Raw genomic sequence first — 54,781 nt, 5'->3', positions numbered from 1 at the left:
GCCGGCCGTGGCCTGGGACTGGCCATGGCCCGCCGGGCGGGCACCGACGGGTTCCGGGTCGTGCTGGCCGAAGTGGACACGGAGCGCGGTGAGTCGGCGACCGGGGAGCTGTGTGCCGCCGGCATCGACGCCCACTTCGTCCGCTGCGACGTGGCCGAGCCCGCCTCGGTCGACGCCCTGGCGGCGCGGGTCGCGGAACTCGGTCCGCTGCACGGACTCGTCAACAACGCCGCGCTCGCCAACGGCGTGGGCGGCAAGGAGTTCCAGGACATCACGGTGGCCGAGTGGGACCGCCTCATGGCGGTCAACGCCCGCTCGCCGTGGCTGGTCTCCCGGGCCCTGCTGCCCCAGCTGCTGGACCACGGCGGCGGACGCATCGTCCACCTCGCGTCGGACGCCGCCCTCTACGGTTCGCCCCGGCTCGCCCACTACGTCACGTCGAAGGGCGCCGTCATCGCCCTCACCCGGGCCATGGCCAGGGAGCTCGGCGACCGCGGCATCACCGTCAACGCGGTGGCGCCCGGGATCACCGAGGGCGAGGCGACCGAGTCCGTACCCGCCGATCGGCATCAGCTCTACCGCAGCAACCGGGCCATCTCCCGTCCCCAGCAACCGGACGACCTTCTGGGACTCGTCGCGTTCCTGCTGAGCGAGGAGTCCCGTTATCTCACCGGACAAGTGATCGCCGTCAACGGCGGCTTCACGATGAACTGACCACGGAGTACCTGATATGGATCTGGGCCTCGCCGACCGCACCGTACTGGTGACCGGTGGAAGCTCGGGCGTCGGCCTGGCCACGGTCCGCGCCCTGCTCGACGAAGGCGCGCTGGTCGCCACCTGCGGCCGGGACGCGGACCGGCTCGCCCGGGCCGCCGCAGGTCTCGGCGCCGGCTCCGACCGGCTGCTGACCGGCCTCTGCGACGTCCGGGACGCCGAGGCGGTGCGGCGGTTCACCGACAGGGCCGCCGCGCACTTCGGCGGACTGGACGGGCTGGTCAACAATGCGGGCCAGTCACGGATGAAGAACTTCGCGGACTCGTCCGCCGATGACTGGCGCGACGAGCTGGAGCTGAAGTTCGCGGGCGTGCTCAACCCGCTGCACGCGGGGATCGAACACCTCCGCGCGTCCGCGGTCGCGTCGGTCGTGAACGTCAACGCGGTTCTCGCCAAGCAGCCTGAGCCCCGGCTGATCACCACCAGTGCGGCCCGCGCCGGGATTCTCAATCTCTCCAAGTCGCTGTCCCAGGAGCTGGCCGCGGACGGGATCCGCGTCAACTCGGTCTGCCTGGGACTCATCGACACCGGGCAGTGGACTCGCCGCCACGCCGCGTCGGGCAGCGCACTGCCGTACGAGCAGTGGCAGGCGGCGCTCGCCGCCGAGCGCGGAATCGCCCTCGGCAGGCTCGGCCGCGCCGACGAGGTCGCCTACGCGGTGGTGTCCCTGCTGTCCCCCCGCGCCTCGTACATCACCGGCACCGGCATCGACGTCTGCGGCGGCGTCGGCCGCTCCATCCTCTGAGGAGACCCACCATGCGTTACACCACCGGAGGCGATCTCCTCGTCGCCGTCCTGCGTGAGCTCGGCATCGACACCGTCTTCGGCATCGTCAGTGTGCACAATCTGCCGCTGGTCGAGGCCGTCGACCGGGAGCTGCGTTTCGTGCCCGTGCGCCACGAGGCCACCGCCGTCAACGCGGCCGACGCCTACGGGCGGGCCCGCGGCTCCATCGGCTGTGCGCTCACCTCCACGGGCACGGGCGCCGGCAACGCGGCCGGCTCTCTGGTCGAGTCGCTCAGCTCGGGGACAGCTGTCCTGCATGTCACCGGGCAGATCGACAGCGCCTACCTGGGCAGCGGCCGCGGTTTCATCCATGAGACCAAGGACCAGCTCGCCATGCTGCGCGCGGTCTCGGCGTACGCGGCGACCGTGACATCGGCCGACGACGCAGGCCGGATCCTGCGCGAGGCGGCCCGGGCGGCGCTCACGGCACCCGGCGGCCCGGGCAGCGTGGAGTGGCCCGTCAACCTGCAGTACGCGGCGCAGACCGACAGCGGAGCACAGACGGCCCGGCCCGCGCACCCGGTTCCCGACCCGGCCCAGCTCAGCTCCGCCGCCGCGCTGCTGGCCTCCGCCCGGCGCCCGCTGATCTGGGCGGGCGGCGGTGCGAACGGTGCCGGGCGGCAGCTCGCCGCCCTGCTCGACGCGACGGGCGGCGGTCTGCTGACGTCCAACTCCGGGCGCGGTGCGGTACCGGAGGACCACCCTCGGGTGATCGGTAACTTCGCCACAACCGATGGGGGGCGCGCCCTGCTGGCCGAGGCGGACGTCCTGCTGACGGTCGGCACGCACTTCCGCTCCAACGAAACGGCCGACTACGGTCTCGTGCTCCCCGATGCCCATATCCAGATCGACATCGCGGCCGACGCGCCCGGCCGGGTCTACCCGGCACGCCATGCCCTGCACGGCCACGCGCCCGACGTACTGGACGCCCTGCTGCCCAACGCCGTGGCGGCCGAGCCCGGCTGGAGCGGCCGGGTGGCCGCCGTACGCGCCCAGGTACGGGCGGATCTGCACGATGCCATAGGGCCGCAGGCCGCGATCTGCGACGCGATACGGGCGGCGCTGCCCCGTGCCGCGGTCGTGGCCCGTGACGTGACCATCGCGTCGAGCAGCTGGGGCAACCGGCTGCTCGAGATGTACGACCCCCGGGACAACGTATTCCCGCGGGGCGGCGGCATCGGGCAGGGGCTCGGCATGGGCATCGGAGCCTCACTCGCCCGCCCGGACGGGCCCACGGTCGTAATGGCCGGCGACGGCGGGCTCGCGGTTCACCTCGGTGAACTCCTCACTCTCGCCCAGGAACGGCCCGCCCTGACGCTGGTCGTCTTCAACGACGGCGGTTACGGCGTGCTCCGCAACATGCAGGACCGCTACGGCGGTCGCCGCTCAGGGGTGGATCTCGTCACGCCCGACTTCGAGCTGCTGGCACGGGCCTGCGGTCTGCCGTACGCGCGAATCGGGGCAACGGAGCACGCACAGCCCGTCCTGGAACACGCGATCGCCTCGGGCGGCCCGGTGCTGGTCGAGGTCGATCTGGCCGCGCTCGGCCCGATGAAGAACCCGTTCACCCCGCCCGTCAAGATTCCGACCGCGTAGGGAGGCCGCCATGGACGCGCCCCGAGAGCTCCGGCTCGAACTTCTTGTACGCACCATGACGTGGGAGGCCGAAGGTGTTCTCGCCGTCGAGCTCGTCCACCCGGAAGGCAAACCGCTGCCCGGCTGGGAGCCAGGCGCCCATCTCGATCTGGAGGTCGGCGGCCGTACCCGCCAGTACTCGCTGTGCGGGGACCCCCACGACCCGGCCTCCTACCGGATCGGTGTCCTCAACGAGCCGTCGTCGCGCGGCGGTTCACGGTATGTGCACACCCAGCTGCGGCCCGGCCTGACGGTCACCGCCGTCGGCCCGCGCAACCGCTTCGAGCTGCTGGACGCGGCCCGCTACGTCTTCATCGCGGGCGGGATCGGGATCACCCCGATCCTGGCCATGGCCCGCGAGGCCGGCCGCCGCGGCATCCCCTACACGCTGGTGCACGGCGGGCGCTCCCGGGCGTCCATGGCATTCGGCTCCGAACTGGCCGCACTGACCGGCGGCGACGTGGTGTTCCATCCGCAGGACGAGCTGGGCCACATCGACCTGGAGAAGGCGCTGGACGGTGCCGGACCCGGCACCCTGGTCTACTGCTGCGGTCCCGAGCCGCTGCTCGCCGCGGTGGAGGCCCGTTGTCCCGCCGGGCTTCTGCATGTGGAGCGCTTCGCCGCCCCGGTCACCGAACGCACCGGCGCGGACGCCTCCTTCGAGGTCGAGTGCCGTGCCTCCGGGGTGACCCTGACCGTCGGGAGCGACACCTCCGTCCTGGCGGCCGCCGAGGCCGCGGGGATCGGCGTCGGAAGTTCCTGCCGCGACGGCATCTGCGGCACCTGCGAGACCCGGGTGCTCGACGGCGTTCCCGATCACCGCGACTACGTCCTCAGCGAGGCCGAGCACAGCTCGAACACGACCATGATGATCTGTGTGTCGCGTTGTGCGTCCGGCCGCCTCGTCCTCGATCTCTGAACCCTTCTGGAGGCACCGTGTCCACCGACTGGCCCTATCTGGACGTGCATCAGTCACGCACCCACGAGCCAACGCCGTACGAATACCAGCTCGCATCGACACTCGAAGAGGTCTTCACCAAGGACGGCCACGAACTGACCGATGTGGTATCAGGCCTGAATACCCGTCAGGTCCATGCTCCGGACGGCTCCCCGTGGACCGAGGAGTCCTTCCGTGCCGAGATCCACCGTCTGGGAGCGTGACATGACGACTCCTGCCGCCGACCACATCTACGCGACCGGGCTGCGCAACCAGTGGCATCCCGTCGTGCCGTCTCACTTCGTGGCGCCGGGCGCCATGCGCAAGGTCACCGTCCTCGGCGAGCAGTGGCTGCTGTTCCGGCGCTCGGACTCCACACTGAGCATGCTCGCCGACCGCTGCCCGCACCGCGGGGCGCCCCTCTCGCTCGGCAAGCACCTCGGCGACCGGGTGGCCTGCTGGTACCACGGTGTCGAGGTCCGGACGGACGGCACCGTCTCCTCGGTGCCCGGTCTGCCGGGATGCAATCTGGAGGGCAAGAAGCTGGTCAGGAGTCTGCCGGTGCGGGAGGTGGGCGGAGCGGTCCTCGCCTACTTCGGCGACGAGCAGCACCCCGACCCGGCGCCGCTGACCCTGCCCGAGCCCCTCACGGACCCCGGCACCGACGCGATCCTCTGCTACGCCGAGTGGAACGGTCCGTGGCGCTACGCGGTGGAGAATCTGCTCGACCCCATGCACGGCGCGTTCCTGCACCACGAGTCGCACACCATGTACGACGGGGACACCACGGCGAAGTTCCGTATCCGGGAGACCGGCCGCGGATACTTCTTCGAGAAGACCGACCAGCGGGGCGTGAACTTCGACTGGGTCGAGCTGTGCCGCACCGGCGTCGACTGGGTGGATCTGTCCATCCCCTACCCGCCGTCGGCGGGCCCCGGCGGCCCGTTCGGCATCGTCGGCATGGTCTGCCCGGTGGACGAGAGCCGTACGGGTGTCTTCTTCTGGCGCTACCGCAACGTCCAGGGCTGGCAGCGGGACAGCTGGCGCTTCCTCTACCGGACGCTGATCGAGAAGCGCCACTGGGAGGTGCTCGAACAGGACCGGGTGATGCTGGAGGCCATGCCTGCCGATGCGGACCAGCACGAGAATCTGTACCAGCACGACCTCGGGGTGGTCCGGTTGCGCCGGCTCTACCGCACGGAGGCCGAGGCCCAGGCGGCGGCGCTGGCCCAGACACGGTGACCGTCCGCCGCCGGAGGTCCCGTGCCGGCCGGCCGGCGCACCGGTCAGGCAGCTCGGCCCCGCGTCCCGGGCCGGCAGTGACCGTCGTGCGGCCGCCCGGGACGGCGCCGCCGGTGTGCGGCGGCCGGTTTCCGCCGCGGCGGCGGGTTCAGCCCCCGGCGCCGTCGGGGCCCGCCGTGTCCTCGTCCGACTCGGTGATGGACCGTTCGAGCCGGGACAGCAGCCGCGCCATCTGACGGCACTCGGCCGGGGTGAGTCCGCCGAGCATCCGCCGTTCGTTGTCGAGATGCTCGGCGAACACCTCGTCGACCTTCGCGAGTCCGGCGTCGGTCAGGCGCGAATAGACGACCCGCCGGTCCTCGGCGTCCCGTTCGCGGACGATCAGACCGTCCTTCTCCAGCCTGTCTATGCGCAGGGTCACTCCGGCGGACGAGACCAGACCCGAGTCGGCGAGCTGGCCCGCCGTCAGCCGGTAGGGCGCACCGGCCCTGCGCAGCGCGGTCAGTACGTCGAATCCCGCCACCGACAGTCCGTGCCGGTCGATGGCGCCGGTCAGCCGGGTGCTGTATCTGAGGAAGGTCCGGTGCAACCGGGCAAGGACCTCGAGCGGCGATGTGTCCAGTTCGGGGCGCTCTCGCGCCCAGTCCCCGATGATCGACGCAACGGCATCCTGATGTGCGCCCGCCGTCTTCTTCCCGGTCATCCGCCGCAGCCTCCCTTTCACCGCACCCGCCCTGCCTACAGGGAAACCTTAGCCCTCAAATAATTGGGCCGCCGCAGGGCCGCCTGACGGGCCGGTTCGGCGGACCCGATGCAAAGGGGGCGCCACAGGCGCCATAATCGTCTGATACATCGGATGTCTTCGAGGCGAGGTTCCCCATGGCTGTGACCGACGAAGCCATCGAGAAGATCAAGGAAATGATCGTCTCGGGTGCGCTGCGGCCCGGCGACCGGCTGCCCAAGGAGAGTGAACTCGCCTCCGAACTGGGCCTCTCCCGCAACTCGCTGCGGGAGGCGGTCCGCGCGCTGTCGCTGATCCGTATCCTCGATGTGCGCCAGGGCGACGGTACGTACGTGACCAGTCTCGATCCGCAACTGCTGCTGGAAGCCATGAGCTTCGTCGTGGACTTCCACCGCGACGACACGGTGCTGGAGTTCCTGGCGGTGCGCCGCATTCTGGAGCCGGCCGCGACCGCGATGGCCGCGCACCGGATCAGCACGGACGAACTGGACGCGCTGACCGCACAGCTTGACGCACTGGGCCCGCAGCCGTCGGTGGAGGAGCTGGTCGCCTGCGATCTGGAGTTCCACCGGGGCATCGTGCAGAGTTCGGGAAATTCCGTGCTGTGCTCGCTCCTCGACAGCCTCTCGGGACCGACGACCAGGGCACGGGTGTGGCGCGGGCTGACCCAGGAGGACGCGGTCAGCCGTACCCTCCATGAGCACCGCGCCATCCTGGGCTCGCTCAGGGACCGGGACGCCGAGGCGGCCCGGTCCTGGGCGACGGTGCACATCGCCAGCGTCGAGCAGTGGCTCAGGTCGACGCTGTGAGCGCGGTCAGTCCTGCTTCTCCCCGCTGGCGAAGCGCGAGATGACCAGGGCGACGATGATGATCGCCCCGTTGAGGAACTGGTTCCAGAGCGCCGGCACCCCGCCGAGGGTCATCACGTTGACGACCAGCTGCAGCGTGAGAACGCCCGTGAGCGCGCCGAAGAGCGTGCCGCGTCCGCCCTTGAGGCTGATGCCACCGATGACGGCGGCGGCGAACACCTGGAAGATCCAGCCATTGCCCTGGTTGGCCGCCACCGAGCCGTAGTGACCGGTGTAGAGCACCCCGGCGAAAGCGGCGAGCAGCCCGCCGACCGCGAGCACGATCCAGGTCACCCGGTCGACCCTGATACCGGCGGCCCTGGCCGCCTCCGGATTGCCGCCGATCGCATAGAGCGAGCGCCCGTGCCGCAGCCAGGCGAGCGCCGCGCCGCCGACCGCGAAGAGCGCGAGACAGATCCAGACGGCGGCGGGGGCGCCGAGCCAGGACGCGCTGCCCAGGTAGCTGAAGGACGACGGTACCTCGATGATCGACTTGCCCTCGGTGATACCGATCTGGAGCCCCCTCAGCATGGTCAGCATGCCGAGTGTGGCGATGAATCCGTTGACCCGCAGCCTCAACATCAGAAAGCCGTTGACCGCGCCGATGGCGATGCCGACCAGCAGGCAGGCGGGAACCGCCATCCAGGCAGGCAGCAGCCCGAGCCCCTCGAAACGGCCGCCGTGCGACGGCAGTACCAGCCACATCGCGATGACCGGTGCGATGCCGATGGTCGACTCGAGCGACAGGTCCATCCGCCCGCAGATCAGGATCAGCGCCTGGCCGAGCACCAGCAGGCTCAGCTCCGAGGACTGCTGGATCACACTGATCAGGTTGTCCGAGGTCAGAAACACCGGCGAGACGATGAACCCGATCACCATCAGCACCAGGATCACCGGCACCAGCGAGAAATCGCTCCAGCGGACCAGCGCCAGCCTGCTGCGGAGCGGGGCGGCCTCCGCCTCGCTCCCGTCGGCTGTCAGTGACCCCATCGTGTCGGTCATGCCCGCTCCCCCACACCTTCCATGGCGGCGACGAGTTCCCCGTCCGTCCACCCGCTGTCGTATTCGGCGACCACCCGTCCGTGGAAGAGCACGACCACCCGGTCGCACACCCGCAGGTCGTCGAGTTCATCGGAGACGATCACCGCCGCGCTGCCCTCGTCGGCGACGCGGCGGACCACTCCCAGAAGCGCGTCCTTGGACCTAACGTCCACACCCGCCGTCGGACGCACGGCGACGAGGGTGCTCGGCTTCCGGGCAAGGGCGCGGGCCACCACCACCTTCTGCTGGTTGCCTCCGGACAGACCGGAGACCTTCTGTTCGGGGCCGGTGGTCTTGATGTCCAGCGAAGAGATCATCGAGCGGGCGAACTCCCGGGTGCGGGAGGGCAGTACGCTCCCCCACGGCCCGAGCTGGTCGGCCACCGTCAGGGTGGCGTTCTCGGCCACGCTGCGTTCCGGCACCAGCCCCTGCCGGTGGCGGTCCTCGGGGATGTAGCCGATGCCGGCGTCCAGCGCGTGCGGGACGCTGCCGGGCACCACTGTCCGGCCGTGCACGGTGACCCGCCCTCCGGTCGGCTTCCGCATCCCGGCCAGGGTCTCGCCCAGCGCGGTGTTGCCACTGGCCGCCGCGCCCGCGACGCCGAGAACCTCGCCGGGCCGTACCGCGATGTCCAGCGGCTCGAACTCGCCCTCCAGGGCGAGCCCGTCGGTACGCAGCAGGGGCTCGGCGGTATCCGGTACGGCACCGGCGGGCCGTACCGCCCGGGCGACAGCGTGCCAGGACGAGGCGCCGGCACTCGACTCGCCCGTCATGGCTGAGACCAGATCGGCCTTGCCCAGTTCCGCGACGGGCGCAGTGAGCACGTGCCGGGCATCACGGTAGACGGTGACGGTGGAACAGAGTTCGTACACCTCCTGCAGATGATGGGAGATGAAGAGGAACGCCACCCCCTGGCTCTGCAGCTCACGGAGCTTGGCGAAGAGACTCTGGATGCCGCGGGCGTCGAGCTGGGCGGTCGGCTCGTCCAGAATGATCAGCCGGGCGCCGAAGGACAGGGCGCGCGCGATCTCCACGAACTTCACCTGCTCCACGGTGAGATCCCTGGCCCGCGCATGGGGGTCGACCCGCACCCCGTACTCGGCGAGCAGCGCCCCGGCCCGTGCGCGCAGCCGGCTCCAGCCGATCCAGCGGCCGCCGGGTCCCGTGTTGTCCAGGCCGAAGTTGTTGAGAAAGAGATTCTCGGCGACGGTGAGATCCGGGACGACCATGGACTTCTGGTAGACGCAGGCGATCCTGGACTGCCAGGCCCTGGTGTCCCCGAAGGCGGGCGCCGGCTCTCCGCCGAAGGCGACCCGGCCCGCGTCCGGTTTGTGGAGTCCGGTGATCACGCCGACCAGCGTCGACTTGCCCGCGCCGTTGCGCCCGACGAGCGCATGCGACTCGCCGGGCCTGACCGTCAGACGTACGTCGTCGAGCGCGACGGTCGAACCGAAGCGTTTGACGATGCCCTCCGCATGAACCGCAGGTGCGTCCGGCATGGCTAGTTCTTCTTCGCCAGCTGATTGGCCCACAGTTTCGGGTCGTTGACGTTCGCCTTGGTGACGAGCGGTGCGGGGAGCTGGTCCTCGAACCCGTTGGGGATCTTGATGATGGTGGAGTCGTGGTCGGTGCGACCGGGCTTGAACGTCTTGCCTTCGAGTGCCGCCCGGGCATAGAAGAGCGCGTACTTGGCATAGAGATCGGCCGGCTGCGAGATCGTCGCATCGATCTTCCCGGCCCTGATGGCGTCGAACTCCTCCGGGATCCCGTCGTTGGAGATGATCGTGATGTGGCCCTTGGTACCGGCGGGCTTCAGCAGCTTCTTCTGTCCGAGCAGCGCGAGGGTGGGCTGCAGGAAGACGCCGCCTGCCTGCATGTAGATACCGTTGATGTCGGGGTGGGCGGCCAGCGTGGACTGCAGCTTGGCGGACGCGACATCGCCCTTCCAGTCGGTGGCCAGCTCGAAGACCTTGATCTTCGGGAAGCTGCCGGCCATGCAGGACTTGAAGGCCTCCGAGCGGTCACGGCCGTTGATCGAGGAGAGGTCGCCCTGGAACTCCACGACCTTGCCCTGCCCCTTGAGCTGCTTTCCCAGGTACTGGCAGGCCTTCTCGCCGTATGCGCGGTTGTCGGCACGCACCACCATGTAGACATCGCCCTTGTCGGGGCGCGTGTCGACGCTGATGACGGGGACCTTCTTCTTGTTCAGGCCGCCCAGCGTGGATGCGATGGCCCCGGTGTCCTGCGGGGCCATGATCACGGCCTTGGCGCCCTGGTCGCTGAAGGTCTGGACGTTGGCGACGAGCTTGCCTATGTCGTTCTGCGAGTTGGTCAGCGGCAGCGCCTCGACCTCCCCGGCGTCCACGCCCTTCTTGATGTACTGCTGGTAGGAGTTCCAGAAGTCGCTGTCGCTGCGGGGCAGGTCGATCCCGACCTTCTTGTCCGCCGGTCCACTGCCCGAGTCACGATTGCAGCCCGCGAGGGCGGTGACGGCCAGCAGTACGGCGCAGGCCGCCGCACTCGTTGTACGCACTCTCATAGCGTTCCTGTCCTTGTCCGAGTGGCGCTCGATGCTGTGCCGGCCGTGCCGGCCGTTCCGGATCAGCCGGCCGTGGGGCGCAGGCGCAGCCCCTGCATACCGCCGTCGACCGCGAGTGCGGTGCCTGTCACGGCGGCCGCGGCCGGACTCGCGAGATAGACGACCGCTGCCGCCACCTCGTCCGCGGTGACCAGCCGCCCGGTGGGCTGGCGCGCGTTGAGCGCGGCGCGCTCGGCTGCCGGGTCTTCGGCCTGTCCGAGCAGCCGGCCGATCCAGGGGGTGTCCGCGGTGCCGGGGTTGACGCAGTTGACGCGGATGCCCTCCCGGACATGGTCGGCCGCCATCGCCAGGGTCAGGGACAGGACCGCGCCCTTGCTCGCGCTGTAGAGGGCCCGCTGGGGCAGCCCCGCCGTCGCGGCGATCGAGCAGGTGTGGGTGACCGACACACAGCCGGGGCGTTCGACGGCCGCGCGCCGCAGGTGCGGCAGCGCATGGCGGGCGGTGCGGACCATGCCGAGGACATTGATGTCCAGGACACGCCGCCACTCCTCGTCGGGGTTGTCGGCAACCGTGCCGATGGCCCCGATGCCCGCGTTGGACACCACGGTGTGCAGGGCGCCGAATTCCGCTGCCGCGGTGGCCACCGCCTCCCGCACCGCGTCGTCGTCCGTGACATCGGCCTTGAGCGCGAGGGCGCCTTCCGGCACTCCCTCGGTCTCCCGGTCGATGACCGCGACGCGTGCGCCCCGCGCGGACAGTTCGGTGGCGATGGCCGCTCCGATGCCGGAAGCGCCGCCGGTGACCAGAGCGGCGAGACCTTCGAAGTCGAGTGCAGCGGTCACGAGTTGACCTCCTCCGTAGTGCGGCGGGCCCGCCAGACGGGTCCCTCGGGATAGCTGTGTCCGGCGATCGAACCGGGATGCATACGGGCGGAGAACCCTGGTGCCAGCGGAGCGAGATACCGTCCCGCGCGGATCACCACCGGGTCGACGAAGTGCTCGTGGAGATGGTCCACGTACTCGATGACCCGGTCCTCCCAGCTGCCGGAAACGGCCACGTAGTCGAACATGGCGAGATGCTGCACGAGTTCGCACAAGCCCACCCCGCCGGCGTGCGGGCAGACCGGGACGCCGTACTTGGCGGCGAGCAGCAGGATCGCGAGGTTCTCGTTGACTCCGGCGACCCGGGCGGCGTCGATCTGTACGAAGTCGACGGCGCCGGCCTGCAGCAGCTGTTTGAAGACGACCCGGTTGGCGGCGTGCTCGCCGGTGGCGACCTTGACGGGCTGCCCCGCGCGGACCGCGGCGTGGCCGAGGATGTCGTCGGGACTCGTGGGCTCCTCGATCCAGTGCGGTTCGTAGGGGGCGAGCGCCTCCATCCAGCGCAGTGAATCCGGTATGTCCCAGCGCTGGTTGGCGTCCACCGCGATACGGATGCCGGACCCGACAGCGGCCCGTGCGAGCTTCATCCTCCGCACGTCGTCGTCGAGGTCGGCGCCGACCTTGAGCTTGATCTGTCCGAAGCCGTCGGCCACGGCCTCCTTGGACAGCCTGACCAGTTTCTCGTCGGAATAGCCGAGCCAGCCGGGCGACGTGGTGTAGGCGGGGTAACCCTCCGCGCGCAGTCTGGCGGTCCGCTCGGCGCGCCCCGGCTCGGCGGCGCGCAGGATGGCGAGGGCCTCCTGCGGGGTGAGGGCGTCGGTGAGATACCGGAAGTCGACGAGGGAGACCAGTTCTTCCGGCGACATCCGCGCGAGGAACTCCCACACCGGTCTGCCCGCTGCCTTCGCGGCCAGGTCCCAGGCCGCGTTGATGACGGCGCCCGCGGCCATGTGCATGACCCCCTTCTCGGGGCCGAGCCAGCGCAGCTGCGAGTCATGGGTGAGGTCGTGGTGGAGCGCGGCGAGTTCCACCGGGGTGAGTGGGGCGGTCCGTCCCAGGACATGGGGCCGCAGCGCCTCTATGGCTGCGGCGGTCACCTCGTTGCCCCGTCCGATGGTGAAACAGAAGCCATGGCCGGCAACACCGTCCGGGGCGTCGGTGCTGAGCACCACATACGCCGCGGAGTAGTCGGGGTCGGGATTCATGGCGTCGGAGCCGTCGAGCTGTTCCGAGGTGGGGAATCGGATGTCGTGGACCTCGAACCCCGTGACGGTCGGGCTCATTCACACTCCCAGGAAGAACATCGGACCTTTCTTCGGTCATCCGATGTATAGACCTCGCCGTGGCGCAGCGTCCAGAGGCGGGACGAAAATGGCCGGCACAGCTCGGATGAATCACTTCGATATGGGCAGGCTGTCTGCGCTGCGGCCCGAGATGACGGAGTCGGTCCGGAGCTGCAAAGGGGCTGCGGCCGGGCCCCGCGGAAGCCGTAAGGTTGGTGCGTACGCAAAGAACTTCGGAAGGAGGCACTGGGTGATCGAGCTGGAGGGAGTTCCCGAGCTGATCGACCCGGTCATGGTGGCCGCGTTCGAGGGCTGGAACGACGCCGGTGACGCCGCCTCCACCGCGGTCGCCCATCTGGACCGGGAATGGAAGGGCGAGGTGTTCGCGGCGCTGGACGCCGAGGACTACTACGACTTCCAGGTCAACCGGCCCACCGTGTTCCTCGAAGCGGGGGTCCGCAAGGTCACCTGGCCCACCACCAGACTCTCCGTGGTCCGCGTCGGCGGTGACAAGCCCCGGGACCTGGTACTTGTCCGCGGTATCGAGCCGTCCATGCGCTGGCGCTCTTTCTGCAACGAGATCCTCGGCTTCGCCCATGAACTCGGTGTCGAGATGGTGGTTGTCCTCGGCGCACTGCTCGGTGACACCCCGCACACCCGGCCGGTTCCGGTCAGCGGAGTCACATCGGACGCCGACCTCGCGCGCACCATGGACCTGGAGGAGACCCGGTACGAGGGCCCGACGGGCATCGTCGGCATCCTCCAGGAAGCATGCACCCATGCGGGTGTCCCGGCAGTGAGCCTGTGGGCCGCGGTGCCGCACTATGTCTCGCAGCCGCCCAACCCGAAGGCCACACTGGCGCTCCTCAACCGCCTGGAGGATCTCCTCGATCTGCGCATCCCGCTGGGCGAACTGCCCGAGGACGCACGGGCCTGGCAGGTCGGGGTCGACCAACTGGCCTCCGAGGACAGCGAGGTCGCCGAGTACGTCCAGACACTGGAGGAGGCACGCGACACCGCGGAGCTTCCCGAGGCGTCCGGCGAAGCCATCGCCCGTGAGTTCGAGCGGTATCTGCGGCGGCGTGACGGCGGTCCCGGCCCGGGCCAGCAGGCCGGCGGCCACGCGACGGACGGCGGCGAGGGCAGCAGCTACCGGCGGGACACATCGGGCGGGGCGGGCGGCCGGTCGCGGCCGCCGAAAGCGCCGCGGCCCGACAGTGACTCCGGTGGCTCTCCCGACGAGGACAGCGGGCCCGAGGAAACCACCGAGGACTGAGCCGGGGACATCCGGTGGACGCCGCCTTCGGACATCGAAGGCGAACACCAGGAGGGGCGGTGCCTGAGCACCGCCCCTCCTGGTGTTGCTGTCCGGGATGCCCGGTGAGGGCCGGGGCCTCCCGTTCGGATCGTGCCGGGCCGACCTGATCCGAAGAAAGACCCTGCTCCGGACGAAAGGCCCTAGAGCGCCACTCCGAGCAGGGCGTCGACAGCGCGCGACACCAGGCCGGGTGCGTCTTCGCGCGTACCACCGCCGGACTGCTGGAGCGCGGCCCAGCGGTCGACGGCACGCAGCGCCGAAGGTGCGTCGAGGTCGTCGGCGAGCGCCGCCCTGATCTCATCCACCAGAGCGTCGGCGGACGGCCCGTCGGGCCGGGAGACCGCTGCGCGCCAGCGGGCGAGCCGCTCGACGGCGTCCTGGAGGACCCGGTCGGTCCATTCCCAGTCGTCGCGATAGTGGTGCCCCAGCAGGGCCAGCCGGATGGCTGCCGGGTCGACGCCGTCGTGACGCAGCTTCGACACGAAGACCAGGTTGCCCTTGGACTTGGACATCTTCTCGCCGTTCAGGGCGACCATTCCGGCGTGCACATAGGCCTGCGCGAACGGATGCTCACCGGTCAGCGCCTGGGCGTGCGATGCGCCCATCTCGTGGTGCGGGAAGGCGAGATCGGAACCGCCGCCCTGCACGTCGAAGCCCATTCCGAGGTGGTCAAGGGCGATGGCCACGCACTCGATGTGCCAGCCGGGCCTGCCGCGGCCCAGTGAACCGCCGTCCCAGCTCGGCTCGCCCTCCCGGGCAGCCATCCAGAGCATCGGGTCGAGCGGATTCTTCTTGCCGGGACGCTCGGGGTCTCCGCCGCGCTCCGCGGACAGCAGCCGCATCGTTTCGGCGTCGAGGCGCGAGACCTCGCCGAAGTGCGTGTCGCTCTCCACGGAGAAGTACACGTCGCCCTCGAGCTCGTACGCGGCGCCGCAGTCCCGGAGCCGCTCGACGAGCGGCACGATGCCGGGTATGGCCTCGACGGCCCCGATGTAGTGCTTCGGCGGGAGCATCCGCAAGGCGGTCATGTCCTCGCGGAAGAGCGCCGTCTCCCGCTCCGCGAGTTCGGTCCAGTCCTGACCGTCGCGCACCGCCCGCTCGAGCAGTGGATCGTCCACGTCGGTCACGTTCTGGACGTAGTGAACCTGCCGCTTGGTGTCGAGCCACACGCGCTGAACGAGGTCGAACGCGTTGTAGGTCGCCGCGTGACCGATGTGGGTCGCGTCGTACGGCGTGATGCCGCAGACATAGATACGGGCGACGGGGCCGGGGTCGAGGGTGACTCGGCCGCCGGTCGCGGTGTCGTGGATCTGGAGGTCGGCGCCCTTGCCGGGCAGGGCGGGAACCTCAGAAGCGGGCCAGGCATGCATGTCATGAGCGTAACCGGACGTCAGTTCAGGAGACGAACCGGACCGGGGACTTTGGCCGAATAGGCGGTCTTGCGTGACAGCGGCAGCGAGTCGGGCCGCACCGGTGCCGGGTCCCGCCACCGGCCCGCCCGAGCCCGAACCGCCCTCCTGGGCTGCTCCGGACGGGGCGGCCAGGCACAGAGGCGGCCCTCAGACCGGAGGCCACGGGATGGATGGCCAGTCGCCGCTCGGCTCGGGATGACGGCCGCTCGAGCGCAGCGAGGCGACCCGTCCGCGCAAGGCGTCCAGCTCGGCGGCGGTGATGAGCTCGGCCAGACGGGTGGCAAGCCCGCTTCCGGGCTCCAGGCCACCGGCCAGTGCGTCCAGCACCGCGCAGGCCTCTGCAGTCAGCGGCTCTCCCGCCCACCCCCACAGCAGGGTCCGCAGCTTGTCCTCGACGTTGAACGTGACGCCGTGGTCGATGCCGTACAGCCGGCCGCCGGACACCGGCAGAAGATGGCCGCCCTTGCGGTCACCGTTGTTGATCACCGCGTCGAGCACCGCGAGCCTGCGCAGCCGTTCGTCATCGGCGTGCACGAGCAGCGCGGTCCGTCCCTCGCCCACCTCGGCGAAGGCGACGGCCTTCCATCCCTCGCCGGGCTCCTCCTCCTCGACGAGGGCCAGCAGGGACGGCTCGGCCTCGGCCTCGATCCACAGCTGGCACATGCCTTCGCCGTACGGTCCGTCACGCAGAACCGTCGGCGGCACCAGGCCCCAGCCGGTCGCCTCGGAGATCTCGTAGGCGGCCACCTCGCGCTGGGCCAGCGTTCCGTCCGGGAAGTCCCAGAGCGGACGCTCACCGGCGACCGGCTTGTACACGCATGCGGCCTCCTCACCCTCGTGGGAGACCGAGCAGTACAGCACGGCGTTCGACGCCTCCCGCACCCGGCCGCGAACGGTGAGCTCCCCCTTGCTGAGCAGCTCGTTGACCGTCACGCTCCGCGGCGGTATCCGTTCTGGCGCGGACATACGTGTCCCTCCGGGTCGAGCGGCAGGCTGCACAGCGGGCACGGCGGGCGGCCCGCGTTCACGACGTCGAGCGCGCGTTTGGCGAACGCCCGTGCCTGGGCCCCGGTCAGCCGGACCCGGAGCATCGGCGGGCCGTTCTCGTCGTCCTGGAGGAGCCGTTCCTCGGCCTCCGCCAGGTCTTCGTCGGTGTCCGCTTCCAGCTCGACCAGGGCCTGGGCCTCGATGATCATGCGCTGTTCGTCACCGTCCCAGGCCAGCGCCATGGTGCCGACGCGGAACTCCTCCTCGACAGGGGCGTCCAGGGGCGCGGTGTCACCGGCTTCGGACGGGGCTACGGCAGGGACCGGTGAGTTGCCCCCGGTCCTGCGCACGACCTCGTCCAGAAGTTCGTCGATGCGCTCGGCGAGCGCGGCCACCTGGGTCTTCTCCAGAGCGACGCTGGTGACGCGGGGCCCGGACGAGGCCTGGAGGAAGAACGTACGGCGCCCAGGCAGCCCGACCGTACCGGCAACGAAGCGGTCCGGCGGGTCGTAGAAGTACACCTGACGGGACACGTCCTGATCTCCAGAGGGGATTCGACTGCGGGGGTGGGGCGGATTACAGCCAGCCCACCCTACTGCGCGGAGCGATCACGGTGCGCCCGCGCCACCGCCGACTGCCGCGTCCGTTCCCGAAGGGTTCTCGGGCGGTGCCAGCGAAGCCAGATCACCGGTGTCACCGAGGCGTACCAGGAAGGGGCGCAGGCGGGTGTAGCGGATGGCTGTCAGGGAAGACGGATCCACGTGAATCCGCTGGAAGAGGTCAAGATGCATGCCCAGTGCGTCCGCGATCACAGACTTGATGATGTCGCCGTGCGAACACATCACATAGACCGCGTCCTCGCCGTGCTCGGCGTCGATCCGGGCGTTCCAGTCGCGTACCGCCTCCACGGCCCGCGCCTGCATCCCGCGCATCGACTCACCGCCGGGGAAGGCGGCCGACGAGGGGTGCTGCTGCACCACCTTCATGAGCGGCTCGTCGGTGAGTTCGGCGAGCTTGCGGCCCGACCAGTCGCCGTAGTCGCACTCGTTGATCCGGTCCTCGGTGTGCACGGGAAGGTCCGGGCGGGCGGCCAGCAGCGGTGCCAGGGTCTCCCGGCAGCGCTGCAGGGGGCTCACCACGGCCGCTGCGAGCGGCAGCCCGCTCAGACGGTCCGGCAGTGCGGCGGCCTGCGCCGCACCGCGCTCGTCCAGGGAAACACCCGGCGTCCGGCCGGCCAGCACCCCGGAGATGTTGGCGGTGGAGCGTCCGTGCCGTACAAGGATCAACATGGCCATGGCAGCCAGCGTAGGACACCCCCGGGTGTTGACCCCTGCGCGTGCGGACCTGAGCCGGCAAAGGAAGAATGCGCGCCGTGATTGTCGATTGCGCTATTTATCAGGACGGACGCCGCGTCGACGGACCGTCCGACTTCTCCGACGCCCTGGCCGAGGCGCGGTCCCGCGGCGATGCCTTTCTGTGGATCGGGCTGCACGAGCCGTCGGAGAAGGAATTCGCGATGGTCACCAGCGAGTTCGGTCTGCACGCCCTCGCGGTGGAGGACTCGCTCCGTGCCCACCAGCGGCCCAAACTCGAGGTGTACGACGACTCGCTCTTCGTGGTGCTGAAGCCGGTGATCTACGAACCGCAGACCGACACCGTGAGCACCGACGAGTTGATGATCTTCGTCGGTGACTCCTTCGTGGTGACGGTCCGGCACGGCGACGCCGCCCCGCTCGCCGCCGTACGCCAGCGTCTCGAGAAGGAGCGGGATGTGCTCAAGCACGGTCCCACCGCCATCCTGTACGCGGTGAGCGACGCGATCGTGGACCACTACATCGATGTGGCGGCGGAGCTCCAGACCGACCTGGAGGAACTGGAGGCCGAGGTCTTCGCCCCCAACGGCGGCGATGCGAAGAACACCGCGTCACGGATCTACACCTTCAAGCGCCAGGTGCTGGAATTCCGCCGGGCGACCGGGCCCCTGACGGCGCCCATGACACGCCTTGCCGGGGCGGGGGTGCCCTTTGTGAGCGAGCGGTCCCAACCGTTCTTCCGGGACGTCGGCGACCATCTCACCCGCGCCAACGAGCAGGTCGAGGGGCTGGACAGGCTGCTGTCCGACATCCTCTCGGCCCATCTGGCGCAGATGGGCGTCCGGCAGAACGACGACATGCGCAAGATCTCCGCCTGGGCGGCCATGGCGGCCGTACCGACGATGGTCGCCGGTATCTACGGGATGAACTTCCAGCACATGCCGGAACTGACCTGGACCTGGTCCTATCCGGTGGTCATCGTCCTGATGGCCGGGATCGTCTTCGGTCTGTACCGGCAGTTCAAACGGCGCGGCTGGCTCTGACCCGCGGACCCGCCTGCCGCCGCGCGTAACCGGTGGGGCCGCCGGAGCGTTGTCCAGCAGACGGCCGTGGCGGGGACGACCCCCGAGCCCCCACCACGGCCGCGAATCCTTCGGATCAGGCCAGGCCCGCCCGGTCCAGGGCGTCCGTGCCGGCGCGCAGCGCCGCGAGCCGTTCGTCGAGGGTGAAACCCGCGGGAGCCAGCGTCAGAGTGGTGACTCCCGCAGCGGCGTAGGCCTGCATCCGGTCGGCGATACGGTCCACCGAGCCGAGGAGCGTGGTCTGGTCGATGAGCTGGTGCGGGACCGCCGCGGCCGCGCCCGCCTTGTCGCCGGCCAGGTACTTGTCCTGGATCTCGGCGGCCTCCTTCTCGTAACCCATGCGCTGCGCAAGGCGGTTGTAGAAGTTCTGCTTGCGGCTGCCCATGCCGCCGACGTACAGCGCGGTGTACGGACGGAAGGTGTCCGCGAGCGCGCTGACGTCCTTGTCGTCACCGGCGGCGAGCGGCACGGTCGGACAGACGTCGAAGCCCTCCAGGGTCTTGCCGGCCTTCTCGCGGCCCGCCCGGATGTGCGTGAGCGCGGTGTCCTCCAGGTGCTCGGCCGAGGGGAAGATCAGCAGGGCTCCGTCGGCGATCTCGCCGGTCTGCTCGAGGTTCTTGGGTCCGATCGCGGCGATGTACAGCGGGATGTGCTCCCGCTGAGGGTGCACGGTGAGCTTGATCGGCTTACCGGGGCCGTCCGGCAGCGGAAGCGTCCAGTGTTCCCCCTCGTAGGAGAGGCGCTCACGGGCCATCGCCCTGCGGACGATCTCGACGTACTCGCGGGTCCGGGAGAGCGGCTTGTCGAACTTCACCCCGTACCAGCCCTCGGAGACCTGCGGTCCCGACACACCGAGGCCGAGACGGAAACGCCCGCCGGAGAGTGAGTCCAGGGTGGCCGCCGTCATCGCGGTCATGGCGGGGGCGCGCGCGGGGATCTGGAAGATCGCGGAACCCACGTCGATGCTCTCGGTCTGAGCCGCGACCCAGGAGAGCACCGTGGGTGCGTCGGATCCGTACGCCTCGGCCGCCCAGCACACGTCGTAGCCGAGCCGGTCCGCCTCCTGCGCGACGGCGAGGTTGTCGCCGTCCATCCCGGCGCCCCAGTAGCCGAGGTTGATTCCGAGCCGCATGGCCGCTCCCTTACTGATCAGTAACGTCCTTGTCGCGGGGGACTCTAGCGCGCGGGGGCGGGATCCGTCAGTGGCGCGTCGCACCGCGCTCCCACCGAGCGGGCTTCCGGCCAGTAATCTCAGCGCCCATGGAGCAGAGGCATCTCGGCCGCACGGGCCTGCGCGTATCCCGGATCGGGCTCGGCACCCTCACCTGGGGGAGGGGGACCGATGAGCAGGACGCCGCCGATCTGCTCAAAGTCTTCTGGGAAGCGGGGGGCACCCTCGTCGACACGGCGGACGTCTATGGCGACGGCGACGCCGAATACCTGATCGGGCAGCTCTGTGAGCGGCTGGTTCCGCGCCGCGATCTGGTCATCGCGACCAAGGCGGGCAGCGTGCCCGATCCCTACCGCCGCTTCGACGGCTCGCGCGGACATCTTCTGGCGGCGCTGGACGCCTCTCTGGACCGGCTCGGAACCGACTACGTCGATCTGTGGCAGGTGCACGCCTTCGATCCCGGGACCCCGCTGGACGAGACGCTGCAGGCGCTCGACATCGCGGTCGCCAGCGGCCGGGCGCGCTATGCGGGTATCTCCAACTTCTCCGGCTGGCAGCTGGCCAAGGCGGCGACCTGGCAGCTTGCCGCGCCGGGCGTACGGACCCGGTTGGCGAGCACGCAGATGGAGTACTCGCTGCTGCAGCGGGGTGTGGAGCGGGAGGTGCTTCCGGCCGCGGTGGATCTGGGGATGGGCCTGCTGCCGTCGTCACCGCTGGGGCGCGGGGTGCTCACCGGGAAGTACCGGCAGGGGACCCCGGCCGGTTCACGCGGCGCATCGGAACAGCTGGCTCCGTTCGTCGCGCCCTATCTCGACGAGCCGGCGAGCCGCATCGTCGACGCCGTCGCCATAGCGGCGGACGGGCTTGCCACCACTCCGCTGGAGGTGGCGCTCGCCTGGATCCGCGACCGGCCCGGAGTGGTCGCCCCGATCATCGGCGCGCGGAACGCACAGCAGCTCACCGCGGCATTGTCAGTGGAGACGCTTAGTCTTCCTGACGAGATCTGCCGGGCACTCGACGACGTGTCGGAGCCCGTTCACCGTTATCCCGACCAGGACTGGACCGAGCTGTGAGTACGGACCCTGTCGCCACCCAGGCCGGCGATGAGACCGGTGCCGGGGCCGAGGCCCGCACCGAGGCCGAGACGGCTGCCGGGGCCGCCTCCGAGGCCGCTTCCGAGACCGTTGACGAGACGACGGAGGGTGGTGTCACCGTGGACGCATCCAAGGGCCCCGACGAGCCCGGTGAGGCCGAGGGCCCCGACGAGCCCGCTGCGGCCGGGGGTTCCGAGGAGCCGGCCGCGTCCGAAGCCGATGCCGAGCTGGCCGCGCAGCGGGAGCTGCTCGCCAGGATCGAGCAGCGCAAGGCCGAGAAGGACGGACCCATCGAGGCCGGAGGAAAGCTGAGCGGCCGGGCAGCGGATCTGCTCGCGGCCGTCCGTGCGGTGGAGAGCGGCCGGCAGCCCTCGGTGCAGTTCCCGCCTCCGGCGCCCGAGCCGCGGCGCCCGGCAGCCACCGCACCGGTCAGGAACCGGCCCGCGGGGGCGCACGAGGCGTCCGCGCCCGCGGTGTCGCAGGAGACCGTTGCCGCTGTCGGTGCCGTCCTCGCCGAGGGTGGCGCTCCCGATGCGCTGGCGGTGCGGGCCGCCGGAGTGCTCGGTGAACAGGCGGCCGACAGGCTGCGCGACGATCCGTGGCAGCTGCTTGCTGTGCCGGGAGTGCGGCCCGAGCAGGCCGACGCCTTCGCCCGCGTGCTGCTCGGCGGCGAGTGCGGCCCCGGTGACGAGCGGCGGGCGACCGCACTCGTCGGCTGGCTGCTGGAGCGCGCCGCCCTCGGAGGACACACCGTGCTGGAGGCCGCCGCGGTGCGAACGGCGCTCGCCGAGCACTCCGTGCCGGATCCCGACGAGGTCCTGCAGAGCGCGATCGCGGAGGGTGTGGTGCTGGTCTTCCAGGACGCCCTGGAGGACCAGCCTGAGGGACCCGTGGCCCCGGCGCCGGGCGACGAGGGCGCACAGGACGACGAGGCAGAACAACCGGTACGGGTCCTGCTGGGACTGGACCGCTACGCACTCGCCGAGGAGAGCCTCGCCGACGGACTCGCCCGGCTGTCCGACGCGGGGTCACTCACCGGCCGGGAGCTCGACTGGGAGTCCGCTGCCGGGGCCGCTTCCCCCTCGGCCGCCGAGCTGATCCGGGCCATGGCGTCGCACGGTCTGGTCGCCCACACCGGCGGGGACGCGGCCCGCGCCGAACCGGTGGCACTCGTCACGGCGGCCCGCGGCCTGGGACTGCGCGTCTGCGCGGCGGCCCACACCCCCGACGGCAGGGCCCGGCTGGCCCGGGCTCTGGACGACCCGTCGGCCGCGGTCACGGTCTCCGGGCTGCTCGATGGTTCGGAAGGCCCGGGACGGGACGGAGAGGGTGCGCTGGCACTCGATCTGCTGGCCGTCGTGGACGCCCCGCAGCTCGACGTCGAGACTGCCGCGATGCTGGTGGAGTCCCTTGCGGACGGGAGCCGTCTGCTGCTCGGCGGGGACCCGGGGGTGCTCGGTTCGGCCGGCGCCGGGCAGGTGTTCGCCGACGTCCTGGCCGCCCGTGCCTGCCCCCGGGTCGCCTCGCGCACCCCCGATCCCGGGCCGATCGGGGAACTGGTCTCGGGTATCGGCGCCGGTGAGCTGCTCCAGGTCGACGCACCCGGCTGGGAAGTGGTGATCGTCCCGGTGCAGGATGCCGGGGAGGCGGTGCACCGCACCGTGCAGCTGGTCGCCGACTCCGTCCCCAGGGCGATCGGCGTGCCGACGGGCGAGACCCAGGTCATCACCCCGGGTCACGGCGGTTCGGCGGGCACCTGGGTGCTCAACGCCGCACTCAAGGAACGGCTCAACCCGGGGCCGGGACGCTTCGGTGGCTTCGATCCGGGTGACCGCGTGGCCCACACCCCGGCGCCCGGCAGGACGCTGCCCGGCACGGTCGTCTCCGCGGACGCCGGAGGACTGCACCTGGACTGCGCGGGCACCCCCGTCATCGTGCCGAGGGACCGGGTGGAACGGGAGGTCCGGCACGGCTGGGCACTCACCGCGCACCAGGCGGCCGGGCTGCGCTGGCCTGCCGTGGTCGTGGTGCTGCCAGGAGATGCGGCGCGGACGCTGAGCCGCCCCTGGGTGTACACCGCCTTCAGCCGCGGCGAACGCCATCTCTCCGTGGTGCACGGGGTGGACGGGGCGCTGCCGCAGGCGGTGGCGGACATCCCCGCTCAGGAGCGCACCACCCGGCTGCGTACCCTGCTGCGGCCCTCTGCCGGGTAGAGCCCGGCCCGGGGCCGGACGGACACGGCGACGGCCGGGGCGTGGGCGCCCCGGCCGTCGCACGGCCACCGGCTCTGCGCGCTCAGGCCCGTTCGCCCTTGAGTTCGCCGCCGGTCCGGTCATCGGCGTCGTCGAGCAGCTCCTCGTCGTCGAAGACCGAGCTGACGTCGAAGCGGCAGACGATCTGCTGAGGGTCCGCCTGGTCGAACGGTGCGTCGAGCCACTCCCCCGGCTCGGGCAGCTCATCCACCGCCGAGATCCAGAGGGTGGAGTCGCCCTCCTCCAGACCGAACTCCTTGTGCCGGGAGGCGACCTCGTCGGGTTCGTACTCCCCGAACAGCACCCCGAGAGCCGCGTGCACACTGCTCCCGGCGACCGCGGCAACGCCGCTCCCGCTGTCCGCGTCCGGGTCGAGGTCGGCGATCCGCTGGGCCTGTGCCATCAGCCGCTGCGGCTCCACCACCGCGTAATCGCGGCGGATCAGCACACTGAGTGCGTGCGGCTCGTCCGGGCCCGCGTAGGGCGGCAGCGAGTCCTCTGCGCCCGGGATCTCGAAGGGTGTGACCTCGTCGTAGCGGTCGTAGAGCTTCTCGTCGTAGACCTCGGCGGCCGCCGCGAGCGTGTTGAACGCCCGGTAGACGGCCTGATCGTCCTCTCCCGTGCGGGCTTCGACCGCCTCGAGGTGACGGTCCAGCGCGGCTTTGACCGCCTCGGCGGCGGCGCGTACCTCGGCAGCCGTGGGCTGCGCAGCATCAGACATGGGGCAGACGCTATCCGTACCGGGCCTCTGCCCGCACAATAGATGCGATGCCGGAATACGAATTCGTCGACGTGTACGTACCGCGCGGGGTCTCCCGCTCGGATACCACGCGTCTCCTCACCGATCACGCCGAGTACGGACACTGGGAGTTGGACCGACTGACCCTGCACCGGGACGGCAGCCGCAGAGTGCGGCTGCGCCGGAGGATCATTCGCCAGGTGCGCGCCACATGGTGAAGGAGGAGCGGGCCCCCGCGACTGCGGGGGCCCGCTCCTCCGTTCCCTGCGTACCCGACCGGCTCAAGCAGCCGGTCCGTTATGCGGCCGCGCGGGACCGACGGTAGAGAATGGCACCGCCGAGAATGAGTCCGGCGCTCGCCGGAATGACCAGCCCGAGGCCACCAGCACCGGTCTCAGCGAGCTGCTCGGCGTTCACGGGCTCCGGAGCCGCCTGGGCGACCGGGGTGTTCGGGGTCACCACGGGCGTCGTCGGCGCGTGCGGCGCCGGGTGGTGGGGGGCCCGGGGGTGGTGCGGCGTGACAGCCGGCGGGGTGCTTTCGTTGACGCAGTCGTTGCCACCCGTCGCGTTCCCGAGGCCGATGACGCTGACGCTGTTTCCGCAGGCGTTCACCGGTACGTCGACCGGAACCTGCACGCCGTTGCCCGAGAGGACGCCGGGCGAGCCGACGGTGTCACCCTCCGCAGTCGCGCCGCCGCCGTGGTGGCGGCTGCCGCCGTAACCGCCCTTGTCGTCGCCGTAGCCGCCGTCGCGGCTGTCGCCGCGGTGGTGGCCGGAGTGCGCCGACGAGGTGTTGATGCAGTGGTTCCCGATCGCCGGGTTGAGCAGTCCGATGACGTTGACGGTGTTGCCACAGGCGTTCACCGGAATGTGCACCGGGACCTGAACCGAGTTGCCGGACAGCACGCCCGGTGAGTTCGAGGCGCTGCCGTCGGCCGCCGAGTCGGCGTGCGCGTAGCCGCCCGTAATGGCGAGCACTCCGCTCGCGGCCGCCACCGTGATCAGGCCTTTTTTGGTGACCTGTCGCATAGGTTCGTTCCCTGTCTTCTACCTACCGGAAAAGCCCGCGGGCTTCGTTGCCCAGGGGCCGAATGCCTCTCCAGCCCCAGAACGCGGGGTGCGCACCCCAGGGCCGGCGAGGCTCAGACCCTTGCGGGTCGGAGGCGCAACGTCACACGTTTGCACAGGTGTTGCCGAAGGCCGAGTTCAGCAGCCCGATCACGGAGACCGAGTTACCGCACGCGTTCACCGGAATGTGAACGGGCGCCTGGACCACGTTGCCGGAGAGCACACCGGGAGAGTGCGCCGCGGCACCGTGGGCGCCCGCATCGGCGACGGCCATGCCCGCACCTGCGAGCACCAGACCGCCAGTGGCAGCCGCAACAGCAGCGACCTTCTTGATCATTAGTTCCTCCTAGTTGGCAAAGCAGTCCAAACCGCGGACCGCACCACCTGTAACGAGGGGAACCCGGTGGGGCTACGAGCAGGTGCCTCCATTCACTCGTTTCGGTCGCATACGCACGTACAACCGATTAGCTGGATTGCCACTTCCGGCGCTCTCCGGTCAGCATCGGTCAAGGAAGCGGTCAAGCACCCGTACACCGAACTTGAGCCCGTCGACGGGCACCCGCTCGTCGATCCCGTGGAACATGCCGGCGAAGTCCAGCTCCGGCGGCAGCTTCAGCGGCGCGAAGCCGAAGCAGCGGATGCCGAGATCGTCGAACGACTTGGCGTCGGTGCCTCCGGAGAGCATGTAGGGCACAGCGCGGGCGATCGGGTCCTCGGCCTTGAGCGCCACCTGCATGGCATCGACCAGATCGCCGTCGAAGGTGGTCTCCACGGCCTTGTCGCTGTGCACGTCCTCACGCTTCACCCGCGGGCCGAGCAGCTTGTCGAGGTCGGTGAGGAACTCGTCCTCGTAGCCCGGCAGGAAGCGCCCGTCGACATGCGCGGTGGCCTGCCCCGGGATGACGTTCACCTTGTAGCCGGCGCCGAGCATGGTGGGCGCCGCGGAATTGCGCAGCGTGGCGCCGATCATCTTGGCGATACCGCCGAGCTTGGCGAGGGTGGCCTCCATGTCCTCAGGGTCCAGCGGGGTGCCGAGGGCGTCGGAGAGCTCGTCGAGGAAGGAGCGGACGGTCTTGGTGACCCGCACCGGCCACCGGTGCCTGCCGACCCGGGCCACCGCCTCGCAGAGTTCGGTGATCGCGTTGTCACTGTTGGTCATCGATCCGTGGCCCGCGGTGCCGTCCACGGTGAGCCGCATCCAGTGCATGCCCTTCTGTGCCGTCTCGATGAGATACAGCCGCAGATCCTCGTTCACGGTGAAGGAGAAACCGCCCACCTCACCGATGGCCTCGGTCACACCCTCGAAGAGCTCGGGACGGTTGTCGACGAGGTGGTGCGCACCGTAGACACCGCCCGCCTCCTCGTCCGCGAGGAAGGCCAGCACGATGTCGCGCGGGGGCTTGCGTCCGCTGCGCAGCCTGTCCCGGACGACCGCGAGTGTCATCGCGTCCATGTCCTTCATGTCGACCGCGCCACGGCCCCAGACGCAGTCGTCCACGATCTCCCCGGCGAAGGGGTGGTGCGTCCAGTCGTCGGCGTTCGCCGGTACGACGTCGGTGTGCCCGTGGATGAGCAGCGCGGGACGGGACGGATCCTCGCCCGCGATCCTGGCCACCGTCGACGCACGCCCCGGATGGGACTCGATGATCTGCGGATCGAGGCCGACCTCGGCGAGCTTCTCCGCCACGTATTCGGCAGCGGCACGCTCTCCCGGCCCCGAGTGGTCACCGTAGTTGCTGGTGTCGATCCGGATCAGATCGCGACACAGGTCCACGACCTCGTCCTCGCCGGAGACGGCCTGCGACCTGTCCGCGCTGTTCGACTCGCTCACGCTGATTCCTCCCACTGTCACTGCTGGTGGTCCGCCTCCCCATCCTCGCGCGCCGCACCCCCGGACCCCAAGCGCCGGGGCCCGCCGTCATCCGTACTTCATCCGGGCCCGCGCCGGGGAGTGCGTACGGATCGGCGGGTGATCGAGCACCTCCCAATGTTTGCTATGGTTTTCCACGTCGGAACGGCCAGGGGCCGTGCGGCAGACACCTGGTCCGGGTGGCGGAATGGCAGACGCGCTAGCTTGAGGTGCTAGTGCCCTTTATCGGGCGTGGGGGTTCAAGTCCCCCCTCGGACACGCAAGATCGTCTTTGACGGTGCCGACCGGATTCCGGTCGGCACCTTCTGCGTTTCGTGGTCGGTGGTCCGGGCGCCGACGGCAGTCCGCCAGGAGCGTCGGCGGCGCCCGCATCCCCCGCCGTCTTCGATGACGACGGCGTGAAGCTCCGGGTGAGCCGGAACGGGTACTGCTCACCCCACCGCCCGTGCGCGCCACGGCGGAGCCCACCGTGATCGGTTTCTGGATCTCCGCGCCCGACGCCCGGTGCCCGCGTCCTCCGGAACCGTCACGTCGCGCGCCGGGGCCGCCATGCGGGGCCTGCCTCACCGGCCGGCGAACAGGACCCGGAAGGGCCGGCCGGCCTCACCGGCGTGATCGCGGTCGCCAGGGGTGAGCGGCGGCAGGAAGTTCAGTGAAGGTCAGCCCACTGCGGGACCGCGCCGGTGAGCTGACATACCATCAGGTAGAGCGGGATCGGCGGGGTGTACGGCAGCGAGTCCTGCGGCCAGTGCAGCAGGCGCGGACGTGCGGCCGGGACGCGCGCACCGGCGGCGTAGCGCACCTGGGGCGGCCAGGCGAGTTCGAGGTCGGAGCCTGCGGGTACGATCCACCACCACCAGTCGTCGTCGGCGAAGACGCAGCCGGGCTTGGGCAGTCGGGCCAGCAGCCGGAAGCCGTGGTACTCGGGCACCCCCACGGCGTCACAGCCGAGCGGAGTGGAGAGCGTGGGTACGCGTGCCAGCGCGGTTCTCAGCACGGACGCCCCGTGTCGTGCGCCAGCTCCGCCCAGACCAGCCGCCCCGGGCCGTGGAGTGCTTCCCTGACACCCCAGGCGCTGCTCACCGCGTCGACCAGAAGCAGTCCGCGACCGTGTTCGCCCTGCGGGGAGAGACAGAGCTGCGGGCCGCCGGATGCATGCCCCTGGTCCTGTATCGCGATGCGCAACTTCCCCCCGTTGTCCCGCAGTTCGCAGGCCACATGATCGCCCGCGGTGTGTACGACCGCGTTGGTGACCAGCTCGGAGATGATCAGCAGAGCAGTGTCGCTGGCGTTCTCGGAGAAGTCCCAGCAGGCGAGCCGGTTCCGTGCCAGCCGGCGGGCGCGGGCGACGGAATCGGTGCGTGCGGGTAATTCGAATACGTAGCGCCGTACATCACTTCCGGGGCACCGGTCGATGAGCTGGGGGACGAGCGCAGTGCCTGGAGCCACGACCGAATCCTCACGGTGGGGGGAACGGCGACCGTCACGCCTTCCCCCATGGGCGCGCGCCAGTCCCGTAACTGGTTCACCGCTCCACTCTCCTCCGTCACGGACACCTTGGCAAGAGGCACTTTGAAAAGTTCAGAGTGCCGTTTCCCTGATTGGATGGACATGGCACACTGCTGACAACTGCCCATGTGGAGGTCTCAGTTGAGTGAGCCGCGGTCCGCCCCGACCGTTGGCCAGGTCGTGCTCGGAAAACGCTTGCAGGAACTGCGCGAGCGGGCCGGCCTGAGTCGCGAACAGGCTGCCAAGGTACTCAGAGTCGCCCCGGCCACCATCCGCCGGATGGAGACCGCCGAGGTGGCTCTGAAGATCCCGTATGTGCAGCTACTGCTGCGAGCGTACGGAAACACCGAGGCCGAGGCCGACGCCTTCGTCGAGTTGACGGAAGAGGCCAATCAGCCCGGTTGGTGGCAGCGTTTCCACGGGATCCTGCCCGACTGGTTCAGCATGTACGTCAGTCTGGAGGGCGCCGCGGCACTCATCAGGGCGTACGAACCGCACTTCGTGCCCGGTCTGCTGCAGACCGAGGACTACGCACGTGCGGTGATGCGGAGCGGCGCCGTGGGCGAGACCAGGCCCGAGGACATCGACCGGCATGTGGCGCTGCGGATGGAGCGGCAGTCCCTGCTGACCCGGCCGGACGCCCCTTCGTTCTGGGTGGTGATGGACGAGACGGTCCTGCGGCGCCATGCCGGCGGCCCCGAGGTCATGCGTGCGCAGGTCGACCGGCTGCTCCAGGCAGCCGACCAGCCGCACATCACCCTGCAGATCGCGGAGTTCAGCGGCGGCCACCACCCGGGGACGTACGGCCCCTTCGTTCTCTTCCGTTTCGCCGTACCCGAACTGCCCGACATGGTCTACAGCGAGTACCTGACCGGCGCCGTCTATCTCGACGCGCGTCAAGAGGTGGCTGCCCACCTCGAGGTCATGGACCGCATGGCGGCTCAGGCCGCCACTGCACAACGCACGAAGGAGATCCTCAAGGATTTCCGCAAGGAGCTGTAATGGATCGCATATACAACGGCATGCCTGCCGCCGATCTCGGCGCGGAAGGCTGGCACAAGCCGTGGAGCGGTGGCAACGGGGGCAACTGTGTCGAGGCCATGAAACTGGCCGACGGCCGTGTCGCCGTACGCCAGTCCGCAGACCCTGAAGGCCCCGCGCTCATCTACTCGCCGGGCGAGGTGGCGGCCTTCATCCAGGGCGCCAAGTCCGGCCAGGCCGACTTCCTTCTGACCTGAACGGACGCGTCGTCCCTGTCCTGCATCGTCCTACCCTTACGGAGCGCCCGATGACCGGAGCAGACCCTCAGGACATCCGGATCGACACCAGCAAGCCACATCCCGCACGGATGTACGACTGGTTCCTCGGCGGCAAGGACAACTACCCCGTCGACCAGGAGATGGCCGAGCAACTCCTCGCCCTCGATTCCCGGGGCAAGGAGATGGCCCGGGTCAACCGGGCGTTCATGCACCGTGCCACTCGCTGGGCCGCGGAGGCCGGCATCCGGCAGTTCCTCGACATCGGAACCGGCATACCCACCGAGCCCAACCTGCACCAGATCGCCCAGCGGAGCGCCCCGGACGCCCGCATCGTCTACTGCGACAACGATCCGATCGTGCTGGCCCACGCCTCGGCGTTGCTGCGCTCCACCCCCGAGGGCGCGACGGACTACATCCAGGCCGACGCGCGGGAGCCGGACTCCATCATCGAGGCAGCCGGGAAGGTCCTCGACTTCAGCCGGCCGATCTCACTGTCCCTGGTGGCCCTGCTGCACTTCGTGGCCGACGAGGACGCCTACCAGCTGGTCAACACGCTGATGGAACCGCTGTCTCCGGGCAGCTGCGTCGTCGTCTCCCATGTGACGGGAGACTTCGACCCCGGCGGCTCGGCCAGGGCCGTCGAGATGTACCGCGCCCGCGGGCTCACCCTGCGGCCCCGCTCACGCGAGGAGACCGCCCGGTTCTTCACCGGATTCGAACTGGTCGAGCCAGGTGTCGCGCTGGCCGCCGAGTGGAAGTCCGAGCTGGGCGAGCCGGTGCCGGTCGCGGGCGACGACCCGATTCCCGGCTGGGTGGGTGTCGCCCGCAAGGCATAGCGGCCGGGGTGGTTCAGTGGCCGCGCGCCAGCCATTCCGGCAGGCCGGGGGCCTCGGCACCGATGCTGGTCGGGTCGCCGTGACCGGTGAGGACCGCGGTGTCCGCGTCCAGGGTCAGCAGCCGGTCACGGATCGACGCGACGATCGTCGGGAAGTCCGAGAAGGACCGTCCGGTCGCACCGGGCCCGCCCTGGAAGAGGGTGTCCCCGGTGAAGACGCTGGCCAGCGCCGGTGCGTACAGGCAGACCGCGCCCGGGGCATGGCCTGGGGTGTGCAGCACCGTCAGTTCGGTTCCGGCGACCGACAGCGTCTGCCCGTCGGCGAGTTCGCCGTCAGGGGCCCGGTCGGGATGGGTCAGCCGCCACAGTGCGAGATCGTCGGGATGCAGCAGGACCGGCGCCCCGGTCGCAGCGGCGAGCGCGGGCGCCGCGTCGATGTGGTCGTTGTGCGCATGGGTGCAGACGATGGCGCGCAGGGTGCGCCCGGCCAGCGCGGCCTCGATGGCACCGGCGTCATGGGCGGCGTCGATGACGATCGCCTCCCGGTCGTCACCGACGATCCAGACGTTGTTGTCCACGTCCCAGGTGCCGCCGTCGAGCGAGAAGGTTCCCGATGTGACGAGGCGGTCGATGCGAGCGGTCATCGGAACTCCACCACCGACCGCAGTACATCGCCCTCGTGCATCCGCTCGAAGGCCTTCTCCACCTCGTCGAGCCGGATGGTCTCGGTGACGAAGGCGCCGAGGTCGATCCGGCCCTGCTGGTGCAGATCGATGAGCATCGGGAAGTCACGGGACGGCAGACAGTCCCCGTACCAGGAGGACTTGAGCGAGCCGCCGCGCCCGAAGACGTCGAGCAGCGGGAGCTCCAGGCGCATCTCGGGTGTCGGTACGCCCACCAGAACGACCGTGCCGGCCAGATCGCGGGCGTAGAAGGCCTGCTGGTACGTCTCCGGGCGGCCCACCGCCTCGATCACCACATCGGCGCCGAAGCCACCGGTCAGCTCCCGGACGGCCTCGACCGGGTCCGACGTACGGGAGTTGACGGTATGGGTCGCGCCCATCTTCCGCGCGGTGGCGAGCTTCCTGTCGTCGATGTCGACGGCGATGATCCTGGCCGCGCCGGCCAGCCGCGCCCCGACGACGGCAGCGTCCCCGACACCGCCGCAGCCGATGACCGCGACCGAGTCACCCCGGCCGACCTGTCCGGTGTTGATGGCGGCGCCGATACCGGCCATCACCCCGCAGCCCAGCAGTCCCGCCACCGCGGGCGAGACGGACGGGTCGACCTTGGTGCACTGCCCCGCGGCGACCAGGGTCTTCTCGGCGAAGGCCCCGATGCCCAGCGCGGCCGAGAGCTCGGTGCCGTCGGCCAGTGTCATCTTCTGCTTCGCGTTGTGCGTGTCGAAGCAGTACTGCGGCCGGCCGCGCAGACAGGCCCGGCACTGGCCGCACACGGCGCGCCAGTTGAGGATCACGAAGTCGCCCGGCGCGACGTCGTCCACGCGTTCGCCCACCGACTCCACGACCCCGGCCGCCTCGTGTCCGAGCAGGAACGGGAAGTCGTCGTTGATCCCGCCCTGCTTGTAGTGGAGATCCGTGTGACAGACCCCGCAGGCCTGGATCTTCACCACGGCCTCCCCGGGGCCCGGGTCAGGGACCAGGATCGTCTCCACGCGGAGCGGCTCGTTCTTGCCGGGGGCCACGACCCCTTGGACCTGCTGCGTCATGCCTTCAACAGCCTTCCGTGTCACCGAACGGTATGCCGCTTCAGTCTTCCAGGCCCGGGCGCTCCGCGGCGATGGCCGCGACACGGCCGCGTACCACGAACCAGCCGCCGACCAGAGCCGCGGCGATCAGCGGCAGACACTCCACGGTCGTACGGCCGACTCCGCCGCCCCACCACATCAGGAACACCACCCCGACGAGGAAGCAGAGCGTGACGATCTGGGTGTACGGAGCCCACGGCAGCCGGTACGCCGGACGGCTGACCCGGCCCTCCTTCGACCGCTGCCAGAAGAGCAGCGAGCAGATCATGACCATGCCCCAGGTGCCCAGGATGCCGATCGAAGCGAAGTTGAGGACGATTTCGAAGGCCTCGCCGGGGACGACGTAGTTGAGGATGACACCCAGCACGCCGAAGCCTGCCGTCAGCAGGATGCCGCCGTAGGGCACCTGGCCCTTGTTGAGCCGGCCGGTGAAACGGGGAGCGGAACCGGACAGGGCCATCGAGCGCAGAATGCGGCCGGTGGAGTACAGCCCGGAGTTGAGGCTGGAGAGGGCCGCGGTCAGCACGACCAGGTTCATCACGCCCGCCGCGCCGGGGACACCGAGCTTGCCGAGGACCGTGACGAAGGGGCTCTCGCCGTCGGAGTACGCCGTGTACGGGAGCAGCAGTGCCAGCAGCACGACCGAGCCGACGTAGAAGATGCCGACCCGCCACATGATCGAGTTGATCGCCTTCGGGATGATCTTTCCGGGGTTCTCGGTCTCGCCCGCGGCGACGCCGCACAGTTCGACGGAGGCGTAGGCGAAGACGACGCCCTGGATGACCAGCATCATCGGCATCACGCCCTGGGGGAAGAGGCCCCCGTTGTCGCCGATGGTCGCGAGGCCCGGAGCGTGTCCGCCTACCGAGTGCTGGGTGACCACGAGGAAGATCCCGATGCACATGAAGACAACCAGCGCGGCGACCTTGATGATCGCGAACCAGAACTCCATCTCGCCGAAGTACTTCACCGAGATCAGGTTCGCGGTGAGTACGACGGCCAGCGCCACCAGCGCGCAGACCCACTGCGGGACCGAGCTGAACATCGCCCAGAAGTGCGCGTAGGTCGCGGCAGCCGTGATGTCGGCGACAGCCGTGGTCGACCAGTTGAGGAAGTAGAGCCAGCCGGCCGCGAAGGCGCCCTTCTCACCCATGAACTCACGGGCGTAGCTGACGAAGGCGCCGGAGGACGGGCGGTAGAGGACCAGCTCGCCCAGAGCCCGTACGACGAAGAAGGCGAAGGCGCCGCAGACCGCGTAGGCGATGGCGAGGGACGGCCCCGCACCTGCCATCCGGCCGCCGGCCCCGAGGAAGAGCCCGGTGCCGATGGCGCCGCCGATGGCGATCATGTTGATGTGGCGGGACTTCAGGTCCTTGCTGTAGCCCTGGTCGCCGGCATCGACGTGCGGGGTTGGCGCTGCCGCCGTTGTGGTGCGGTCACTCATGTGGTGCTTCGCCTTACGTGGGGGAAACCGGCCGATCAAGGCGTCAGCGTAGAGGGGTGAACGGGGTACGAGAACCGATTGAAATGTTTGTCACATAACGTTTGAAAGCCCATATGTCAGGGCGAGAGGATGTCGAGCTCCTTCAGCGCGCCGACCGCGATCTCTCTGGTGAGTTCCTCCGCGCGGTTTGCATTCCCCTCCCGTACCGCCTCGGCAACCTGCACATGCAAGGTCACAGCCACTGGGTCCGGATTCTCGTACATCACTTGGTGCTCGGTGCGCCCGGTGAGCACTTCGGCGACCACATCGCCGAGCCTGGCGAACATCTCGTTGCCCGATCCGCGCAGTACGAGGCGGTGGAAGGCGATGTCGTGCACAAGATAGGCGGGCAACTGGTGACCTCGCGAAGTGGCGACCATCCCGAGGGCCTGCTCGGTGAGAGCGGCGCACTGCTCAGCCGTGGCGTTCCGGGCCGCGAGCCCGGCGGCGACGGGCTCGACGGAGTACCGCAGAACGGTCAGTGACCGGAGCTGACGCGAGCGGTCGGTGCCGGCCAGCCGCCACCGGATGACCTGCGGATCGTAGACGTTCCAGGCCTCGGTCGGCCGCACGGTCACGCCGACCCGGCGCCGCGATTCCACGAGATGCATCGACTCCAGGACCCGGACCACCTCACGGATCACCGTGCGGGACACCTCGAAGCGCTCGGCGAGCTCATCGGTCCGCAGCACGCTTCCCGGCGGATACTCCCCCGAGGTGATCGCCGGACCGAGGTTTTCCAGCACATGGGCATGCAGCCCCCGGCCCTGAGTGGTCATGGCGACAGCCTACGGGTCCCGCTCCCCCTGCCAATAAGTATGACTTGTGTGTCACAGACTCTTGAATACGTCGTACCAATAGGTTTCAGTTGCGCGACGGACCCATGTCGAAGAAGACAGCGAGGCAACACCGATGAGCACCCCCCGAGTCGTCGTCCTGATGGGCGTCGCAGGGACCGGCAAGACCACGATCGGTCCACTGCTGGCCGAAGCGCTGGGCGTTCCGTACGCCGAGGGCGACGACTTCCACCCCCCGGCGAACATCGCCAAGATGTCCGCCGGCACGCCCCTCGACGACGCGGACCGTCTGCCCTGGCTCGACGCCATAGGGCAGTGGGCGCACAGCCGTGCGGGGCTCGGCGGGGTGGTCAGCAGCTCGGCGCTCAAGCGCGCCTATCGCGACCGGCTGCGGGGCGAGGCCCCCGGTGCCGTCTTTCTGCATCTGACCGGTGACCGCGCGCTGATCGAACAGCGGATGAAGGAACGCAAGGGCCATTTCATGCCCACCGCACTGCTGGATTCGCAGTTCGCGGCGCTCCAGCCGCTGGGTGACGACGAGGCGGGCGTCGCCGTCGACATCTCCGGAACCCCACAAGAGATCACCGAGCGGGCCGTGGCAGCGCTGCGCCGGCTCGGCGACTAGGCCTCCAGACCGTACAAGTCAAAGGATTCCACCGTGTCCAGTCTCAGCGTCGAGATCCTGGCAGCGGACGTCGAGCCGATATCCTCGGCCGGCCATGCGCAGCTGGGGATCGCCGTCCTCGCAGGCATCGCCGTCATCGTCCTGCTCATCACGAAGTTCAAGCTGCACGCCTTCCTGTCCCTGACCATCGGGTCGCTGGTGCTGGGGGCCGTGGCCGGCGCACCGCTCGACAAGGTCATCACCAGCTTCACCACGGGTCTCGGTACCACCACGGCGAGCGTCGGTGTGCTGATCGCGCTCGGCGCGATCCTCGGCCGGCTGCTCGCCGACTCCGGGGGCGCCGACCGGATCGTCGACACCATCCTCGCCCGGGCCAGCCGGCGGATGATGCCCTGGGCGATGGTGCTGATCGCTGCCATCGTCGGACTGCCGCTCTTCTTCGAGATCGGCATCGTGCTGCTGATTCCGGTGGTGCTGCTGGTCGCCAAGCGCGGCAATTTCTCGCTGATGCGGATCGGTATCCCCGCACTCGCCGGCCTCTCCGTGATGCACGGTCTGATACCACCGCACCCCGGCCCGCTGGTGGCCGTCGCCGCCGTCCACGCCAATCTGGGGCTCACGCTCGCCCTCGGTGTGCTCGTGGCCATCCCGACCGTGATCATCGCGGGCCCCGTCTTCTCCCGGTACGCGGCCCGCTGGGTGGACATCCAGGCCCCCGACCGGATGATTCCGGAGCGCCCGTCCGACGAGCTCGGGAAGCTGCCCAGCTTCGCCGCCACCGTGTCCACCGTGTTGCTGCCCGTCGTGCTGATGCTGGCCAAGGCGCTCGTCGACGTCGTGGTGGACGACCCCGCGGACACCGTCCAGCGTGTCTTCGACGTCATCGGTTCGCCCCTGATCGCCCTGCTGGCCGCTGTGATCGTGGCCATGTTCACGCTGGGCCGCGCCGCCGGCTTCACCAAGGGCCGGATGGCGACGACCACCGAGAAGTCACTCGCCCCGATCGCCGGCGTGCTGCTGATCGTCGGGGCCGGCGGCGGCTTCAAGCAGACCCTGATCGACTCCGGTGTGGGCCAGATGGTTCTGGACATCTCCAAGGACTGGTCGATTCCCGCGCTGCTGCTGGCCTGGCTGATAGCCGTGGTGATACGCCTGACGACCGGCTCGGCAACCGTGGCGACGGTCTCGGCGGCCGGTCTGGTCGCCCCGCTCGCCGCCGACATGTCCAGCGCGCATGTGGCGCTGCTGGTCCTCGCCATCGGCGCGGGTTCGCTCTTCTTCAGCCATGTCAATGACGCGGGCTTCTGGCTGGTGAAGGAGTACTTCGGAATGACGGTCGGGCAGACGCTCAAGACCTGGTCGGTGATGGAGACCCTGATCTCGGTCGTCTCGATGATCTTCGTCCTGCTGCTGTCCCTCGTCATCTAGGGCCGGCAGGAGTCCTGCCTGCGGCCGGCGCTGCCTGCTGTGGGCAGACCTGCCCGCCACCCCACCGGCGGCCCGCCGTCCAAGGAGCGCATCCGACATGACACATCCGTTGTTCGACGTCAGCGGCCGCACCGCGCTGGTCACCGGATCCAGCCGTGGCATCGGGCTCGACCTCGCCCGGGGGCTGCTCGAAGCGGGCTGCACGGTCGTGATCAACGGCCGTGACGAGGACCGGCTGAAGACCGCTGCCGGGGAACTGGCGGACGCCGGAGGCACGGTGCGTACCGCGGTCTTCGATGTCACCGACGGGCCCTCCGTCGCCGCCGGCGTCGCCGAGGCCGAGGAGCAGGCGGGACCGCTCGACATCCTGGTCAACAACGCGGGCATGCAACTGCGCGCACCCCTGCTGGAATTCACCGAATCCGACTGGCACCGGATCGTGAACACCAATCTCACCAGTGCCTTTCTGGTGGGCCGCGAGGCGGCCCGGCGGATGACCGGGCGCGGGCACGGAAAGATCATCAACATCTGCTCACTGCAGAGCGAGGTGGTACGCCCGGGCATCGCCCCCTACGCCGCCACCAAGGGCGCGCTGAAGATGCTCACCAAGGGCATGTGCGCCGACTGGGGGCCGTACGGCATCCAGGTCAACGGCCTCGGCCCCGGGTACATCGACACCGAGCTGACCCGGCCGCTGGTGGAGGACGAGGAGTTCAGCTCCTGGGTGCGCGGCAGGACCCCGGCCGGACGCTGGGGAACCACCGGGGACCTGGTGGGCGGCGTACTCTTTCTCGCCTCCCCCGCCTCCGACTTCGTGAGCGGCCAGATTCTGTATGTCGACGGCGGAATGACGAGTGTGCTGTGATGCGCGGATGTGTGATCCACGGAGCCGGCGACCTCCGGGTGGACGAGCTGCCCGAGCCGGTGGCGGGACCCGGACAGGCCGTCGTGGCGGTGCGGTACGGCGGGGTGTGCGGATCCGATCTGCACTACTGGCGCCACGGCGGCGTCGGTGACTTCCTGCTCCGCGAGCCGATGGTGCTCGGGCACGAGATCGTCGGCACGGTCCACTCGTACGGCGCGGGGGCGGACGGCCCCGCTGCCGGCACCCCGGTGGCGGTGCATCCGGCGACCCCGTGCGCGCGTTGCCCCGAGTGTCTGGACGGCCGTGCCCATGTCTGCCGGGACACCCGCTATCTGGGCAGCGCGGCCCGTATGCCGCACGTCCAGGGCGGCTTCGCCTCCCGGGTGGCCGTGCCCGCGGCCCAGCTGAGGGCCCTCCCCGAAGGGCTTGCTCTGCGCAGGGCCGCACTCGCCGAACCGCTGTCGGTGGCCCTGCACGCGGTCCGCAGGGCAGGGCCGGTCCTGGACAGGCATGTACTGGTCACCGGGGCGGGGCCGATCGGCTGTCTGGTGGTCGCCGCTCTGAGGGCGGCCGGTGCGGCGGCCGTGACCGTCACCGATCTGCTCCCGCGGGCCCTCAGGTTCGCGTCGGCCGCCGGTGCGACCACGCTGGTGCGCGCGGACGATCCTGCGGACCCCGGCCGGCCGGACGAGGTGGACGTGGCGATCGAGGCGTCCGGTTCGGCCGGCGGCCTCGACACCTGTCTGCACTCCATCCGGCGTGGCGGTGTGGTGGTGCAGCTCGGCATGCTGCCCCCGGGCAGGAGCCCGTTCGCCGGGAACCTGGTGGTGAGCCGCGAGATCGAGCTGCGGGGAGCGCTGCGCTTCGACACGGAGTTCGACGAGGCCATCGCGCTGCTCGGCCGGGAGGCGTCATTCGACGCCCTGGTCAGCGCGGTGGTGCCGGTGGAGCGGGCCGGCGAGGCCTTCGCACTGGCCCAGGACCGGGGGCAGTCGTGCAAGGTGCTGCTCGACTTCGGAACCTGAGCGGGGCACCGGGCGGGCACGGGACGGCGCCCGAGGCCCTCAGTCCTCGTCGAGCCACAGTGGATGCTCGCGCTCGGCCCACCCCCGCCGCACCTGACCGGTCCGCATCCCCCTGCGCGCCTCGGGATCTCCGAGAGCCATTCCCACATGTCCGGCGATCACCACGCCGACCGCCAGGGACAGCCAGTCGTGGATGAAGGTGGCGCTGGTCCGCCACACCAGCGGTGTCAGATGGGTGAACCACATCAGCAGGCCGGTGCCGAGCATCACAAGCGACGCCCCCGCGATCCAGCCGGCGTAGATCTTCTGACCACCGTTGAACTTGCCCGCGGTGCGCGGTGAGCCGTCCCTGCGCAGAGCCGAGCGGAGCCAGGCGCGGTCGTAGGAGGCGAAGCGGTTCAGCCGTCCCAGATCGGCCCGCAGCGCCCGGGACACCAGGCCGAGCAGGACCGGCACGGGGAGCAGCAGGCCCGACCACTCGTGCACGGTGACCACCAGGAAGCGGCGGCCGACCAGCTCCGCGAACTGGGGTACGTACAGACAGGCCGCCGACGCGATGCACACCAGCATCAGACCGGCTGTCGAGCGGTGCGCCCACCGCACGGAGCGGGTGAAGCGGTGCAGGTCAGGCCGTGGGGTGGTCGTCGCGTCCGTTGGACTTGCCGACCCAGGCGTCGATGTCATAGCCGCGCTCCTCCCAGTACCCCGGTTCCACACCCTTGGTGACGGTGATACCGGAAAGCCATTTCGCCGACTTGTAGAAGTACATGGGGGCGACGTAGAGGCGGACGGGACCGCCGTGGTTGTGGCTGACCGGTCTGTCCTGCATCTTCAGAGCCACCAGTACGTCCGCCCGGCGCGCCTGGTCGAGTGTGAGGCTCTCGCTGTACGCGCCGTCGAAGCAGGTGAACCGGATCGCGCCCGCACCCTTGCGCACCCCCGCAGCGTCCAGCAGCCGGGAGAGCCTCACCCCCTCGAAGGGGGTGCCGGGGACGCGCCATCCTGTGACACACTGCACATCCCGGACCAGGCGGGTCTGCGGGAGCCCGCGCAGCGCGTCGAGGGTGTAGGTGGTGGGCCTGTCCACCAGCCCGTCGACGGACAGCCGGTAGGAGCCGGTGCCCTTGTGCGGTACGGACGAGGTGACCGAGTAGTAACGGAATCCGCCGCCGTTGGGCAGCAGGCCGGTGAGCCCGGTGGGGTCCTTGCCCGCCACCGCTCCCAGCGCGGCGTCCACTCCGCGCTGGATGTACGGCGCGGTGACCAGCCCCGCTGCGCCGAGGCCGAGCATGCCAAGTACCAGGCGGCGGCCGACGGGGGATCCGTCCAGGTCCGGCGGCGGGGCGCCGGGATCCTCGCGGCCGGACCCTTCAGGATCGGGGTGTTCTGCGTTCACCCCTCGATTCGAGCACTCGCGGCCGCCGGAAGCCAGCGGCCGCGGGTGCCCGTCAGAAACTCGTCATATGTTCGCTGCCTGCGCCTCCGCGGCCTTGTCGAGCTGGAAGGCCTCGTTGCCGAGCCCGATCCGGGCATGCACATCCGGCCTCGCCGAGCGCAGCACCAGGCCGTACACCAGGCCGCCGGCCAGCGTCAGGCCGATGATGCCGGGCAGCAGCCAGCTCAGGACGGAGCCGGGGCCCGCGCCGACCAGGACATCGAAGTCCTTGACGGTGAGAACGGCGATGGTCAGCAGGGCCAGGCAGGCCAGGCCCGAGGCGATCAGCCGCCAGGCCTGCGAACGGCCCGCGCCGCGCCCCGTGAAGAAGGCGATGACGGCGACGGACGCCGCGGCCATCAGCAGGATGATGCCGAGGGCGCCGATGTTGCCCATCCAGGTGAAGAGGTGCAGCACGGGCGCTGTCGGGTCACCGGCCGGATGGTGGTCGGTCACCGCGAAGGCGATGACCACGACCAGGGAGATCACGGTCTGCAGCAGCGATCCGGTCCCCGGTGCACCGCTGGACTTGTTCGTACGTCCGAACGCGGCGGGCAGCAGGCCTTCGCGGCCCATCGCGAAGGCGTACCGGGCGACGACGTTGTGGAAGCTCAGCATCGCCGCGAACATGCCGGTCACGAAGAGGACATGGAGGACGTCGGTGAAGGACTTGCCGAGAATTCCCTCGCTGAGCCCGAACAGAAGTCCCGGGCCGAGCTTTCCGGCCTGCGCGTTGATCGCGGACGGCCCGGCAGCGAGGGTCAGCGCCCAGGAGCTGATCGCGAAGAACAGTGCCACGAATCCGATGGCCAGGAACATGACCCGGCGGACGACGATCTGCGGACGGCTGGTCTCCTCGGCGTACACCGGCGCCTGTTCGAATCCCACGAACGCGGCGATGCAGAAGCAGAGCGCCGTGCCGAAGCCCGCCCCGGTGAGCGTGTCGGGGTTGAAGGCGTGCAGCGAGATCCCCTCCTTGGCGGGGTCGGCGACCGCGGCCACATCGAAGACGACCACCAGAACACACTCGATGAGCAGCAGCACACCGAGCACCTTGGCGTTCAGGTCGATCTTCAGCCAGGAGAGCACGCCGACCACCGCGACCGACACCAGCGCCGGTATCCACCAGGCGAGTTGAGTGCTCAGATAGGTGGCGAAGAGATTGGACACCTCGAAGCCGAAGATGCCGTAGATGCCGACCTGCATGGCGCTGTAGGCGACCAGCGCGACGAAGGAGGCGCTCGCCCCTGCGGTCGCGCCGAGTCCGCGGGCTATGTAGGCGTAGAAGGCGCCCGCGTTGTGGACATGCCTGCTCATCTCGGCGTAACCGACGCTGAAGAGCGCGAGCACGACGGCCAGGATGACGTACAGGATCGGCTGTCCGACGATTCCCATCAGCCCGAAGATCGTGGGCATGACACCCGCGACGACCATCAGTGGCGCACTCGCCGCGAGCACGGAGAGCAACAGCCCCGCCGTCCCCAACCGCCCCGCCCGCAGCGCCTGTTCCTGACCCTTGAACGTTCTGATCTCGCTGATCTCGCTCGTGCTCGAACTGCCCGTCGACATGGCGGGTCGGTCCCTTCGGTGAGGAATTACATGGAGCCGAGCGCGACGCTGCGCGCGGCGCTGAAGGCCTGATACGGGTCCCGGTCGGGATACGACCAGGGAGCTGGGGTGACGTGCTGCCCGATGCGGTGGAAGAGCGCCGCCGCTTCGGCGTGACGTCCGCCGCAGTACTTCGCGTGGGCGAGGAAGTTCAGATCTATGCGGTTGCGAGGGTGCTCCTCGCTCTCCCACTCCAGCCACCAGTCGAAGGCCGTCTTCATCACCTGCCGGGCCCGGCGTCCTGTCCAGTGTTCGGAGCGTGCGGGATCGGACGGTTCGGAGCCCGCTGTGGCGAGCACGCGGTAGCGCTCGGCATGAGCGACCACGGGAAGGACGGCGAGCGGCGAGTCGGCCGGCGCCTGTTCGGCGGCCCAGGCCGCGAAGTCGTACACCTCGTGGAGCGGGTCCTGGCCCGAATCGGGCTGGCGTTCCGCCAGCCGCGCGGCCATCAGATGATGGGCGTGGTGGTGCTCGGGATGCCGCGAGCGGACTTCGTCGAAGAGGCGGACGACCTCCTCCTCGGTACCCCGGCTCCGGGCGAGGATCAGCAGGCCGAGCCACGGTGTGGGATCGGCCGGCGCCAGCTTGGCCGCATCGCGGCACAGTTCACGCGCCCGGTCCTCGGTGTCCTTGCCGTGCAGTGCCCGCATCACCGTGGCACAGGCGAGCAGCGCCGCCGCGTCGGCACTCTCCGGCTCGGCGAGCAGCCAGTCCCGCGCCCAGGCGGCCGAGCTCTGTCCTTCGGCCAGCACGACGAGCCGGTGCCCGCGGCGGTCCCAGTCGTCGGCGGTCGAGGTGAGCAGAGAGCTGACCCTGACCCAGCGCCCCTGCGCCAGCTGAGCACGCACGTCCGAGAGTTCGGAGTCGTCGAGGGCCGGATCGGCGAGCTGGCCGCCCCGTTTACGGGAGCGGCCGAGGAGAGGAGGCATCCGCGGGGTTCCTCTAGGGCGCCGGAAGCAATGATCACGCACAGCAAAGCGGTAGTGATGGCTCCACGTCAAGGCCCGACCGGGCTGAGTGTCACCTCAACTCCCTTTGCGCGGCAATGCTTTACCCGTCCTGCGTACCCTGATCAGCATGGAGAACCGCGAACCGCTCAAGCCCTGTCTGCTCGCCTTCCCCGGCCCGTTGCGCGATCAACTGGTGAACGCCGTGCTCAGCGGCGAGAAGGTCTCGACGACCGGTCTGCTCGCCGAGTACGAGGCCGAGCGGGAGGAGCTTCCCCCGGTGGGCGAACGCTCGGCCCTGATCGATTCGAACGGCCGTGAGATCGCCGTACTCGAGGTGGTGGAGGTACGGGTGCTGCGGCTGGGTGATGTCGATCTCCAGCACGCGCTCGACGAGGGCGAGGGTTATGCGACGGTCGCCGAGTGGCGGGCGGGCCACGAACGCTTCTGGCACAGCGAGGAGATGCGAGTGGCCCTGGGGAACACGGAGTTCACCGTGGACGACGAGACCAAGGTGGTGGCGGAGCGGTTCCGGGTGGTCGAGCGGTTGTAGCCGGGCGCCGGGCAGATCCGGTCCCCTCGCCCGGCACCGGACCGGTTCCACGCCCCTCCGCTGCCCGGCCCCCCGCCCGCCGGGCACCGGGTCAGCCGACTGCTTGCGCCGCGGCCCTCCCCGCCGTCCGCCCCGAGAAGATGCACCCGCCGAGGAAGGTGCCCTCGAGCGACCGGTACCCGTGCACACCGCCGCCCCCGAATCCCGCCGCCTCTCCCGCCGCGTACACCCCGGCCAGCGGCTCTCCGCCATCCGTGAGGACCCGGGACGAGAGATCCGTTTCCAGGCCGCCGAGCGACTTCCGGGTCACGATGTGCAGCTTGACCGCGATCAGCGGTCCCGCGCCGGGATCCAGGATGCGGTGCGGGGAAGCCGTACGGATGAGCTTGTCGCCGAGGTACTTGCGGGCACCGCGGATCGACATCACCTGGAGGTCCTTGGTGAAGGGGTTGGTGATCTCCCGGTCGCGGGCGACGATCTCCCGGCGCAGTGCGGCCTCGTCGATGAGCGGCTCCTCGGTGAGTGCGTTCATGCCCCGCACCAGAGAGGCCAGATCCTTCTCGACGACGAAGTCCGCACCATGGTCCATGAACGCCTTGACCGGAGCGGGAACCTCCGCTCGCGCCCGGCCGATGACGCCACGGACCGACTTCCCGGTCAGGTCCGGGTTCTGCTCGGAGCCCGACAGCGCGAACTCCTTGCCGATGATCCGCTGGTCGAGGACGAACCAGGTGTAGTCGTGGCCCGACTTCATGATGTGGTCGAGCGTGCCGAGGGTGTCGAAGCCGGGGAAGAGCGGCACCGGAAGGCGCTTGCCCCGGGCATCGAACCAGAGGGACGAGGGGCCGGGCAGAATCCGGATGCCGTGCTTGGCCCAGATCGGATTCCAGTTCTGGATTCCCTCGGTGTAGTGCCACATCCGGTCACGGTTGATCTGGCGGCCGCCCGCCGCCTCGGCGATGCCGAGCATCAGCCCGTCGACGTGTGCGGGCACTCCGGAGAGCATGTGCTCCGGCGGAGTGCCGAGCCGTTCGGGCCACTGGGCCCGTACGAGATCGTGGTTGCCGCCGATCCCGCCGGAGGTGATGATCACCGCCTGCGCCCTGAGCTCGAAGCTGCCGGTGACCTCCCGGCTGCTCGCCGTGCCACGCTCCGCGCCGCTCGCCTCCAGCACCTCGCCGGTCACCGTGTCCACCGCTCCGTCCGTGCCGGTGAGGCCGGTCACCCGGTGGCGGAATCCGAGCTGCACCAGTCCGCGCGCCACACCGTCCCGCACCCGCCGCTCGAACGGCTCGACGACACCTGGCCCGGTGCCCCAGGTGATGTGGAAGCGCGGCACCGAATTCCCGTGCCCGGTCGCCTCGTACCCGCCCCGCTCGGCCCAGCCGACGACCGGGAAGAATCGCATCCCCTGCCGGTGCAGCCAGGCCCGCTTCTCGCCGGAGGCGAAGTCGACGTAGGCCTCGGCCCAGCGGCGGGGCCAGTGGTCCTCCGCGCGGTCGAAGCCTGCTGTGCCCAGCCAGTCCTGCATGGCCAGCTCACGGCTGTCCTTGATGCGGAAGCGGCGCTGCTCCGGCGAGTCCACGAAGAAGAGACCGCCGAAGGACCAGTGCGCCTGCCCGCCGATCGACTGCTCGGGTTCCTGGTCGAGGAGAATCACTCTCTTCCCCGCGTCGACCAGTTCGGCGGTGGCGACCAGACCGGCGAGGCCGGCCCCGATCACGATCACATCAGCGTCGTACGCCATGAGCCCCATCCCTGCCAGGTTACTAGTGAGTCAGATCTTCGGTACGTACCGTGTCCGCGTCAACCGTTCCGCTCGGGGCGTGCGATGGTGCGGGCGTCTGTGCAGGCGCTATCGTCACCGAGTACCTGCCCCCTTTGGCCGGTCTTGAGGTAGATCACGTGTCGGTCCTGGTTCTCGCGCTCTCCGTCGGTGCGGCCTGCTGCCTCGGCTTCGGGTTCGTGCTGCAGCAGAACGCCGCACAGAGCGCCCCGCTCAGCGACTTCCTGTCCCTGCGCCTGCTGCTGGACCTCGTACGGATACCGCGCTGGCTCTTCGGGATCGGACTCATGGTGTGCGGGATGGTGCTCGGGGCACTCGCGCTGAGCCATGGCGAGGTGTCACTGGTCGAGCCGCTGCTCGCGACGAATCTGCTCTTCGCCATGGCGCTGTCCCGCCGCCAGACAGGACAGCCGCTCGGCAGACAGGGCTGGGGCGGGCTCGCCCTGCTGGCCGGCGGGGTCTCCGCGTTCATCGTGGCGGGTCAGCCGCAGGGCGGTACGGCGACGGTCAATCCGCTCAGGCACTGGCTGATCATCGGGGTGGTCGCCGGGACCGCGGTGCTGCTCACGGTCTGCGCCCGGCGGACCCGGCTGAGCTGGGGCCCCGCGCTGCTCGCGCTGGCCGCCGGGCTGCTGTACGGGCTCCAGGACGCGCTGACCCGGATCAGCGGGCAGCGCTTCGGCGACGGCGGCTGGACCGCGCTGAGCACCGGGTGGCAGCCGTACGCGGTGGTGGTTCTCGGCGTGAGCGGCCTCCTCCTGGTGCAGAGCGCCTTCGAGACCGCGCCGCTGAGGATGTCGCTGCCCGCGCTGACGGCCGCCCAGCCGCTGGCCGGGATCGCCTGCGGCGTCGGATTCCTGGGCGACCGGCTGCGTACCGACACCGGAGCGCTGGCCTGGCAGGCGGCGGGCCTGGCCGCGGTGGTCGCCGGGATCGTGCTGCTGGGAATCCATCCGGCGATGCCGCCAGGGACCGGCCGCACATCACGGGAGAGGATGGCGGCATGACTCCCGCCCCCTCCAGCGCCTCCCCGCCCTCCGCGTCTCCCGCCGACGAGATCCTCGATGTGGTCGATGCGTCCGACCGGGTGATCGGACAGGCGTCACGCGGCGAGGTCTACGCGAAGGGGCTGCTGCACCGCTGTGTGTTCGTCCTGGCCCGCGACGCGGAGGACCGCATCTTCGTCCACCGCCGTACACCGGTGAAGCTGGTCTTCCCCTCGCTCCACGACATGTTCGTCGGCGGGGTGGTCGGCGCCGGCGAGTCCTACGACGAGGCCGCGCTGCGTGAGGCCCAGGAGGAGCTCGGGGTATCCGGGCTGCCGGCCCCCGACCCCCTGTTCTCGTTCCTCTACCGGGGGTCGGGGCAGGGCTGGTGGTCCCGGGTGTACGAGGTCAGGTGCGAGCTGCCGGTGCACCCCCAGGCCGAGGAGGTGGCCTGGCACGGCTTCCTCTCCGAGCAGGAGCTGGAGCACAGGCTCGGCGACTGGGAATGGGTGCCCGACGGACGTGCAGCGTACGAGCGGTTCAGGGCGCTCCGCTCCGGGCAATGACACCCGGCTAAGGTCGAGCGGGTGATCGACTTGATGCAGAGTGTCCGGCTCTGGTTCGCTCCCGAGCGGATCCGGGAGGAGGGCCACACCCCCGACTACCGCTTCTCGCTCGCCAATGAGCGCACCTTTCTGGCGTGGATCCGCACCGCCCTGGCGCTGATCGGCGGAGGGTTCGCCGTGGACCAGTTCCTGCCGGACCTGCCCTGGGGCATCCGCGTCGGCCTGGCGCTCGCACTGCTCGGCTCCGGGGTGCTGTGCTCCCTGCGGGCCGTCAACCACTGGGTGCGCTGCGAACAGGCCATGCGACAGGGCGAGGCGCTGCCCGTCTCCCGCTTTCCCACCGTGCTCAGCCTCGCCGTCGGGTTCGTCGCGGTGGCGATGGTCGTGGTGGTGGTTCTCGGGCTGGCCGGCACATGACCGCCCGGGATCCCGGGCTGCAGCCGGAGCGGACCCGGCTGGCCTGGCGGCGTACCACGCTGTCCTTCGCGGTGGCTGCCCTGCTGGCCGGCCGGCAGGCGCTCCACGAGCGCACCACGGCACGCGACATCGCCGTCGGGGCGGTCTGTGTGCTGATCTGGCTCAGCTTTCTGAGTGTCGCCCACCACCGGATGCGGACGGTGGGCGACACGCCCGAGCCCCGGACGATGGCGGTGCGAGGGGCTCTGCTGGCGGCGGCCTGCCCGGTGGTCCTCGCCGTGTTCGGCGCGGTGATCGTCCGCTGAGGGCTGCCCCGGCGCCCGCCGGGGACGACCTGACAGCCCTCAGGGGGCTTCCCAGTCGACAGCGACGACGATCTTGCCCCGGGTCCGGCCCTCCGCGCTCAGCCTGTGGGCATCGGCTGTCTGTTCCAGAGGGAAGACCCGGTCCACATGCACGGTGATCACACCCTGGTCGGCCAGTTCGCCGAGCACATGAAGATCCAGCGGGTCCGGGCGTACGAAGACATAGCGGCCGCCGAGCGCGATCACCTCCCCGTCGACGATGGAGGCGAGCCGGCCCTCCGGGGCGAGCAGGTTGGCCGACGTGCGCAGGGTGTCGCCGCCGATGGTGTCGAACACCGCGTCGATGCCGCCGGGTGCCAGGGCCCGCACCCGGTCGGCGAGTCCCTCCCCGTAAGTCACCGGCTCCGCCCCCAGCGCCCGCAGGTACTCGTGGTTGCGCTCGCTCGCGGTGCCGATGACCCGCGCGCCGTTGTGCAGGGCCAACTGCACGGCGAGGGAACCGACGCCGCCCGCCGCCGCGTGGACGAGGACCGTGTCGTCCGAGCGGATCTCCAGCGCCCTGAGCACCTGGTACGCCGTGAGCCCGGCCAGCGGCAGTCCGGCCGCCTCCTCGAAGGACAGCCGCAGCGGCTTCCTGGCCAGCGTGCGCACCGGGGCGGCCACGTATTCGGCGAACGTGCCGCGGGACAGGAAGTCCTCGCGCACATAGCCCATGACCTCGTCACCGACCGCGAACTCGGGCGCGGCAGGGCCGGGCTGCACCACCACTCCGGCGACGTCCCAGCCGGGAATCACCGGGAAGACGGTGTCGAGCGCCCCGTCGAGATGGCCCTCACGGGCCTTCACATCGACGGGATTGACGGCCGCTGCCCGTACCTTCACCAGCACCGAATCGGGCCCCACCTTGGGCTCGGGACGCTCGCCGTACTCCAGGACATCGGGGCCGCCGTAACCGCGGTAACTGATCGCCTTCATACCTATGAGCCTCTTGCCCCCCATGGTCTTGCGCAACCGGGCGGGCGGAGGAATCCGTTCCGGGGCTGTCGCACGGCCGGACCCGGAACGGACCGGAAGCGGCTGACGGCCGCCGGCCGCCAGGCACGGGCCGGGCAGCCCCGCGGCCGAGCGGCCCGGCTGCCCCGCCGTTCCGGGCGCACCTGACAACTGATTGGGTGATCCGGATCAGTTGACCGGGCCGGAAGGGGCTTCGATGACCGCAGGGGATCCGTACACGACACGTCTCGCGCCGGAGGTGCATGCCTACGTCCAGCCGGACGGCGGATGGTGCATCAACAACGCCGGGTTCATCAGCGACGGCGGTTCGACTCTCCTTGTCGACACGGCGGCGACGCTGCGACGCGCCGATGCGCTGCGCGAGGCGGTGCAGGCCGCCGGGGTGCCGCTGCCCCGGACCGTCGTCAACACGCACCATCACGGCGACCACACCTACGGCAACAGCGTGTTCCGGCCGGAGGCGACCGTCATCGGTCACGACGCCTGCCGCGCCGAGGTGCTCGCCGCCGGACGCCAGTTGCATCTGATGTGGCCGCAGACCGACTTCGGGGACGTCAGCATCACCCCTCCCGATCTCACCTACAGCGAGCGCCTCACCGTGCATGTGGGCGGGACCGAGGTGCGGCTCATCCACCCGGGGGTGGCGCACACCATCGGCGACACCGTGGTCCATCTCCCCGGGCAGCGGATCGTCTTCACCGGCGATCTGGTCTTCCAGGGCGGCACCCCCTTCATCCCGATGGGATCCCTCAGCGGCTCGCTGCGCGCGCTGCGCATGCTGCGCGGTCTCGGCGCCGAGACCGTCGTTCCAGGTCACGGCCCGGTCACCGACCCATCCGCCTTCGATGCGACCGAGCGGTACCTGCGTTTCGTCGCCGCTGCCGCCGAGGAGGGCCGGGCCGACGGTCTCAGCCCGCTGGAGACGGCCCGCCGAACGGATCTCGGGGCATTCGCGGAGCTGAGGGAGAGCGAACGGCTGGTGGCGAACCTGCACCGTGCCTACGCGGAACTGGACGGGCTGCCAGAGGGATCACCGCTCGATCCGGTGCTCATTTTCGGCGATATGGCGCAGATGAACGGTGGCGTCCCTGTGGCGTGCCACGCATAGCGCCGCCCGGGGGTGGACGACATACCGACTGGTCGGCATGATGGGCGGATACGTTCCGGACATGAGCTGTCTTTAGCACGGAGGTGCCCCCCATGAGCACAGTCCAACCACCAGGCATCGACCCCGAGGCGCTGCGCGGTCATCTCGACCGTGAGCGTCCTGGGCTGGTGAACGGACCGCTCAGCGCCAGACTCATCGAGGGCGGCCGGTCCAATCTGACGTACTCCGTCACCGACGGGACCGGCCGCTGGGTCGTCCGCAGGCCTCCGCTGGGCCACGTCCTGGCCACGGCGCATGACATGGCCCGCGAATTCCGGGTGATCAGCGCACTGCACCCGACGGGTGTCCCGGTACCGGAACCCGTGCTGCTGTGCGAGGACGAGTCGGTGACCGGCTCGCCGTTCTACGTCATGGAGTTCGTGGAGGGCACCCCCTACCGGACCGCGGACCAGCTGGCGCCTCTCGGCCCCGAGCGCACCCGGGCGGCGGTCCTCGGCCTGGTCGACACCCTCGTCGACCTGCATGCCGTCGATCCGGCGGCCGTCGGACTCGGCGACTTCGGCCGTCCCGAAGGCTTCCTGGACCGACAGCTGCGCCGCTGGGGCAAGCAGCTCGACGCCTCGCGCAACCGTGACCTGGCCGGCATCGACGAGCTGCACGCGGCACTCGGCCGGGAGCTGCCCGAATCCCCCGCCGCCACCGTGGTGCACGGCGACTACCGGCTCGACAACGTGCTGCTCGGCGACGACGACCGGATCAACGCGATCCTGGACTGGGAGATGTCGACTCTCGGTGATCCGCTGACCGACCTGGGCCTGCTGGTGATGTACAGCTCCGACCTCGGCATCCCCGGATCCCCGGTCTCCACCACCAGCGGCGCAGCGGGCCACCCCTCCCCCGCCGAACTGATCGAGCGGTACGCGGCCCGCTCCGGGCGGGACACCGCGGCGATCGCCTGGTACACCGCGTTCGCCTGGTTCAAGCTCGCCGTGATTCTCGAGGGCATCCACTACCGGTACACCCTCGGCCAGACCGTCGGCGCCGGCTTCGACCAGATCGGCGGCCTCGTGCCGGTCTTCATCGAGCACGGCCTCACCACCCTCCAGGAAGGCTGAACACCCCATGGACTTCGCATTCGACGCGCGCACCGAAGAGCTGCGCGGCAGGCTTCTCGCCTTCATGGACGAGCATGTCCTGCCGGCCGAGGCCGTCGCCCACGAGCAGCGGGCGAAGCTCGACTCCCCCTGGGACACCCCGGCCGTGGTGGACGAGCTGAAGGCCGAGGCGCGCAGGCAGGGACTGTGGAATCTCTTCCTTCCCGACGCGGAGTACGGCGCGGGGCTGACCAACCTGCAGTACGCACCACTGGCGGAGATCACCGGCCGCTCCCCGCAGCTCGCCCCGACGGCGCTGAACTGCGCGGCCCCCGACACCGGGAACATGGAGGTGCTGTTCCAGTTCGCCTCGCAGCAGCAGAAGAAGCAGTGGCTCGAGCCGTTGCTGGCCGGTGAGATCCGCTCCGCGTTCGCGATGACCGAGCCCGATGTGGCCTCGTCGGATGCGACGAACATCGAGACCCGGATCGAGCGCAGCGGTGACGAGTACGTCATCAACGGCCGCAAGTGGTACATCTCGGGGGCGATGAATCCCGACTGCAAGATCTTCATCGTGATGGGCAAGACCGACCCGGACGGGGCGGATGTCCGGCGCCAGCAGTCGATGATCCTGGTTCCGCGCGACACCGCCGGCCTCGAGGTCCGTCGCGCGATGCAGGTGTACGGCTACGAGGACCACTACCACGGCGGTCACGCCGAGGTGGTCTTCGACAACGTGCGGGTACCGGTGTCGAATCTGATCGGCGAGGAGGGCGGTGGGTTCGCCATCGCCCAGGCCCGTCTGGGCCCCGGCCGGATCCACCACTGCATGCGGCTGATCGGGATGGCCGAACGCGCGATCGAGCTGATGTGCCGGCGTGCGGTGTCCCGCGAGGCGTTCGGCAAGCCGCTGGCCCAGCAGGGCGTCGTGCAGAACTGGATCGCCGACGCCCGCGTCACGGTCGAGCAGTTGCGGTTGCTGGTACTGAAGACCGCCTGGCTGATGGACACGGTGGGCAACCGCGGCGCCCACACCGAGATCCAGTCCATCAAGATCGCCACCCCGCGTGCGGTCATCGACATCATCGACCATGCGGTGCAGCTGCACGGCGCGGGCGGCGTGAGCCAGGACTTCCCGCTCGCCGAACTCTGGGCCGGAGCACGGACGCTGAAGCTGGCGGACGGGCCGGACGAGGTGCATCAGCGGTCGCTGGCCCGGCGTGAACTGAAGAAGTACCTCTAGACGACGGGGGAAGGGGCGGGGAGTGTTCTCCCCGCCCCTTCGCGATCCCCGCCCCTTCGCGAGCCGGATGCTCTACGGCCGCAGCGCCCTGAGCAGCAGATCCGCCAGGTGGTCGGCCACCTGCTGGGGCGTGAGCGGACCGTCGGGGCGGTACCAGGTCGACAGGTGATGGACCGAACCGAAGTGGTAGTCCACCACCAGATCGGCGGGGGTCGCGATAGAGAACACCCCGTCCTGCTGTCCCTCTTCGACCAGCGCACGGAACCGCTCGTGATAGCGGCGCCGCTCCACCCGCACCTGCTTGTTCTTCTCCGGACTCAGATGGTGCATGGAGCGGAAGAAGATCGCCGCGTCGTCGAGATTCTCGATGGTGGTGACGACCACGTCCGCGGCAGCCTCACGGAGCCGCTGCTCGACGGGCGCGTCAGCGCCGGCGTACGCGTCGAGCCGGTCCTGCTGAAGTCGCAGGACCCGGGCGTAGACCTCCTGGAGGAGGTCCTCCTTGGAGCCGAAGTAGTGATAGAGGGCGCCCTTGGTGACGCCCGCCGCCTCGACGATCTCCTGCACGGACGTCCGGTCGTAGCCCCGTTCCGCGAAGAGCCGGGTGGCGGCGGCCAGCAGCCGCTGGGGAACGGGGATACCGTTCCCGTCGGTCGTCCTGGCTGCCATCGCCGCCACCTTCCCTCCGTGCGTGTGCGTGTCGGAACCCGTCTCAGTGCTGAGAACGCAGTTCCCGCCTCAGGATCTTCCCACTCGTCGTCTTCGGCAGCTCCGGCAGGATCTCCACCTCGTGCGGATACTTGTACGCGGCAAGGCGCTCCTTGCAGTACGCGGCAAGATCCCCTGGCTGCACGGTCTCGCCGGGACGCAGGCTCACGTAGGCCTTGACCGACTCTCCGCGGTAGGCGTCGGGAATGCCCACCACGGCCGCCTCGCGGACCGCGGGGTGGGTGTAGAGAACGTCCTCGACCTCGCGCGGCCAGACCTTGAAACCGGAGGCGTTGATCATGTCCTTCATCCGGTCGACGACATAGAGCCAGCCGTCCTGGTCCATGAAACCGATGTCCCCGGTGCGCAGTTCGCCGTCCGGGAAGGTCTCGGCGGTGGCTTCCGGGCGGCGCCAGTAGCCGGAGACGACCTGCGGGCCGCGCACCACGATCTCCCCCTGTTCGCCGAAGGGGACCTCCTCGCCCTTCAGGTCGACTATGCGCACCACCGTGTCCGGGCCGGGAACCCCCACCGAGAGCGTCCCGGAGACGGGGTCGACGGGGGCTTCCTTCTCGGGCGGCACCGAGGCGCACGGCGCGGTGCACTCGGTGAGCCCGTAGCCGTTGCGGATGTAGGGGCCGAACCCGGCACGGAACTTCTCGACCAGCGCGGGCGGCAGCGGGGCGCCGCCCGACGAGATCACCTCGAAGGAGGCGAAGTGCTCCGGGGTGACCGACGGGTCGGCGGCCAGCGCCATGAATGCCGTCGAGGGACCGACGGTGTACGCGGGGCGGTGCTCCGCGAAGGCGTCGAGCACCACGCCGGGCTGGAAGCGGTAGGCCAGCACCAGGGTGCCCGCGTTGGTGAGGCAGGCGGCGAGTTCGCAGACCATTCCGGTGATGTGGAAGAGCGGCGCCAGGGCGAAGTAGGCGGCCCCCTCGGCGATGGGATGGCCGGTGCGCTGGCGTTCGGCGTTGACCATGATGTTGGCGTGGGAGTTCATGGCCCCCTTGGGGGTACCGCTGGTGCCCGAGGTGTAGCTGATCAGCGCGATGTCCGTGGCCAGCGGGTCGCGCCCGGCGGGGGCGGGGAGGCCCTGGCGGGCCACCGCCACCAGATCGTCGGCGTCGTCGGCCGGTGGCAGCCGCTCGAAGCCGAGGACGCGTGCGTCGTCACGGGTCTGCAGGTCGCGCTCGCAGGCGGTGAGCGCGAACCGCACCGGGGAGGCCGCGGCGGTGTCCCGGAGATAGGAGTCCCAGGCACGGTCGGAACAGATCAGCGCGACGGCGCCGGAATCGCTCAGGGCATGGCCGACCTCGGCCGACTTGTACATCGGGTTGAGCGGGACGACGGTGGCCCCGGCCTTCCAGGCACCGAGCAGCGCCAGCACGAAGTGCGGGGTGTTCTGCAGCATGACCGCGACCCGGTCGCCGCGGGCCACACCGCGGGCCGCGAGATGTCCGGCGACCGAATCGGATAGTTCGTCGGTCTCCCGGTAGGTCAGCCGTCCGTCGAAGTAGGCGAGCGCATGACGGTCCGGCACCCGGGCGAGCGTCTCGCGGAATGCGTGCACCAGGCTGGCAGCCGGGTTCACCGGTCGGCGCTGCGCCTCGCTGAGCTGGGAGATCCACGGCTTCGCCGCGTAGATGGACCCGCTCACCGCCCGGCCTCCCACTTCTGCTGGAGGTGATTCATGTTGCCGATCCAGCGGTCCGGGTCGGCAGCCCTGGCCTGGTAGTAGCCGGCCACCTCGGGGTGCGGGAGGACCAGGAAGCGGTCGGTGCCGATGGCTTCGAGGAGCGCGTCGGCGACGTCCTCGGGTTCGATCGCGGTCGGCGCGAGCACGAGACTTCCCGCGGAGCCAGCCGAGGTCAGCATGTCGGTCCTCACCCCCTGCGGGCAGATCGCATGGACCTTGACTCCCCGGTGACGGTAGGTCAGCGAGAGCCATTCGGCGAAGGCGAGCGCGCCGTGCTTGGTGACGCTGTACGGAGCCGCGCCGATCATGGTCAGCAGCCCGGCCGCCGAGACGGTGGAGACGAACCGTCCCTCACCGCGCTCCAGCCAGTCGGGCAGCAGCGCACGGGCCGCGCGGACGTGCGCCATCACATTGACGTCCCAGGCGGCGGCCCAGACCGCCTCGTCGGCGAAGGGGTCACCGGGCGAGCCGAGGCCGGCGTTCGCGCAGTAGACGTCGACACGCCCGTCGAGCGCGTCACGCGCGGCGTCCACGATTTCCGACGCGTCCCCGGGAACGGCCGTGGCACCGATCTCGACGGCCACCGCCTTCGCCTTGGCCGCGTCCAGGTCGTTGACCACGACCCGCGCGCCTTCCGCCACGAACCTGCGGGCCAGTGCCGCGCCGATACCGCCGCCCGCCCCTGTGACCACTACGCCCGCACC

The 54,781-nt window shown here is 70.0% G+C and carries 57 protein-coding genes and 1 tRNA gene (2 of these 58 only partly in view); 28 read left to right on the top strand and 30 right to left on the bottom strand.

From position 1 onward, the window contains the following. The 6 genes in view from OHS16_RS25990 to OHS16_RS25965 are tightly spaced (at most 17 nt apart) and all read left to right on the top strand, a layout consistent with a single transcriptional unit that may run on beyond the window. Window positions 1–714 carry the 3' portion of an SDR family oxidoreductase gene (locus tag OHS16_RS25990; RefSeq protein ID WP_328539669.1) on the top strand. It extends 24 nt beyond the left edge of the window, so 714 of the gene's 738 nt are visible here — the last part of the coding sequence; its start codon lies off the left edge, out of view; it ends in the stop codon at window positions 712–714. Window positions 715–730: 16 nt separating this feature from the next. Beyond that, window positions 731–1,519, top strand: coding sequence for an SDR family oxidoreductase (locus OHS16_RS25985; protein WP_328539668.1), 789 nt, complete (start codon window positions 731–733; stop codon window positions 1,517–1,519). A gap of 11 nt (window positions 1,520–1,530) precedes the next feature. Further along, window positions 1,531–3,156 carry a thiamine pyrophosphate-binding protein gene (locus tag OHS16_RS25980; RefSeq protein ID WP_328539667.1) on the top strand — a complete coding sequence of 542 codons (1,626 nt, stop codon included), beginning with the start codon at window positions 1,531–1,533 and terminating at the stop codon, window positions 3,154–3,156. Window positions 3,157–3,166: 10 nt separating this feature from the next. Then, window positions 3,167–4,114: a PDR/VanB family oxidoreductase gene (locus tag OHS16_RS25975; protein WP_328539666.1), complete on the top strand. Its 948-nt coding sequence runs from the start codon at window positions 3,167–3,169 to the stop codon at window positions 4,112–4,114. A gap of 17 nt (window positions 4,115–4,131) precedes the next feature. Beyond that, window positions 4,132–4,356, top strand: a complete 225-nt coding sequence (locus tag OHS16_RS25970) for a recombinase-like helix-turn-helix domain-containing protein (protein ID WP_328539665.1) — start codon at window positions 4,132–4,134, stop codon at window positions 4,354–4,356. A 1-nt stretch (window position 4,357) separates the two neighbouring features. Then, window positions 4,358–5,374 (top strand): aromatic ring-hydroxylating dioxygenase subunit alpha, encoded by a 1,017-nt coding sequence (locus OHS16_RS25965; protein ID WP_328540987.1) that lies wholly within the window; start codon window positions 4,358–4,360, stop codon window positions 5,372–5,374. A 148-nt stretch (window positions 5,375–5,522) separates the two neighbouring features. On the opposite strand, the gene OHS16_RS25960 is transcribed toward OHS16_RS25965, so the two are convergent. Beyond that, on the bottom strand, window positions 5,523–6,077 hold the full coding sequence (locus tag OHS16_RS25960; RefSeq protein ID WP_328539664.1) for a MarR family winged helix-turn-helix transcriptional regulator: 555 nt from the start codon (window positions 6,075–6,077) through the stop codon (window positions 5,523–5,525). A gap of 176 nt (window positions 6,078–6,253) precedes the next feature. Here OHS16_RS25960 and OHS16_RS25955 point away from each other — a divergent pair, with 176 nt between their 5' ends. Continuing rightward, entirely contained in the window at window positions 6,254–6,925 is a 672-nt protein-coding gene (locus tag OHS16_RS25955; protein ID WP_328539663.1) for a FadR/GntR family transcriptional regulator, read from the top strand. 6 nt (window positions 6,926–6,931) lie between these two features. Here the strand turns inward: OHS16_RS25955 and OHS16_RS25950 are convergent, their stop codons facing one another. The 5 genes from OHS16_RS25950 to OHS16_RS25930 all read right to left on the bottom strand — a co-directional run bounded on the left by OHS16_RS25950 (window position 6,932) and on the right by OHS16_RS25930 (window position 12,708). Then, complete coding sequence (locus OHS16_RS25950) at window positions 6,932–7,966, bottom strand: ABC transporter permease (protein WP_328539662.1); 1,035 nt, start codon at window positions 7,964–7,966, stop codon at window positions 6,932–6,934. Beyond that, window positions 7,963–9,504, bottom strand: coding sequence for a sugar ABC transporter ATP-binding protein (locus tag OHS16_RS25945; protein WP_328539661.1), 1,542 nt, complete (start codon window positions 9,502–9,504; stop codon window positions 7,963–7,965). Before OHS16_RS25945 ends, OHS16_RS25950 begins: the two co-directional genes overlap by 4 nt. A gap of 2 nt (window positions 9,505–9,506) precedes the next feature. Then, window positions 9,507–10,544 carry a sugar ABC transporter substrate-binding protein gene (locus OHS16_RS25940; RefSeq protein ID WP_328539660.1) on the bottom strand — a complete coding sequence of 346 codons (1,038 nt, stop codon included), beginning with the start codon at window positions 10,542–10,544 and terminating at the stop codon, window positions 9,507–9,509. Window positions 10,545–10,606: 62 nt separating this feature from the next. Next, the gene (locus tag OHS16_RS25935) at window positions 10,607–11,386 is read right to left on the bottom strand and encodes an SDR family NAD(P)-dependent oxidoreductase (RefSeq protein WP_328539659.1); all 780 of its coding nucleotides are present in this window, start codon (window positions 11,384–11,386) and stop codon (window positions 10,607–10,609) included. Further along, window positions 11,383–12,708: an enolase C-terminal domain-like protein gene (locus OHS16_RS25930; RefSeq protein WP_328539658.1), complete on the bottom strand. Its 1,326-nt coding sequence runs from the start codon at window positions 12,706–12,708 to the stop codon at window positions 11,383–11,385. Before OHS16_RS25930 ends, OHS16_RS25935 begins: the two co-directional genes overlap by 4 nt. 250 nt (window positions 12,709–12,958) lie before the next feature. Here OHS16_RS25930 and OHS16_RS25925 point away from each other — a divergent pair, with 250 nt between their 5' ends. Further along, window positions 12,959–13,984: a PAC2 family protein gene (locus tag OHS16_RS25925; RefSeq protein ID WP_328539657.1), complete on the top strand. Its 1,026-nt coding sequence runs from the start codon at window positions 12,959–12,961 to the stop codon at window positions 13,982–13,984. 182 nt (window positions 13,985–14,166) lie between these two features. Here OHS16_RS25925 and mshC read toward each other — a convergent pair whose 3' ends face one another. The 4 genes from mshC to OHS16_RS25905 all read right to left on the bottom strand — a co-directional run bounded on the left by mshC (window position 14,167) and on the right by OHS16_RS25905 (window position 17,720). Further along, entirely contained in the window at window positions 14,167–15,396 is a 1,230-nt protein-coding gene (mshC, locus tag OHS16_RS25920; RefSeq protein ID WP_328539656.1) for a cysteine--1-D-myo-inosityl 2-amino-2-deoxy-alpha-D-glucopyranoside ligase, read from the bottom strand. A 189-nt stretch (window positions 15,397–15,585) separates the two neighbouring features. After that, the gene (locus tag OHS16_RS25915; RefSeq protein ID WP_328539655.1) at window positions 15,586–16,404 is read right to left on the bottom strand and encodes an SCO1664 family protein; all 819 of its coding nucleotides are present in this window, start codon (window positions 16,402–16,404) and stop codon (window positions 15,586–15,588) included. Then, on the bottom strand, window positions 16,368–16,958 hold the full coding sequence (locus OHS16_RS25910) for a DUF3090 domain-containing protein (protein WP_328539654.1): 591 nt from the start codon (window positions 16,956–16,958) through the stop codon (window positions 16,368–16,370). Before OHS16_RS25910 ends, OHS16_RS25915 begins: the two co-directional genes overlap by 37 nt. Before the next feature lie 75 nt (window positions 16,959–17,033). Further along, complete coding sequence (locus OHS16_RS25905) at window positions 17,034–17,720, bottom strand: histidine phosphatase family protein (RefSeq protein WP_328539653.1); 687 nt, start codon at window positions 17,718–17,720, stop codon at window positions 17,034–17,036. Between the two features lie 68 nt (window positions 17,721–17,788). On the opposite strand from OHS16_RS25905, the gene corA reads away from it, so the two are divergent. Further along, window positions 17,789–18,781, top strand: a complete 993-nt coding sequence (gene corA / locus OHS16_RS25900; protein WP_328539652.1) for a magnesium/cobalt transporter CorA — start codon at window positions 17,789–17,791, stop codon at window positions 18,779–18,781. Between the two features lie 115 nt (window positions 18,782–18,896). Here the strand turns inward: corA and OHS16_RS25895 are convergent, their stop codons facing one another. Beyond that, on the bottom strand, window positions 18,897–19,952 hold the full coding sequence (locus tag OHS16_RS25895; protein ID WP_328539651.1) for an LLM class F420-dependent oxidoreductase: 1,056 nt from the start codon (window positions 19,950–19,952) through the stop codon (window positions 18,897–18,899). A 128-nt stretch (window positions 19,953–20,080) separates the two neighbouring features. Here OHS16_RS25895 and OHS16_RS25890 point away from each other — a divergent pair, with 128 nt between their 5' ends. Then, window positions 20,081–21,064, top strand: coding sequence for an aldo/keto reductase (locus OHS16_RS25890; protein WP_328539650.1), 984 nt, complete (start codon window positions 20,081–20,083; stop codon window positions 21,062–21,064). Then, window positions 21,061–23,298 (top strand): ATP-dependent RecD-like DNA helicase, encoded by a 2,238-nt coding sequence (locus OHS16_RS25885; RefSeq protein ID WP_328539649.1) that lies wholly within the window; start codon window positions 21,061–21,063, stop codon window positions 23,296–23,298. Before OHS16_RS25890 ends, OHS16_RS25885 begins: the two co-directional genes overlap by 4 nt. Window positions 23,299–23,380: 82 nt before the next feature. Here OHS16_RS25885 and OHS16_RS25880 read toward each other — a convergent pair whose 3' ends face one another. Further along, window positions 23,381–24,058: a hypothetical protein gene (locus OHS16_RS25880; RefSeq protein ID WP_328539648.1), complete on the bottom strand. Its 678-nt coding sequence runs from the start codon at window positions 24,056–24,058 to the stop codon at window positions 23,381–23,383. Window positions 24,059–24,105: 47 nt separating this feature from the next. Here OHS16_RS25880 and OHS16_RS25875 point away from each other — a divergent pair, with 47 nt between their 5' ends. Then, window positions 24,106–24,294: a DUF5703 family protein gene (locus OHS16_RS25875; protein WP_328539647.1), complete on the top strand. Its 189-nt coding sequence runs from the start codon at window positions 24,106–24,108 to the stop codon at window positions 24,292–24,294. Between the two features lie 79 nt (window positions 24,295–24,373). Here the strand turns inward: OHS16_RS25875 and OHS16_RS25870 are convergent, their stop codons facing one another. The 3 genes from OHS16_RS25870 to OHS16_RS25860 form a co-directional block, all read right to left on the bottom strand. Further along, window positions 24,374–25,105 (bottom strand): chaplin, encoded by a 732-nt coding sequence (locus tag OHS16_RS25870; RefSeq protein ID WP_328539646.1) that lies wholly within the window; start codon window positions 25,103–25,105, stop codon window positions 24,374–24,376. A 142-nt stretch (window positions 25,106–25,247) separates the two neighbouring features. After that, a complete protein-coding gene (locus tag OHS16_RS25865) occupies window positions 25,248–25,481 on the bottom strand; it encodes a chaplin (RefSeq protein WP_328539645.1) in 234 nt (77 codons plus the stop codon). 159 nt (window positions 25,482–25,640) lie between these two features. Further along, on the bottom strand, window positions 25,641–26,975 hold the full coding sequence (locus OHS16_RS25860; protein ID WP_328539644.1) for a M20/M25/M40 family metallo-hydrolase: 1,335 nt from the start codon (window positions 26,973–26,975) through the stop codon (window positions 25,641–25,643). Window positions 26,976–27,187: 212 nt separating this feature from the next. On the opposite strand from OHS16_RS25860, the gene OHS16_RS25855 reads away from it, so the two are divergent. Further along, a tRNA-Leu gene (locus OHS16_RS25855) sits at window positions 27,188–27,272 on the top strand. 391 nt (window positions 27,273–27,663) lie between these two features. On the opposite strand, the gene OHS16_RS25850 is transcribed toward OHS16_RS25855, so the two are convergent. Beyond that, window positions 27,664–28,044 carry a hypothetical protein gene (locus OHS16_RS25850; RefSeq protein WP_443042795.1) on the bottom strand — a complete coding sequence of 127 codons (381 nt, stop codon included), beginning with the start codon at window positions 28,042–28,044 and terminating at the stop codon, window positions 27,664–27,666. Further along, on the bottom strand, window positions 28,005–28,463 hold the full coding sequence (locus tag OHS16_RS25845; RefSeq protein WP_328539642.1) for an ATP-binding protein: 459 nt from the start codon (window positions 28,461–28,463) through the stop codon (window positions 28,005–28,007). Before OHS16_RS25845 ends, OHS16_RS25850 begins: the two co-directional genes overlap by 40 nt. A 201-nt stretch (window positions 28,464–28,664) precedes the next feature. Between OHS16_RS25845 and OHS16_RS25840 the strand changes: the two genes are divergently transcribed. Genes OHS16_RS25840 through OHS16_RS25830 form a run of 3 tightly spaced genes read left to right on the top strand, consistent with a single transcriptional unit; the run spans window position 28,665 to window position 30,618 of the window. After that, a complete protein-coding gene (locus OHS16_RS25840; RefSeq protein WP_328539641.1) occupies window positions 28,665–29,525 on the top strand; it encodes a helix-turn-helix domain-containing protein in 861 nt (286 codons plus the stop codon). Further along, entirely contained in the window at window positions 29,525–29,761 is a 237-nt protein-coding gene (locus OHS16_RS25835; RefSeq protein ID WP_328539640.1) for a DUF397 domain-containing protein, read from the top strand. The genes OHS16_RS25840 and OHS16_RS25835 overlap by 1 nt, the downstream gene beginning before the upstream one ends. Window positions 29,762–29,811: 50 nt before the next feature. Further along, window positions 29,812–30,618, top strand: a complete 807-nt coding sequence (locus tag OHS16_RS25830) for an SAM-dependent methyltransferase (RefSeq protein ID WP_328539639.1) — start codon at window positions 29,812–29,814, stop codon at window positions 30,616–30,618. Window positions 30,619–30,631: 13 nt separating this feature from the next. Here OHS16_RS25830 and OHS16_RS25825 read toward each other — a convergent pair whose 3' ends face one another. From OHS16_RS25825 to OHS16_RS25810, 4 genes are all read right to left on the bottom strand, one after another. After that, window positions 30,632–31,261 carry an MBL fold metallo-hydrolase gene (locus tag OHS16_RS25825; protein ID WP_328539638.1) on the bottom strand — a complete coding sequence of 210 codons (630 nt, stop codon included), beginning with the start codon at window positions 31,259–31,261 and terminating at the stop codon, window positions 30,632–30,634. Beyond that, window positions 31,258–32,346: an S-(hydroxymethyl)mycothiol dehydrogenase gene (locus tag OHS16_RS25820; RefSeq protein WP_328539637.1), complete on the bottom strand. Its 1,089-nt coding sequence runs from the start codon at window positions 32,344–32,346 to the stop codon at window positions 31,258–31,260. Before OHS16_RS25820 ends, OHS16_RS25825 begins: the two co-directional genes overlap by 4 nt. Before the next feature lie 40 nt (window positions 32,347–32,386). After that, window positions 32,387–33,829 (bottom strand): amino acid permease, encoded by a 1,443-nt coding sequence (locus OHS16_RS25815; RefSeq protein ID WP_328539636.1) that lies wholly within the window; start codon window positions 33,827–33,829, stop codon window positions 32,387–32,389. A 116-nt stretch (window positions 33,830–33,945) separates the two neighbouring features. Next, a complete protein-coding gene (locus OHS16_RS25810) occupies window positions 33,946–34,647 on the bottom strand; it encodes a FadR/GntR family transcriptional regulator (protein WP_328539635.1) in 702 nt (233 codons plus the stop codon). A 133-nt stretch (window positions 34,648–34,780) separates the two neighbouring features. Here OHS16_RS25810 and OHS16_RS25805 point away from each other — a divergent pair, with 133 nt between their 5' ends. The 4 genes from OHS16_RS25805 (at window position 34,781) to OHS16_RS25790 (ending at window position 38,608) form a co-directional block, all read left to right on the top strand. Then, complete coding sequence (locus OHS16_RS25805; protein WP_328539634.1) at window positions 34,781–35,290, top strand: gluconokinase; 510 nt, start codon at window positions 34,781–34,783, stop codon at window positions 35,288–35,290. A 33-nt stretch (window positions 35,291–35,323) separates the two neighbouring features. Beyond that, the gene (locus tag OHS16_RS25800) at window positions 35,324–36,718 is read left to right on the top strand and encodes a GntT/GntP/DsdX family permease (protein ID WP_328539633.1); all 1,395 of its coding nucleotides are present in this window, start codon (window positions 35,324–35,326) and stop codon (window positions 36,716–36,718) included. 97 nt (window positions 36,719–36,815) lie between these two features. Next, window positions 36,816–37,583 (top strand): SDR family oxidoreductase, encoded by a 768-nt coding sequence (locus OHS16_RS25795; protein ID WP_328539632.1) that lies wholly within the window; start codon window positions 36,816–36,818, stop codon window positions 37,581–37,583. Next, a complete protein-coding gene (locus OHS16_RS25790) occupies window positions 37,583–38,608 on the top strand; it encodes an L-idonate 5-dehydrogenase (protein ID WP_328539631.1) in 1,026 nt (341 codons plus the stop codon). The genes OHS16_RS25795 and OHS16_RS25790 overlap by 1 nt, the downstream gene beginning before the upstream one ends. Window positions 38,609–38,647: 39 nt before the next feature. Here OHS16_RS25790 and OHS16_RS25785 read toward each other — a convergent pair whose 3' ends face one another. From OHS16_RS25785 to OHS16_RS25770, 4 genes are all read right to left on the bottom strand, one after another. Beyond that, the gene (locus tag OHS16_RS25785; RefSeq protein WP_328539630.1) at window positions 38,648–39,292 is read right to left on the bottom strand and encodes a cytochrome b/b6 domain-containing protein; all 645 of its coding nucleotides are present in this window, start codon (window positions 39,290–39,292) and stop codon (window positions 38,648–38,650) included. Then, entirely contained in the window at window positions 39,234–40,004 is a 771-nt protein-coding gene (locus tag OHS16_RS25780; protein WP_443042696.1) for a molybdopterin-dependent oxidoreductase, read from the bottom strand. Before OHS16_RS25780 ends, OHS16_RS25785 begins: the two co-directional genes overlap by 59 nt. A gap of 63 nt (window positions 40,005–40,067) precedes the next feature. Beyond that, window positions 40,068–41,612, bottom strand: coding sequence for an APC family permease (locus OHS16_RS25775; protein ID WP_328539629.1), 1,545 nt, complete (start codon window positions 41,610–41,612; stop codon window positions 40,068–40,070). A 26-nt stretch (window positions 41,613–41,638) separates the two neighbouring features. Then, window positions 41,639–42,580, bottom strand: a complete 942-nt coding sequence (locus OHS16_RS25770; protein WP_328539628.1) for a hypothetical protein — start codon at window positions 42,578–42,580, stop codon at window positions 41,639–41,641. Window positions 42,581–42,728: 148 nt separating this feature from the next. Here OHS16_RS25770 and OHS16_RS25765 point away from each other — a divergent pair, with 148 nt between their 5' ends. Next, entirely contained in the window at window positions 42,729–43,151 is a 423-nt protein-coding gene (locus tag OHS16_RS25765) for an ASCH domain-containing protein (protein ID WP_328539627.1), read from the top strand. A gap of 91 nt (window positions 43,152–43,242) precedes the next feature. On the opposite strand, the gene OHS16_RS25760 is transcribed toward OHS16_RS25765, so the two are convergent. Next, window positions 43,243–44,898, bottom strand: a complete 1,656-nt coding sequence (locus tag OHS16_RS25760; RefSeq protein WP_328539626.1) for an FAD-binding dehydrogenase — start codon at window positions 44,896–44,898, stop codon at window positions 43,243–43,245. Between the two features lie 158 nt (window positions 44,899–45,056). Here OHS16_RS25760 and OHS16_RS25755 point away from each other — a divergent pair, with 158 nt between their 5' ends. Genes OHS16_RS25755 through OHS16_RS25740 form a run of 4 tightly spaced genes read left to right on the top strand, consistent with a single transcriptional unit; the run spans window position 45,057 to window position 47,211 of the window. Next, window positions 45,057–45,944 carry a DMT family transporter gene (locus OHS16_RS25755; protein ID WP_328539625.1) on the top strand — a complete coding sequence of 296 codons (888 nt, stop codon included), beginning with the start codon at window positions 45,057–45,059 and terminating at the stop codon, window positions 45,942–45,944. Next, window positions 45,941–46,489 carry an NUDIX hydrolase gene (locus tag OHS16_RS25750; RefSeq protein ID WP_328539624.1) on the top strand — a complete coding sequence of 183 codons (549 nt, stop codon included), beginning with the start codon at window positions 45,941–45,943 and terminating at the stop codon, window positions 46,487–46,489. Before OHS16_RS25755 ends, OHS16_RS25750 begins: the two co-directional genes overlap by 4 nt. A gap of 33 nt (window positions 46,490–46,522) precedes the next feature. After that, window positions 46,523–46,906: a YidH family protein gene (locus OHS16_RS25745; RefSeq protein WP_443042794.1), complete on the top strand. Its 384-nt coding sequence runs from the start codon at window positions 46,523–46,525 to the stop codon at window positions 46,904–46,906. Continuing rightward, complete coding sequence (locus tag OHS16_RS25740; RefSeq protein WP_328539622.1) at window positions 46,903–47,211, top strand: DUF202 domain-containing protein; 309 nt, start codon at window positions 46,903–46,905, stop codon at window positions 47,209–47,211. The genes OHS16_RS25745 and OHS16_RS25740 overlap by 4 nt, the downstream gene beginning before the upstream one ends. Before the next feature lie 39 nt (window positions 47,212–47,250). Here OHS16_RS25740 and OHS16_RS25735 read toward each other — a convergent pair whose 3' ends face one another. Next, window positions 47,251–48,186, bottom strand: coding sequence for an NADP-dependent oxidoreductase (locus OHS16_RS25735; RefSeq protein ID WP_328539621.1), 936 nt, complete (start codon window positions 48,184–48,186; stop codon window positions 47,251–47,253). Between the two features lie 235 nt (window positions 48,187–48,421). Between OHS16_RS25735 and OHS16_RS25730 the strand changes: the two genes are divergently transcribed. The 3 genes from OHS16_RS25730 to OHS16_RS25720 all read left to right on the top strand — a co-directional run bounded on the left by OHS16_RS25730 (window position 48,422) and on the right by OHS16_RS25720 (window position 51,670). Continuing rightward, entirely contained in the window at window positions 48,422–49,333 is a 912-nt protein-coding gene (locus OHS16_RS25730; protein ID WP_328539620.1) for an MBL fold metallo-hydrolase, read from the top strand. Window positions 49,334–49,425: 92 nt separating this feature from the next. Next, window positions 49,426–50,448, top strand: a complete 1,023-nt coding sequence (locus OHS16_RS25725; protein WP_328539619.1) for a phosphotransferase family protein — start codon at window positions 49,426–49,428, stop codon at window positions 50,446–50,448. A 7-nt stretch (window positions 50,449–50,455) separates the two neighbouring features. After that, the gene (locus tag OHS16_RS25720; protein WP_328539618.1) at window positions 50,456–51,670 is read left to right on the top strand and encodes an acyl-CoA dehydrogenase family protein; all 1,215 of its coding nucleotides are present in this window, start codon (window positions 50,456–50,458) and stop codon (window positions 51,668–51,670) included. A 72-nt stretch (window positions 51,671–51,742) separates the two neighbouring features. Here the strand turns inward: OHS16_RS25720 and OHS16_RS25715 are convergent, their stop codons facing one another. The 3 genes in view from OHS16_RS25715 to OHS16_RS25705 are tightly spaced (at most 43 nt apart) and all read right to left on the bottom strand, a layout consistent with a single transcriptional unit that may run on beyond the window. Continuing rightward, the gene (locus OHS16_RS25715; RefSeq protein WP_328539617.1) at window positions 51,743–52,339 is read right to left on the bottom strand and encodes a TetR/AcrR family transcriptional regulator; all 597 of its coding nucleotides are present in this window, start codon (window positions 52,337–52,339) and stop codon (window positions 51,743–51,745) included. Window positions 52,340–52,382: 43 nt separating this feature from the next. Continuing rightward, entirely contained in the window at window positions 52,383–54,038 is a 1,656-nt protein-coding gene (locus OHS16_RS25710) for a class I adenylate-forming enzyme family protein (protein ID WP_328539616.1), read from the bottom strand. Beyond that, window positions 54,035–54,781, bottom strand: the 3' portion of a protein-coding gene (locus OHS16_RS25705) for an SDR family oxidoreductase (protein ID WP_328540985.1). Its footprint extends 15 nt past the window's final position; only the last 747 of its 762 coding nucleotides appear in the window; its start codon lies beyond the right edge, outside the window; its stop codon occupies window positions 54,035–54,037. Before OHS16_RS25705 ends, OHS16_RS25710 begins: the two co-directional genes overlap by 4 nt.

Source organism: Streptomyces sp. NBC_00344 (assembly GCF_036088315.1).
Lineage (GTDB): Bacteria > Actinomycetota > Actinomycetes > Streptomycetales > Streptomycetaceae > Streptomyces.
Note: the sequence above shows the minus strand (reverse complement) of the source record. Positions and strands in the feature narration are given on the sequence as shown.

Excerpts from the sequence above, each read along its gene's own strand:
- OHS16_RS25805 (WP_328539634.1), top strand. The coding sequence starts at position 34,781 with ATGAGCACCCCCCGAGTCGTCGTCCTGATGGGCGTCGCAGGGACCGGC.
- OHS16_RS25930 (WP_328539658.1), bottom strand. The coding sequence starts at position 12,708 with ATGAGCCCGACCGTCACGGGGTTCGAGGTCCACGACATCCGATTCCCC.
- OHS16_RS25715 (WP_328539617.1), bottom strand. The coding sequence starts at position 52,339 with ATGGCAGCCAGGACGACCGACGGGAACGGTATCCCCGTTCCCCAGCGG.
- OHS16_RS25770 (WP_328539628.1), bottom strand. The coding sequence starts at position 42,580 with ATGCCTCCTCTCCTCGGCCGCTCCCGTAAACGGGGCGGCCAGCTCGCC.
- OHS16_RS25980 (WP_328539667.1), top strand. The coding sequence starts at position 1,531 with ATGCGTTACACCACCGGAGGCGATCTCCTCGTCGCCGTCCTGCGTGAG.
- OHS16_RS25905 (WP_328539653.1), bottom strand. The coding sequence starts at position 17,720 with ATGGCCATGTTGATCCTTGTACGGCACGGACGCTCCACCGCCAACATC.
- OHS16_RS25760 (WP_328539626.1), bottom strand. The coding sequence starts at position 44,898 with ATGGCGTACGACGCTGATGTGATCGTGATCGGGGCCGGCCTCGCCGGT.
- OHS16_RS25965 (WP_328540987.1), top strand. The coding sequence starts at position 4,358 with ATGACGACTCCTGCCGCCGACCACATCTACGCGACCGGGCTGCGCAAC.
- OHS16_RS25750 (WP_328539624.1), top strand. The coding sequence starts at position 45,941 with ATGACTCCCGCCCCCTCCAGCGCCTCCCCGCCCTCCGCGTCTCCCGCC.
- OHS16_RS25880 (WP_328539648.1), bottom strand. The coding sequence starts at position 24,058 with ATGTCTGATGCTGCGCAGCCCACGGCTGCCGAGGTACGCGCCGCCGCC.
- OHS16_RS25915 (WP_328539655.1), bottom strand. The coding sequence starts at position 16,404 with ATGTCCGCGCCAGAACGGATACCGCCGCGGAGCGTGACGGTCAACGAG.
- OHS16_RS25725 (WP_328539619.1), top strand. The coding sequence starts at position 49,426 with ATGAGCACAGTCCAACCACCAGGCATCGACCCCGAGGCGCTGCGCGGT.
- OHS16_RS25830 (WP_328539639.1), top strand. The coding sequence starts at position 29,812 with ATGACCGGAGCAGACCCTCAGGACATCCGGATCGACACCAGCAAGCCA.
- OHS16_RS25815 (WP_328539636.1), bottom strand. The coding sequence starts at position 33,829 with ATGAGTGACCGCACCACAACGGCGGCAGCGCCAACCCCGCACGTCGAT.
- OHS16_RS25775 (WP_328539629.1), bottom strand. The coding sequence starts at position 41,612 with ATGTCGACGGGCAGTTCGAGCACGAGCGAGATCAGCGAGATCAGAACG.
- corA (WP_328539652.1), top strand. The coding sequence starts at position 17,789 with ATGCGCGCCGTGATTGTCGATTGCGCTATTTATCAGGACGGACGCCGC.
- OHS16_RS25785 (WP_328539630.1), bottom strand. The coding sequence starts at position 39,292 with ATGACATCGACGCCTGGGTCGGCAAGTCCAACGGACGCGACGACCACC.
- OHS16_RS25955 (WP_328539663.1), top strand. The coding sequence starts at position 6,254 with ATGGCTGTGACCGACGAAGCCATCGAGAAGATCAAGGAAATGATCGTC.
- OHS16_RS25745 (WP_443042794.1), top strand. The coding sequence starts at position 46,523 with ATGCAGAGTGTCCGGCTCTGGTTCGCTCCCGAGCGGATCCGGGAGGAG.
- OHS16_RS25950 (WP_328539662.1), bottom strand. The coding sequence starts at position 7,966 with ATGACCGACACGATGGGGTCACTGACAGCCGACGGGAGCGAGGCGGAG.
- OHS16_RS25945 (WP_328539661.1), bottom strand. The coding sequence starts at position 9,504 with ATGCCGGACGCACCTGCGGTTCATGCGGAGGGCATCGTCAAACGCTTC.
- OHS16_RS25790 (WP_328539631.1), top strand. The coding sequence starts at position 37,583 with ATGCGCGGATGTGTGATCCACGGAGCCGGCGACCTCCGGGTGGACGAG.
- OHS16_RS25835 (WP_328539640.1), top strand. The coding sequence starts at position 29,525 with ATGGATCGCATATACAACGGCATGCCTGCCGCCGATCTCGGCGCGGAA.
- OHS16_RS25765 (WP_328539627.1), top strand. The coding sequence starts at position 42,729 with ATGGAGAACCGCGAACCGCTCAAGCCCTGTCTGCTCGCCTTCCCCGGC.
- OHS16_RS25825 (WP_328539638.1), bottom strand. The coding sequence starts at position 31,261 with ATGACCGCTCGCATCGACCGCCTCGTCACATCGGGAACCTTCTCGCTC.
- OHS16_RS25730 (WP_328539620.1), top strand. The coding sequence starts at position 48,422 with ATGACCGCAGGGGATCCGTACACGACACGTCTCGCGCCGGAGGTGCAT.
- OHS16_RS25735 (WP_328539621.1), bottom strand. The coding sequence starts at position 48,186 with ATGAAGGCGATCAGTTACCGCGGTTACGGCGGCCCCGATGTCCTGGAG.
- OHS16_RS25940 (WP_328539660.1), bottom strand. The coding sequence starts at position 10,544 with ATGAGAGTGCGTACAACGAGTGCGGCGGCCTGCGCCGTACTGCTGGCC.
- OHS16_RS25890 (WP_328539650.1), top strand. The coding sequence starts at position 20,081 with ATGGAGCAGAGGCATCTCGGCCGCACGGGCCTGCGCGTATCCCGGATC.
- OHS16_RS25795 (WP_328539632.1), top strand. The coding sequence starts at position 36,816 with ATGACACATCCGTTGTTCGACGTCAGCGGCCGCACCGCGCTGGTCACC.
- OHS16_RS25985 (WP_328539668.1), top strand. The coding sequence starts at position 731 with ATGGATCTGGGCCTCGCCGACCGCACCGTACTGGTGACCGGTGGAAGC.
- OHS16_RS25740 (WP_328539622.1), top strand. The coding sequence starts at position 46,903 with ATGACCGCCCGGGATCCCGGGCTGCAGCCGGAGCGGACCCGGCTGGCC.
- OHS16_RS25820 (WP_328539637.1), bottom strand. The coding sequence starts at position 32,346 with ATGACGCAGCAGGTCCAAGGGGTCGTGGCCCCCGGCAAGAACGAGCCG.
- OHS16_RS25960 (WP_328539664.1), bottom strand. The coding sequence starts at position 6,077 with ATGACCGGGAAGAAGACGGCGGGCGCACATCAGGATGCCGTTGCGTCG.
- OHS16_RS25875 (WP_328539647.1), top strand. The coding sequence starts at position 24,106 with ATGCCGGAATACGAATTCGTCGACGTGTACGTACCGCGCGGGGTCTCC.
- OHS16_RS25895 (WP_328539651.1), bottom strand. The coding sequence starts at position 19,952 with ATGCGGCTCGGAATCAACCTCGGCTACTGGGGCGCCGGGATGGACGGC.
- OHS16_RS25975 (WP_328539666.1), top strand. The coding sequence starts at position 3,167 with ATGGACGCGCCCCGAGAGCTCCGGCTCGAACTTCTTGTACGCACCATG.
- OHS16_RS25720 (WP_328539618.1), top strand. The coding sequence starts at position 50,456 with ATGGACTTCGCATTCGACGCGCGCACCGAAGAGCTGCGCGGCAGGCTT.
- OHS16_RS25865 (WP_328539645.1), bottom strand. The coding sequence starts at position 25,481 with ATGATCAAGAAGGTCGCTGCTGTTGCGGCTGCCACTGGCGGTCTGGTG.
- OHS16_RS25810 (WP_328539635.1), bottom strand. The coding sequence starts at position 34,647 with ATGACCACTCAGGGCCGGGGGCTGCATGCCCATGTGCTGGAAAACCTC.
- OHS16_RS25870 (WP_328539646.1), bottom strand. The coding sequence starts at position 25,105 with ATGCGACAGGTCACCAAAAAAGGCCTGATCACGGTGGCGGCCGCGAGC.
- mshC (WP_328539656.1), bottom strand. The coding sequence starts at position 15,396 with ATGCATGCCTGGCCCGCTTCTGAGGTTCCCGCCCTGCCCGGCAAGGGC.